Genomic DNA, 57,671 nt, shown 5'->3' on the forward strand with positions numbered 1-57,671 from the left:
CCCTGCAGGAGCGCGAAGCCGCGCTCAGGACCGAGTCCGAGACCGGCAAGACCGAGATCGACAGGCTCAAGGGCGAAACCGCCCGCCTGAACGACGCCGTCCGGCAGGCCCGCGGCAAGGCCGACACGCTCGACAAGACCGTCGCCGAGCTGAACGCCACGCTGGACGAGAAGAACGCAAAGATCAACGATCTGCAGACCCAGGAAAGCGAACTGCGCGCCCGCCTGGCGCAGAACGAAACGGCGCTGATCCGCCACAATCAGAGTGCCGAAGAAGCCCGCCACCAGATGAGCCGGCTGCGCGACGATCTGTCGGAAAAGACATCCCTGCTGGCCGACCTCGAAACCCGCCACGCCAGGGAAGCCGCGCGCGCCAGCGAACTGGACGCACAGGTGCGCGCGCTGCACGACAGCAAGCAGGCGATGAGCCTGCAGCACACCGAGGAGATGCGCCTCAAGACTGCAGAGCTGACCGCAGCGCAGGAGGACCTGCGCACGACCGAGGCACGTCTGAAAGGCGAGCTGGCGCAACAGGTGGATCGGCTGCGCGATCTGGAAAACGCGCTGAGCCAGACCCAGAGTGCCCTGGCGCAGCGCAGTCACGAAGCCGACGAAATGCGCCACAAGAGCGCCGAGTCCGAACGCCTGCTGGAGGAAAAGACCGCCGAGCTGGAGACGTTGCGCACGACCCTGCAGGACACCGAAGAGCGCCTGTGCGGTGAGCTCAAGACGCTGCGAAGACAGACGGAGGACCACGAGGCGCTCATGTCCGCCAAGCTGCAGCGCAAGAGCGAACAGGTCAGCTCCCTCGAAGAGAACCTGAAGGCGAGATGCCGTGAACTGGCCGATATGACACGTATCCTGGCCACGAAGGAAACCGCGCTAGAGACCGAGCGCAGCACGTCGGAAGAGGCGTTGAACCGCGAACGCAAAACGCGAGAAGCAGCGGAATCCAAGTTGAACCAGTTGGAAAAGCTGCACATCGAAGACCGCACGCGCAACGCGCAACTGATTTCGGAACGAGATCAGAAAATCGCCGATCTGGACAAGTACCTGCGCACGAACACCCGGGAAATTGCCGACGTGACACGTCTGCTGTCCGACAGCGAACATGCGCTCAAGGTGGAGCGCGCCCGCCTTGAAGAGATGCGCCTGTCGGCCGAACGCGCGGAATACGCCATTCTGGAGCTGCAAAGCAGTTCTTCCTGGAGGCTGACGGCGCCATTCCGGGCGATTTCAAAACGGCTGCGCCGCAAGAGCTGAGGCGCGCAGGCTCAAAGCAGGCTTTTCAGGTAGCGCCCGTAATCGTTCTTCTTGAACATCGCCGCGCGTTTCTCCAGTGCGGCGCGGTCGATCCAGCCCTGGTCGTAGCCGATTTCCTCGAGGCAGCCGGTCTGCTGGCCCTGGCGTTTTTCCAGGGTGCGCACGAAGTTGCCCGCATCGAGAAGCGACCCGTGCGTGCCCGTATCCAGCCAGGCATAACCGCGCCCCATGCGTTTCACGTCCAGAAGCCCCTCGTGCAGGTACATTTCCAGCAGCGTGGTGATCTCGAGCTCGCCGCGCGCCGAAGGCTGCACCTCTTTGGCGCGGGCCGGGGCGGTGCCGTCGAGGAAGTAGAGCCCGGTGACAGCGTAGTTCGACGGCGGCACCTCTGGTTTCTCGATGATCGCCGTGGCGCGGCCCTGATCGTCGAAATCGACCACGCCGTAGCGTTCGGGATCGGCGACGCGATAGCCGAAGACGGTGCCGCCCTCGGGTTTGGCATCGGCGTCGGCCAGCTGTTCGGGCAGGCCGTGGCCGTAGAAGATGTTGTCGCCCAGCACCAGCGCCGAGGGCGCGCCGGCCAGGAACCCCTCGGCCAGCAGGTAGGCCTGCGCCAGCCCGTCGGGGCTGGGCTGCACGATGTAGGTGAGCGTGAGCCCCCACTGGCTGCCGTCGCCCAGGGTGCGGCGAAACTGGTCCTGGTCCTGCGGCGTGGTGATCACCGCGATCTCGCGGATGCCCGCCAGCATCAGCACCGACAGCGGGTAGTAGATCATCGGCTTGTCGTAGATCGGCAGGAGCTGTTTCGACACACCCATGGTGATCGGATAGAGCCGGGTGCCCGACCCGCCCGCAAGAATGATGCCTTTGCGTTTGTTCACTTGGAAGCTCCGATATCTGCAAGAATGTCCTTGAGGCCCGCGCGCCAGTCGGGGCGCGCGATGCCGAAGGTGGCTGTCAGCGCGCCGTTGTCGAGCCGCGAATTGAGCGGTCGTTTGGCCGGGGTGGGAAAGTCGGTGGTGGGGATGTCCGCAACCTCCGGCGACAGCCCGGCCTGGGCAAAGATCTCGCGGGCGAAATCGGCCCAGCTCACGTCCGGCCCGCCCGAGAAGTGATAGGTGCCCGATTTGCCCGGATCCGCGATCAGCTGCCCGGCGATCTCCAGGCAGGCCTGCGCGATGTCGGCGGCCGGCGTCGGCCCGCCCACCTGGTCGGCGACGATGGTCAGCCGGTCGCGCTCTGCCCCCAGCCGCAGCATGGTCTTGACGAAATTCGCGCCATGCGCCGAGACCACCCAGGAGGTGCGCAGAATCGCGTGGGGCCCGCCGGCCGCGCGCACGCCCTCTTCGCCCGCGAGCTTGGTGCGGCCATAGGCGTTTTGCGGGGCAACAGGGTCTGTTTCGACCCAAGGGTCCGTGCCGCTGCCCGCGAAGACGTAATCGGTCGAGATATGCACCAGCGGGATGCCGCGTGCCGCGCAGGCCTGCGCCATGGCCGCCGGCGCGTCCCCGTTGACGGCCGAAGCCTCGGTCTCGTGCTCCTCGGCGCGGTCGACGGCGGTCCAGGCGGCGGCGTTGATCACCGCGCGGGGGTCATGCGTCTCGATCGCGGCGGCACAGGCCGCGGGATCCGTCAGGTCGGCGGCGTCGCGGCCCAGGCAGGTCACCGCCTGCGACTGCCGTGCCAGTTCCGTGGCCACCTGGCCGGTTCGGCCGAAGACGAGAATGTTCATGGTGCTCGCGGTCCTTCTGTCCTGTACCGTGCGGCCTGCGCCTATGCGGTCACACCCAGCCGTTCGCCGACACCCTTGCGGGTCTGCAGTGCCCGCCACCAGTCTTCGTTGTCGAGATACCACTGCACGGTGCGGCGCAACCCCTCCTCGACCGTGACCGAGGGCCGCCAGCCCAGTTCGGCGCGGATGCGGCCGGGGTCGATGGCATAGCGGGCGTCGTGGCCGGGGCGGTCGGTGACATAGGTGATCTGCTCGGCATAGGGGTGGTTCGAGGGCCGCAGCTCGTCGAGGATGCCGCAGAGCGTCGTCACCAGCTCGAGGTTGCTGCGCTCGTTCTCGCCGCCGATGTTGTAGGACCGTCCCAGCTCGCCCTTCTGCACCACCAGCAGCAGCGCCTCGGCGTGATCCTCGACATAGAGCCAGTCGCGTACATTGGACCCGTCGCCGTAGATCGGCAGGTCCTTGCCGGCCAGCGCGTTGAGGATGATCACCGGGATCAGCTTTTCGGGGAAATGATAGGGGCCGTAGTTGTTGGAGCAGTTGGTCAGCACCACCGGCAGGCCGTAGGTCTCGTGCCAGGCGCGCACGAGATGGTCGGAGGAGGCTTTCGAGGCGGAATAGGGACTGCGCGGATCGTAGGGCGTGTCCTCGGTGAACTTGACCGACGGGTCGGACGGCAGCGAGCCGAAGACCTCGTCGGTGGAGATGTGGTGAAAGCGGAACGCCTCCGGCCTGCCCTGCCCCACCCAGTAGGCGCGCGCGGCCTCGAGCATGTTGTAGGTGCCGGTGATGTTGGTCTCGATGAAATCGCCGGGCCCGTCGATCGACCGGTCGACGTGGGATTCCGCGGCCAGGTGCATCACCGCATCGGGCGTGTGTTCCGCGAACGCCCGGTCCAGCGCCGCGCGGTCGCGGATGTCGGCCTGCACGAAGGCATAGTTCGGACTGTCCGCCACGCGCGCCACGTTGTCGAGGCAGGCCGCGTAGGTCAGCGCATCGAGGTTGACGACGCTGTGGCCGTCGGCGATGGCGCGGCGCACGACCGCCGATCCGATGAAACCGGCCCCGCCGGTGACAAGCAGTTTCATGGCTCAGCCCTCGTAGACGAATGGAGATTGAAAATCGGCCAGCGCCGGGGCGGCGGCATCCTTGTCCGACAGCAGCGGATCGCCCTCGAGGCCCCAGTCGATACCGCAGCTGTCCCAGCGCACCGCGCCGTCGCATTCGGGCGCGTAGTAATCGGTGCACTTGTAGAGGATCTCGGTATCGGGCGCGCGGGTGACGAAGCCGTGCAGGAACCCGGCGGGGACCAGCAACTGCTTGCCGTTCTCGAAGCTCAGCTCGCACCCCGTCCAGTGCCCGTAGGTCGGCGAGCCGCGGCGGATGTCGACGGCCACGTCGAAGAGCGCGCCCTTGCCGCAGCGCACCAGCTTGTCCTGGGCATGGGGCGGCGACTGGAAGTGCAGACCGCGGATCGTGCCGACCCTGGCCGACAGCGAATGGTTGTCCTGAACGAAATCGTAATCGAGCCCCGCCTCCTGCATCCGCTGCCGGTTCCAGCTTTCGCTGAAGAACCCGCGCGCGTCGCCGAAGCGGCGGGGCGTCAGGATCAGAACCTCTGGAATGGCGGTCTTTTCAATCTCGAGCATCAAGGGCGGTCCCAGGGAAATCTGTCGATGAGCCTCCCTTACACGGGATGCTGCCCAAGCGAAAGCACCCAGACGCAACAGCGGCCCCTTGCGCGCCCCGGCCTGTGCGTACGCTGGATTAAGCGGCTGTTGACCCCGCGCACGCAGGGTATCCGGCAGCCACCGACGGAGGTTTCATGGCCGACAATTCCCCCCGCCTCGACCTGCCCTATCTGGCGCCCGCGCAGGCGCAGAAGCACGTCACCCACAACGCGGCGCTGACCCGGCTCGATATCCTGGTGCAGCTCACCGTCACCGCCTTTGCCGCCACCCAGCCGCCCGGCGTGCCCGAAGAGGGCGCGGTCTATGCCCTGGGGGCGGGGGCGCAGGATGCCTGGGCCGGTCAGGACGCGGCGACGCTGGCGGCCTTCCAGGACGGCGCCTGGATCTTCGTGACCCCGCAGGACGGCTGGGTGGCCGCCGAGGCCGCCACCGGCGCGCTGCGGGTCCTGGCGGACGGCGACTGGCGGGCGCTGCCGCTCGAGAATCTCGACGGGCTGGGGGTGAATGCCGCCTTCGATGCCACCAACCGGCTGGCGGTGGCCGCGGCGGCCACGCTGCTGACCCACGACGGCGGCGGGCATCGGCTCAAGATCAACAAGGCCACGGCAGCCGACACCGCGTCGCTGCTCTTCCAGTCGGGCTATTCCGGCCGGGCCGAGATCGGGCTGGCGGGCTCGGACGCGCTGTCGTTCAAGGTGTCGGACGACGGCAGCACCTGGACCGGGGCGCTGCATCTGCGTGGCGACAACGGCCATATCGGGATGGGCACGGCCGATCCGAAATACCCGCTGCACATCCATCGCCCCGGCACGCTTGGCGCCTCGATCCTGCTCAGCAACGGCATCTCCGGCAGCGGCCCCACCGACGGCTTCTGGTTCGGCTATTCCAACGCCGCCTATTTCTGGAACTACGAGGCGACGGCGACGCAGTTCGCCACCGCCAACACCGCGCGGATGACGATCACCGCCGCGGGGCGGGTCGGGATCGGCACCACAACCCCGTCCTGCGCGCTTCAGGTGTCCGGGCCGGTGCGGCCCGGCACCTATGCCAGCGCCAGCCGTCCCGATGCCGCGGCACAGGGCGCGGGCGCGATGATCTACGACACGGGGCTGACGCAGCCGCTCTGGAGCGACGGCAGTGTCTGGCGCGACGCCACGGGCACGGCGGTCTGAAGCGCCGGGCCGGGCGTGGCGGTCTGACTTAGGGTGCCGCGCGGCGCCTACCCCCGCCGCGTCTTCACCCAGCCCAGGAAGGCCGCGTCGGCATTGCCCAGGCGCTTGCGGCCGCTTTCGGCCCACCAGCCGCGCCAGTCCGCCTCGAGCGCATAGACATCCGCGCCGGGGATCAGACGGCGCGCCTCGTCCAGCGCCTCCGGGCTCAGCACCGGCGCGCCCACCGGGTCCACCACCGCGGCACGGCGGGTAAAGCGCATGAGGTCACCCTCGGCCTCGGTCAGATCGTATTCGGGCAGGTTGGCGTCCCGGGCCATCCGCCGCAGGGCGGCGCGAAAGACCCGCAGCGGCGCGGTCGACCCGGCCTTCTTGTGCAGCACCGCGACGCTCACCGTCCAGCCGGGCTGGCGCCCGCAATGCTTGCGGGCCAGCTCGTAGATGCGCCGCTCCAGCGGCTTGCGCAGGCGGAAATACTCCCGGCTCAGCGTCAGCACCGATTTCGCCAGCACCGCGCGAAAGATCCAGTCCGACAGCGTCACCGTCACGCTGATCATCCGCCCGCCGCGGCTGCGGCGGACGATCTCCCAGCTTTCGATCAGGCCGAAGCCGCGCGTGGTCTCGACCCCGCCGGTGGCGAGGTTGGTGGTGATCCGCGTACCGGCCAGCCGCTCGAAGGCTTCCTTGAGCCGCGTATAGGCGTCCCCGGAGGTGTCGCGGTTGGTGGCCACCAAGAGGTCATGCGCGGTCAGCTGCAGCGTCCGGCTGATCGCGCGGCCGGCGTTCATCGCCGCCATCAGCTGGCTCACGCAGTAGATCAGCACGTCCTTGTCGTGGATCGTCGCCCGGCCCTTGACCGAGGGCGTGACCTCCACCTGCGTGCCGTTGTGGTCATAGCGCAGCACCCGCCGGTCGGGCCGGGTGGAGAGCGAAAAGATCGGATGCTCCATCGACCCCAGATCGTCCTTGGGGGAGGCGCCGAAGATATCGCAGACGAAAAAATCCGCCGTCGGATGCCGGTCGGGTAATCGTCCGCCGCCACCCGCAGTGCCTGCTGGGGTCATGCCTTTTGCCTCATCTGTCCCGCGGCCTGCTCTGCCGCCCTGCCCCCGGTTTTTATGCGAATCCGCTTTCGGGGTTTCAGTGACGCCTACGGTAAAGTTATCCACAGCCTGCGTCCAGCATCGCCTGCCCCGCCATCGGCGGATCGGAGTCGCGGCAGCGGGGGATCGGAGTCGCCCGATCGGGGGTTCAGAGTCGCATGAACGGTCCCGGCTGCGATTTGGCCCATGAAAAACAGGGCTTTGCAGAGACCGCCGCTTGCCCGTAACGTATCAACTAACAGAAAATAACAGGGACCAAAGGGCCAGCGCCCAGGGGCCGGACCTGCCAAATCCCTGAAACCTCCCGCAATTTGCTGAGAAACCACTCCCATGTGTGGGTTTTGCTTTCATGTGTGCGGTTTTCTGATACTCTGGCCAAAAGGGCGCACATAGAGGCGCTGGGGGCCTCCCCTCATAACGAACACCCCTCTGGCACGGGACGAGCAGCAGATGAAATCCGATCCCCGGGGCCCCCTGCCCCCCTATTTCAACATCGACCCCGATGCGGCCCTTGCCGCGCTCGGGTCCCCGACCGCCACCGCCGGTTTCGGCCAGATCGCCCGGGCCTGCAGTGCGGGGCGCGAAGACCTGGCCTCCCGCGGGCTCGAGGAGAACGGCGCGCGCAGCCTGCGGTTCTTCTCGACCTGGGAGATCACCCGCTACCTCATTCCAGTAGCCGTGGGCCATTTCCGCCGGGTGCTGAAGCAGAACCCCGACCTGCCGCAGGGCCGGTCCGAGACCGACGGCGGCGCCAAGTGGTTCACCCTCGACGAGGTGCTGCGCCTGCGCGCGCATTTCGGCACCGAGGGATCGAAGGCCAAGGAATACCTGCCCTACCGTCCCAAGGGTCAGCCCGCCAAGATGGTCGCGGTGGCCAACTTCAAGGGCGGCGTCGGCAAGACCTCGACGGCGGCGCACCTGGCGATGTCCGCCGCGCTCGACGGCTACCGGGTGCTGGTGATCGACCTCGACAGCCAGGGCTCCATGACCTCGATCTTCGGCGGCCGGGTGGCCGACGAATGGCAGACGGTGTTCCCGCTTCTGGCGCGCCACTACGCCCGCCACCTGCGCCTGGAGAACCAGCGCCGGATGGACCGGGGGGATGCGCCGCAGCCGCTTGATGATACGCTCTCCGAGGCGCTGGAGGCGCGCGCCCAGACCCTCGTGCAGAAGACCCACTGGCCCAACATCGACCTCATCGGCGCGCAGCTGAACCTCTACTGGGCGGAATTCCAGATCCCAGTCTGGCGGATGCAGGGCCGCGGCTGGAAGCTCTGGGATGCGCTGACCGACAGCCTGGCCGAGGACGGGGTGCTCGACGCCTACGACATCGTCTTCATCGACACGCCGCCGGCGCTTGGCTACCTCACCATCAACGGCCTTGCGGCGGCCGATATCCTGCTGGTGCCTTTGGGGGCGTCGTTCCTGGAATTCGACAGCACGGGCCGGTTCTTCGACATGCTGCATTCCACCTTCGGGTCCATCGAGGAGGCCGAGAACATGGCCGCCCGCGCCCTGGGCCGCGAGGGGCTGGCCTTCCAGTGGGACGCGGTGCGCGCCGTGGTCACCCGCTACGACGGCAGCCAGCAGGCGGAACTTGCCGCCCTCATGCAGGCCTACCTGGGCCAGACGCTGTCGCCGCACCGGCAGGATTTCACCGCGCTCATCGGCCAGGCCGGCGAACAGGTGCAGGGCATCTACGAAGCCGATTACCGCGATTTCAACCGCGAAACCTATGCCCGCGGGCGCGAGACCTTCGATGCCACCTATGCCGCCTTCAAGCAGCTCCTGATCGGGTCCTGGCGGCGCGACGAACTGGGCGCGCAGGAGGCGGCGGAATGAGCGGCTCATATTTGACCGGATGGTCAAAAGTTTCGCGCGCGAAACGCCACCGCCCGCCGCATTCAGACTCTGTTGAGGGCAAATGCGCTCTCTTTCCGGGCAAAAGGAGCCTTTGACATGGCCAAGCGCAAACGCCTGACCCCGCCCAATCCCGGTTACCTCGACGCGACCCCGGCGCCCGAAGCCAAGAGCATGTTCGCCGCCGCCCCGATCGCCGACGTGGCGCGCGCAGCGGCCTCGAGCGCCGCACTCGACGAGATGGCCGAGACCCTGAGCCGCGCCCGGACAGAGGGCCGCATGGTGCTGAGCCTGCCGCTGGGGGATATCCAGCTCGACTACCTCGTGCGCGACCGTACGCTGGTCGACGATGCCGAGATGACCGCGCTGATGGAGTCCCTGCGCGCCCGCGGCCAGCAGACGCCGGTCGAAGTGGCGGATCTGGGAGGCGGACGGTATGGCCTGATCTCCGGCTGGCGGCGCTGCCAGGCGCTGGCGCGGCTGGCGCAAGAGACCGGAGAGGACCGGTTCGGCACCGTGCTGGCGCTGCTGCGCCGGCCCGAGGACGCTTCGGACGCCTATCTCGCCATGGTCGAGGAAAACGAGATCCGGGTGGGTCTGAGCTATTTCGAGCGTGCCCGCATCGTCGCCAAGGCCGCCGATAACGGTGTCTATGCCAGCGAAAAGGCGGCGCTTGCGGCGCTCTTCGCCTCGGCCTCGCGGCCGAAACGGTCGAAGATCGGCAGCTTTCTCACCCTCGTGGCGCAGCTCGACGGCGTGCTGCGTTTCCCCGAGGCGATCGGCGAACGCAGCGGCCTGGCCCTGGCCCGCGCGCTGGAGGACGATCCCGGCCTTGCCGCGCGGTTGCGCAGCGCGCTCGAGTCCAGCCCGCCTGCCGATGCCGCAGCGGAACAGGCCCTGATCGACGCCGCTTTGAAAGTCCCTGCAGAGCCGGACAAAAAGACCCTGATCCGCCCCAGGACGCCCGCAGACGCAGCACCGGTGTCCAACATCTTCGCCGAGCCGCAGTCCGGCGAGCGGCTCACCGAGGCGCAGGTGCGCCGCGCGCGCGCGGGCGGCAGCGAGGTGGCGCCCGGTGTCTGGATGCGGGTGTTCCACAACGGCGACATCGCCATCAGCGGCGACAACCTGCCGCCCGACCTGCATGCCGATCTGCGCGCCTGGCTGGCGGCGCGGCTCTGACGCGGTCCCGGCTTTCTCCGTCCGGCGGGATTTGCTAGACCGGCGCCACGCAACCCCGAGGATGCCATGCCCGATACCGCCGCCCCTGCCCCCACCGCCGCCCAGGCCGCCCGCGAGGTGCTGGCGCTGGAGGCGCGCGCGCTCGATGCGCTGGCCGCCGATCTGCCCGCCGATTTCGCAGCGACGGTCGATCTGGTCCTGAACACCGCCGGCCGTGTCATCGTGTCGGGCGTGGGCAAGTCGGGGCATGTGGGGCGCAAGATCTCGGCCACCCTGGCCAGCACCGGCACGCCCAGCTATTTCGTCCACGCGGGCGAGGCGAGCCATGGCGACCTTGGCATGATCAGCGGCGGCGATGTCTGCCTGATGATGTCCAATTCCGGCGAGACGCCGGAACTGGCCGACGAGATCGCCTATTGCACCCGCTTCGGCATTCCGATCATCGGCATGTCCAGCAACCCCGACAGCACCCTGATGCGCGCCGCCACCCTGCGGCTGACCCTGCCCAAAATGCCCGAAGCCTGCCCGATGGGCATGGCGCCCACCACCTCGACCACCATGATGCTGGCGCTTGGCGATGCACTGGCGGTGGCGCTGATGAAGGCGCGCGGCTTCGAGATCGCCCATTACCGCGACTTCCACCCCGGCGGAAAGCTGGGCGCGCAGATGTCCCGGGTCGCGGACCTCATGCACGGGCGCGACGCCCTGCCCCTCGTAGAGCCTGATATGCCGATGCCCGAGACGCTGCTGGTGATGTCGGCCAAGGGCTTTGGCATCGCCGCGGTGGTGGCCGAGGACGGCGCGCTCATGGGCATCGTCACCGACGGCGACCTGCGCCGCAACATGGATGCGCTGATGCAGCGCAGCGCCGGGCAGATCGCCACGAAACACCCCGTCACGGTGACGCCGGACGTGCTGGCGGCGCGGGCGCTGGCGATGATGAACGAACGCAAGATCTCGGTGCTGCTGGTGGTGGACGACGCGGGCCATCCCGAAGGCGTGCTGCACATCCACGACCTGCTGCGGGCGGGCGTGGCATGAAGACGACGCTGATCATCCCCGCGCGCTATGCCTCGACCCGCTATCCCGGCAAGCCGCTGGCCGAACTGACCCTGCCCTCGGGCAGGAAAAAGAGCCTGATCCGCCTGAGCTGGGAGGCCGCGGTGTCGGTGCGCGGCGTCGATGCCGTCTATGTGGCGACCGACGACGACCGGATCGCGGACCATGCCCGCGGCTTCGGCGCCGAGGTCATCATGACCTCGGACACCTGCCGCAACGGCACCGAACGCTGCGCCGACGCGCTGGATCGCGCCGGGATAGAGACGGATCTGGTGGTCAACCTGCAGGGCGACGCGCCGCTGACCCCGCCCTGGTTCGTCGAGGACCTGATCGCCGCCATGGGAGCCGATGCCGCCGCGCAGGTCGCCACCCCGGTGCTGCGCTGCGACGCGCTGACCTACGGCCACTTCGTCGAGGACCGCAAGGCGGGGCGCGTCGGCGGCACCACGGCGGTGTTCGGCGCGAACGGCCATGCGCTCTATTTCTCGAAAGAGGTCATTCCCTACATCGACCCCGGCAAGCTGCCCGACCCGATTCCGGTGTTTCACCACGTCGGTGTCTATGCCTACCGCCCGGCGGCCCTGCGCGCCTACATGGGCTGGCCCACGGGCAGGCTCGAGGCGCTGGAGGGGCTCGAACAGCTGCGCTTCGTCGAGAATGGCACGCCCGTCGCCTGCACCGAAGTCGACGGCCGCGGCCGGGTGTTCTGGGAGCTCAACAACCCCGCCGACATCCCCCGCATCGAAGCCGCATTGAAGGAGCTTTGAATGGACATCCGCGACACCCGCACCGTCACCGTGGGAGACATACGGATCGGCGGGGCCAATCCCTTTGCGCTGATCACCGGCCCTTGCCAGCTGGAGAGCCTGGACCACGCCCGGATGATGGCCGAGCGCATCGCCGAGGCCTGCGCCGCGACAGGCACGCGCTTCATCTTCAAAGCCAGTTACGACAAGGCGAACCGGTCCTCGCTGGGCTCCGAACGCGGACTGGGGATGGAGACGGGTCTGGAGATCCTTGGGCGTATCAGGGACGAATTCGGCTGTCCTGTGCTGACGGATGTGCACCTGCCTGACCATTGCGCGCCCGCGGCCCGGGTCTGCGACGTGCTGCAGATTCCCGCCTTCCTGTCGCGCCAGACCGACCTGCTTCTGGCCGCCGGAGAGACCGGGCGCGCGATCAACATCAAGAAGGGGCAGTTCCTGGCCCCCTGGGACATGGCCAATGTCGCCTCCAAGGTCGCCAGCACCGGCAACGAGGCGATCCTGCTCTGCGACCGCGGTACCAGCTTCGGCTACAACACGCTTGTGTCGGACTTTCGGGGGCTGCCGACCATGGCCGCCACGGGCTACCCGGTGGTCTTCGACGCCACCCATTCGGTGCAGCAGCCGGGCGGGCAGGGCGCGACCTCGGGCGGACAGCGGGAATTCGCGCCGGTGCTGGCGCGGGCGGCCTGCGCGGTGGGGGTGTCGGCGCTGTTCATCGAGACGCACCAGGACCCGGACAATGCCCCCAGCGATGGGCCCAACATGATCCCGGTGGACCGCATGGGCGCGCTGATCGGGCGTTTGCGGGCCTTCGACGACCTGCGCAAGCAGGGCGGAGATATTTGACCGGATGGTCAAAAGTTTCGCGCGCGAAACGTACGGGAGCACGGAGACTGCCGACGCCCCAAGGTGGGACAGTCTGTGAAATCAGGCTCTCACCCGCCTGAATTAACCTGCCGGTAAGTCTGGTTCCAAAACCCCTTACGTGGAAGCGCCCGGCTTTGTCCGCCGGATCAAGGGTTTGCGCATGGCCCGGAAAAATTGACACGACTTGTGCCAAAGCGCCGTTTTTGCGCCACGGTCCTGTAAACCTCCCGACAGCAAAGGTTGCGACTTCCTGAAGCGTTCACAGCGCGAAGGACCGCTTCAGATGCCGACCGGAATCCGCCACATCGGGACCACCACTGCCGCCGGGTTCGACCTGCCGATCGCCGCCATCTCGATGACGCGGGTCATGCAGGAGACGGCGACGCGCATTGCGATGGCCGATTACGCCTATGGCGCCACGCTCGAGACCGATCTCGGCCCCGGCGGGCTGCCGCCGATGCTGGCCACCGACTGGCACAGCCCCGGCACGCGCCTGGCCCTGGCGGTGTCGGGTCACAGCGGCGCCAGCCTGCCGCGCGCGGTGATCGACACCGCCCGTGCCGCGCGCGACGCCGGCGAGGGGGGCGGGCAGCGCGCCTACCTGGGGCCGGGCGCGCATCAGGACGAGGCCGCTACCGTCCTGGCCACCCGGGTGGGCGGCCAGGAGCAGCTGTTCGTCGCGGCGATGGACGGGGCGGGGCTCACCGGCTTTGCCATCGGCGCCGGCGGCGTGCCCGGCGGTCCCCGCGCGCGGGTGGATACGGCGCGGCACTACCTGGATGCGGTGACGGATCTGGCCGCCGTGGAGACGCCCGGCGGCACCTATCTTTACGCGGCCTCTGCCCGCGAACACGGGATCAGCGGTTTCCGCGTCGGGGCCGATGCCCGGCTCGATCCGGTCGAGGACCTCGGCCGCGCCGAAAGCCTGCCGGTGCAGACCGTGATGGCGCTGGAGACGGCGCAGCTGGCGGGGCGCAGTTTCGTCATTGCCGCCGCCGCGGGATCGGACAGCCTGACCGTGCTGCGGGTGGCCGATGACGGCAGGCTGAGCGTCGCCGATCATCTGCTCGACGACCGCCACACCCGCTTTGCCGGGGCGGCAGAGCTCGAGGTGGTGACGGTCGGGGATCAGGTCTTTGTGCTGGCCGCAGGACGGGACGACGGCATCAGCCTCTTTGCCCTGACGCCGCTGGGGCGGCTGGTGCATCTGGACACCCTGCCCGACAGCCTGGCGGCGGCGCTCGACGGCGTGTCGGGGATCGCCGCGCAACCCGTGACCGGCGGGTTCGAGTTCGTCACCACCGCGGCCGGAGAGGCGGGGTTGAGCCTCTTCAGGGTCGATTTTGACGCGCCGGGCACGGTGTCGATGCGCAATTCCGGCGCGGTCAACGGCACCGGAGATGACGACATGCTGGCGCTTGGCGGCGTCGCCGGGACGATTGTCGCGGGCGGCGGGGACGACATCCTGTCGGATGGCGCCGGGGCCGACCGGCTGACCGGCGGGGCGGGCGCGGATATCTTCGTCCTGCAGGCCGATGGCGCGCGCGACGTGATCACCGACATCCGGCCCGGGCAGGACCGGCTGGACCTGTCGCAATGGGCGTTTCTTTACGACTTGGGTCAGATCGACCTGGCCAGCGCCAGCTGGGGGGCGGTGCTGCGCTACGGCGACGAAGAGCTGGAACTGCGCAGCTTTGACGGCGCGCGCCTCGATGCGGCGGATCTGGCGGCGCTGGTGCCGGAACTGCCGGGCCGGTTTGCGGTCGAGATCGCGCCGCTGCGCGAAGCGGACGCCCCGGCCGATCCCGACCCCTTTCCCGATACGGTGCCGGGGCCGGATCCGCTCGCCCCTCCGGCCCCTGAGCCGGCGCCGCGACCCGCGCCTGCCCCGATCCCCGCGCCGACGCCGGCGCCCGCGCCGGTCGCGGGCCAGACCCTGCTTGGCGGGGCAGGGGCCGACAGCCTGAGCGGCGGCGACGGGGACGACAAGATCGACGGTGCGGGCGGCAACGATACGCTGCGCGGCGGGGCGGGGGACGACGGTATCAAGGGCCGCGCCGGACATGACCTGATCTACGGCGGCGCCGGCGACGACCGGCTGCCGGGCGAGGCCGGCAACGACCGGATCTTCGGCGGCGACGGCAACGACCGGCTGGGCGGCGGCCTGGGCCACGATCTGATGGTGGGCGGGGAAGGCAACGACCGCGGCGGCGGCGGCGAGGGCAACGACACCCTGCGCGGCGAGGCGGGCAATGACGTCTTTTCCGGCGGCGCCGGCACCGACGCGCTCGAGGGCGGCGATGGCGACGACCGGCTGGCGGGCAGCTGGGGACACGACACGGTCAGCGGCGATGCGGGCAACGACACGATGGGCGGCGGCGCGGGCAATGATTTCATGCGCGGCGGCGATGGCGACGACGTCATCGGAGCGGGGGACATGAACGACACGGTGCGCGGCGGCAGGGGCGACGATTTCCTCGGCGGCGGCGAAGGCGACGATTATCTGCGCGGCAACGAGGACAACGACACGCTCAACGGCGGGTACGGAAACGACACGCTTTCGGGCGGAACAGGCTCTGATGTCTTCGTTTTCAACGCGCTGTCGGGGGGCGGCCGCGGCCTGGTCACCGATTTCGAGGACGGCACCGACCTGCTGCGGCTGGTGGGCCGCCGTCTGCCCGGCAACGATCCCCTGAGCAAGCTTGGAATCGCCGATGTGCGCCTCGGCGGTGAGGACGCGGCGCAGATCGTCTACGGCGATCACACGATCCTGTTGCCCGGCGTCTCTGCGGCGGATCTGAGCACGGACGACTTTCTGTTCCTGTGACGCCGGCCGCCGCGGGCGGGCCGGTACCCCGGTCCGGCCCGGACAAGAGCGAGAGCGGGGCTTGTGCCCGCAGGGCAGGGTTTCTAAAACGAACCCTGTCCGGCGACGCCGGGTCCCGGACCGTTCACCCCCAGCCCCGGCAAAGGCGCAGCATGGCCAAGACCCTCTATCTGCATGTCGGCATGCCCAAATGCGCCTCGACCTCGATTCAGGGGGTGCTGCGGACCCATGCGGATCTGTTCGCCGAACACGGCAAGTTCTACGACATCCCGCCGCGCGACCGCACCGAAGGGCAGGGCAACGTCACCGGGCTGCTGGCCGATATCCGCAACCGCCGCACCTCCAAGGTGCGCGAGGCGCTGAGCTTCTTCCTGGATCGCGACAGCGATGTCATCCTGAGCAGCGAGATGTTCATCGGGCTGGCGCGCAACAGCCTCGCGGACGACCTGATCGCCCGCGCCCGCGAGGACGGGTTCACGCCGAAACTGATCTGCTACGTCCGCCGTCAGGACCACTGGATCGAATCCGACTACAAGCAGCATATCAAGGGCGGGTCGGACTGGGACGACGCTATCGGGGCATTGGTGAAGACTCGCATCAAGAACAAGGTTCTGGATTATCACTGGCTGCTGAAGAACTGGGAGCGCAGTGTCGGGCGGGACAACATGACCGTTGTGCCGCTGCAGAGCGGGCAGGACGACCTGTATCCGCTGCAGCGGTTCCTGGAATTCCTGGACATGGACCCGGCCCTGGCCGGCGATCTCGCGATTGCGCGCCAGAATGTCAGCCCTCCGGTGGGGCTGATCGAGCCGATGCGCTATCTCAAGCGGGCGCTGCGCCTGAAGGGGATGAAATCGACGCAGATCCCCAAGCCGCTGCACGTTTTCCTCAACGAAGCGCCCGGCCGCATCGAGGTGCCGCAGCGGCGCTACCTTCTCAGCCACAAGCGCCGCGTGTCCCTGCTGGAGCGTTACGAGAAAAGCAATGCCGCACTGAGCCGGGACTATCTGGGCGGGCAGCCGGCCTTCGACACCGACGTGCAGGACGACGGGGTGGGATCCAACACGCTGGCGACGGAGGCCGCCTCCGTGCTGGCGGCCTGGATCGTCTCCAACCCGGAACAGCTGGAGCGATCCGGCACCGACGCGGCGGCTCAGGCCGATCCGTCGGGTGAACGGCGGCGGCGTCTGCGTCAGGTCTGGCGTTATTTCGTGAGCAAGTCGCGGTAGTAGCGCCGCAACAGCAGCAGACCGGTGGTCACCAGGGTGCCCGAGATCATACACACATAGATCACCGACACGTATTGCGCGTCATAGGTGGCATAGATCCCGGAGCGCCCCTGGCCAACGATATGCACGAGGGGGTTGTACCACAGGTAATCCTGCAGAGGCTGCGGCACGGACTCGAAGGTGTAGATCACGCAGGACACGAAAAACAGGGGTCGTGTCACGATCGACCAGGCCTGATTCCAGACCGGGAAGGCGGCGGACAGGAAACAGTTCATCACCCCGACTCCCAGGGCAAAGAAAATGGCCAGGAACAGGCTCAGCGCGATGGCGGCGGGATCGAGGATGACCTGCAGCCGGAAGAGGATGATTATCGAACTCATCACGAGGAAATAGATCATCACGTTGGTCATGGCGTTCAGGATCAGCCGTGCCAGCAGCGCATCCATGAAGGTGACCGCCGGGTAGGCCAGCAGCTGGCGCGAGAAGCGCAGCGACCCGGCGATCTTGGTGCTGATCGTTGAGTACATCATGAACGGCAGCAGACCGGAGGCGAGGAACAGCGGGTAGCTGGTGCCGATGGAGGGCGAGCGGAAGGCGAAGGTGAACAGGATGGACAGAAGGATCAGCCCGCACACAGGCTCCAGGATCGCCCAGAGATAGCCAAGGGTGGACCGACCGTAGGTGGTGGACATTTCCCGCATGATCAGGGCGACGATTGTGCGCAGCGTGTTGGTCTTGCGGGGTGTCTGTGCCGACCCGACCGGTTCAGCAATTTGTGTCATAGAAGCCTCTAGCATTGAAACCCTGCGTTTGGTAGGGACGTGGAAAGCTAGGGTACGCCCGCATCATAGGCGAAGAGTTTCGATTTGGAAGAGGCAGCGAGACCCAAACCAGAGGCGCAGGACAATGCGCCCAAGAAACCCCGCAAGCCGCCAAAACCCGCTGTTTCCCGTCCCGCAGGGTCAGCCAGGAATCAAGATGCGCCGCCCCCCCGCCCCGCGATCGGCGCGGCGCAGCCCAAGAAGCGCCACTACATCCTGCTGCTGTCCTTCCTGCTTTGGGTCATGATGCCGCTGGGCGTATCGGGCTGGTACCTTTACGTCGTGGCGGATGAACAATACGCCAGCCACATCGGCTTTTCGGTCCGCAAGGAAGAGGTCGGATCGGCGGTGGAACTGCTGGGCGGCATCACCGAACTGTCGGGGTCCAGCTCGTCCGACACCGACATCCTGTACGAGTTCATCCAGTCGCAGCAGATGGTGCGTGCGGTCGATGCGCAGCTGGACCTGCGCGCGATCTACACCAATCCCGAGGATCCGGTTTTCGGCCTGGGCGAAGATGCCCGTATCGAGGCGCTGTCGCGCTACTGGGGCCGCATGGTCAAGGTGTTCTACGACAGCGCCTCGGGCCTGATCGAGATCCGCGTGCTGGCCTTCGAGCCGCAGGCGGCGCAGGACATCGCCCGCGCGGTGTTCGACGAAAGCAGCGACATGATCAACGAGCTGTCGGCGATCGCCCGTGCCGACGCGACCCGCTACGCCAAGGAAGAGCTGGAGCGCGAACAGGCCCGGCTGCGGAGCGCGCGCCAGGCGCTGACGACGTTCCGCTCGCGCACCCGGATCGTCGACCCGACCGCCGACATCCAGGGCCAGATGGGTCTGCTCAATTCCCTGCAGGCCAAGCTGGCCGATGCCATCATCGAACGCGAGCTGCTGCTGGAATCCTCGTCGCCCAACGATCCCCGGGTGACACAGGCGCAGAAGAAGATCGAGGTGATCGAGAGCCAGATCAACGAGGAGCGCGGCCAGTTCGGCAACGAGGGAGATGCCGATTTCTCAAGAATCCTGGCGGAATACGAAGCCTTGCAGGTGGATCGCGAATTTGCCGAGAAAAGCTATCTTGCCGCCCAGGCCACCTATGAAACGGCGCTGGCCGAGGCGCAGCGCAAGTCGCGCTATCTGGCCATGCATATCGAGCCTACCCTGGCCGAAACCGCGGAATATCCGCAGCGGCTGATCCTGATGGCGCTGATCGCGGCCTTTCTGTTCATCAGCTGGGCGATCATGGCGATGGTCTACTACTCCCTGCGGGACCGGCGCTGAGGGCCGGCCGGGGCCTGCATGTCCGCCTGCCGCGATGGCAGGCCAAATCGCCATGGAGGCGCGCGTGATCGAGCTGCGCAATCTCAGGAAGACCTTTCATCTGAACGGCTCTCATACGGTGGTGGCCGACAACATCAACGCGGTCTTTCCCGACCGCACCTGCGTTGCCGTGCTGGGGCGCAACGGTGCCGGGAAATCGAGCCTGTTGCAGATGCTGGCGGGCACGCTGGATTACGACAGCGGCGAGATCGTCTCCACCGGCAGCATCTCCTGGCCGGTGGGCTTTGCCGGATCGTGCCATCCGGAACTGACCGGTGTCCAGAACGTGCGGTTCGTGGCGCGGGTCTACGGTGTGGAAACCGACGATCTGGTGGAGTTCGTGCGCGACTTCGCCGAGTTGGGAGAGCATTTCAACCTGCCGGTGCGCAGCTATTCTTCGGGGATGAAATCCCGATTGGCGTTCGGCATGTCCATGGGGATCAAGTTCGACACCTACCTGGTGGACGAGGTGACCGCGGTGGGCGATGCGTCCTTCAAGGCCAAGGGGGAGCGCCTGTTCACCGACCGGCTGCGCAACAGCAGCGCGATCATGGTGACGCACGGGCTGGGCCAGGTGAAGCGCCTGTGCCAGCATGCGGCCGTGCTGGAAGACGGGCATCTGTATTATTATACCGACCCCCAGGAGGCGATCCGCCATCACCAGGAACTGATGAAAAGCCCGCCGCCAGACAAGAACAGGGCGCGTTAGGGTCTGTTTTTGGAGGAGGTCCGCGCGGCACCGGAGGCGCGCCGCCGGTGCGCGGGCGATCATGATCGTCCCTTCGGTTCGTCTGCACAAACCGCCTGTTCGAACCTGCAAACGCTTCCCGGAGCATTTGCGGGCGGGCTTCACCCCTTCGCGCCCTGACCCCTGGAATAGACATCCTCGTAGCGCACGATGTCGTCCTCGCCCAGATAGCTGCCCGTCTGCACCTCGATCAGCACCATCGGCAGTTTGCCCGGGTTCTCCATCCGGTGCACCTCGCCCAGGGGGACGTAGACAGACTGGTTCTCGCTCACCAGCTTCACCGTCTCGCCGATGGTCACCTGCGCGGTGCCTTCGACCACGATCCAGTGTTCGGCGCGGTGGTGATGGCTTTGCAGGCTCAGCACGCCGCCGGGTTTGACCACGATGCGCTTGACCTGGAACCGCGGTCCCAGCGCCAGCGTCTCGAACCGGCCCCAGGGGCGGTGCTCCCAGGGAAACTCCTCGGCCTGGGGGGCCTGTTTGGCGCGCAGGGCGGTGACCGCCTGCTTGACGTCCTGCGCGCGGGCGCGGTCGGCGACCAGCACCGCGTCGCGGGTGGCGACCACCAGCATGTTGCTCAGCCCCAGGCCCACCACTTCGAGTGCGGGGTCGTCCGAGCGCAGCAGGCTGTGCGTGCAATCGAGCGCCGTCGCGGCCCCGGTCAGGGCGTTTCCGGCCGTATCAGAGCCTGTTTCCCGCCCCACGGCATCCCAGTCGCCCAGGTCCGACCAGCCGGCGGCGAACGGCACGCAGACGATGTTGTCGGCCCGTTCCATGATGGCGTGGTCGATCGAGATGTCGGCGACCTTGTCCCAGGCATCGGGTGCCAGGCGGAAGAAGTTGAGATCCGCCGCGGCATCGCGCACCGCCGCCTCGACCGGGGCCAGCAGATCGGGGGCGTGGGTGCGGAAGGCCTCGACGATGGTGCGCGGCGAAAACAGGAAGATGCCGGCGTTCCACAGATATCCCGTGGCCGCGAGCATCCGGGCCGCGCGCGCGGCATCGGGCTTTTCGACGAAGCGCGCGACGGGGCGGGCGGGGGCGCCGGTATCCGGGCCCAGTTCGATATAGCCATAGCCGGTTTCGGGCCGGGCCGGGGTGATGCCGAAGGTGACAAGCTGCCCGGCCAGCGCCGCGTCGACACCGCCCTGCACCGTGCGCACAAAGGCGTCGGCATCCGGAATGGCGTGATCGGACGGCGCGACCAGCATCAGCGCCTCGGGATCGCGCGCCAGCAGCCAGAGCGCGGCGGCCAGCACGGCGGGGGCGGTGTTGCGCCCGGCGGGTTCGATCAGCACATCGCCGGACGGCAGGCCGGCCTGGGCCAGCTGATCGGTGACGATGAACCGGAAATCGGCCCCCGTGATCACCAGCGGCGGCGCGAAACCCGGTCCGGACAGGCGCCGGGCCGAGGCCTGGAACAGGCTCTCCGGCGCGGTCAGGGCCGAAAACTGTTTGGGATAGCTCTTGCGCGACAGCGGCCACAGGCGGGTGCCCGACCCGCCGGCCAGAAGCACGGGAACGATTTTCATGTCAGGCCCTTTTCCGCGGTTTCTCTGTGGCGACGATAGGCAGGCGGCGCCGTCAGCGCATCCGCTTTATGCGCCCGGCAGTGCGAATCCGGACAGAGTGTTGTCATAACCGAACGCCTCGAACAGCGCGTGGTTCTGCGGCGCAAAGGCCGTCTCGATCAGGGCGATGCGCGCCTCCGTGCGGCCCGGGTCTTCGGTGTCGGTCGTGTGGTAGGCCGCGTGGAACAGGTCGCGGATTTCCGCGTCCGGGCGGGAGGGGTCGCGCATCGCGGCGGCCAGGCGGTCGCAATCCACCATGCGCAGCGACGGATTCGTCATGTAGCGCGGCACATCCCAGTCCAGCGGCAGATCCGGACCCACAAGGCGCGACAGCACCGGGCGGATCGCGCGATGACTGTCCACGGTGACCCGGGCGGCGCCAAAGCACTGCTGCCAGTTGGTCAGGAAGGTCGCAGGCTTGAGGTTGTGGACCCGGCGCAGGGCGAATTCGTCGAAACTCTGGCCGTTGTAGGGTCTGCGTTTGGCCAGGAACTCCTCGAAGAACTGCTTCATGAACTGCGAATAGTCCCCGAAGATGAATTCGGAAAACGGGCGCAGAAACGCCAGTATATGCACCTCGGTGCCGGTTGCGCGCGCCAGGCCGGCCAGGGGCGCGCCGCGCCGGGCCATGGAGTAGAGGTCCTCGTGGCTGAGGATGACCGTGTCCACGCCATCGGCAAAGAACGCCTCGTACCCGGCGCGGTCGAGCTTGTCGATCTCTGCGGCATTGCCGGGATGGCCGCCGCCGTCATGCGGATAGCGGATGCCCTGCGCCAGCAGCTGCGCCTGGTTGCGCAGCAGCACCTGTTGCAGGAAGGTCGAGCCGCATTTGGGCGAGCCGACATGCAGGATCAGCCGCCGGGTCATGCGGCGCGCCCGGCGGTGAGGGGGGCCAGCCGCCGCGACAGCCGGTCGATCGTGGCCTCGAGCGTCGGACCCAGCGGTGCGAGGTCGATTTTCCGGTCGGCCTCGTCGACGGCGGGCAGGTGCCAGGCGCGGGACAGCGCCTGCGCCAGCGCCGGCGCCGTGGCCGGCGCCGACAGGATCGCCGGGCTGAGCCGTCCCAGGTCCTTGGGGCCGAAGCTGTTGGTGACCACCCGGACCCCGGCGGCGGCCATCTCCAGCGGCGGATGGCTGGGATGCGGCGAATACATCAGCGACAGGCCCAAGTCGGTGCCCAGCAGATAGGCGGGGTACTTTTCCCACGGCAGTTTGCCGAGGCTGCGCAGCTCCAGCCCGCGCGGCAGGGTCACCGGCGGGTGGGACATGCCCAGGGACACCAGGTCGATATCGCCGGGGGCCAGCTTTTCGGTCTCGATGAAGCGGGCCAGCGCCTCGATCGCGGTGGCATACATGTTGCGCGCGACCTCGGGGCGACCGTAGACCGCCAGCCGACGCGGGCCCGGGCCGCGCCCGGTCCGGGGCCGCGCGGCATAGCGGGCGATGTCGATGGCGGGGCGGAAGGTCAGCGCGTCGGGCCCGGCGAATCCGAAGCCCTGCTGCTGGAAATGATCGCGCAGGAGCGTGGTGTTGAAGATCGGCACGAAGTCGAGATCATAGCTGGCCAGGGCGTCGGCATATTCCGGACCCCAGGCGTAGAAATTCGGCTCGAAATCCTGGATCAGGTAGAAAAAGCGGCTCTGTTCCAGCCTGAAACGGCGAATGAGCCTGTCGGCCACATGCGCGCTCCACCACGCGGTCGCGAGGAAGACATCGCCCTTGTGGGCCGGGATGGTGCCGCTCTTGACGCCGCAGGCCAGGCTGATGCGCGCGGCGGTGCCCGCCGGCGCGTCGCCGGGCAGCCGGTTCAGCAGGAAGGCGCGCGAGGCGGGCTGCGACGACACCGGCAGGTCGGTGGCGACAAAGCGCACCGTGTGGCCGCGCGCCGCCAGACCCAGCCCGATATCGAGCGCGGTGACGATCCCGGCAAAGACCTCGGTGGGATTCAACGTCGGCACCAGCACGGTCAGGGCGGGCGTGTCGGCGGTGAAGTCGGGGTCCCAGCGCGGTTCCTTGCGGATGTCGGTATGGGTGGCATACGGCACCGGGCGGGTGGCGACCTCTGCGGCGTTCCGCGGCCGGGCCGGGGGCACGCCGGGGCTGAGCGAATAGAGCCGGGTGTCGAAGCTTTCGATGGCGGCGCTGAGCCCCGGCCCCAGCGCCTCGCGCAGGGCCCAGGACACCCGGCCGACGCTGACCACGGCAAAGCCGGCGGCGATGCGCGCCAGGCCCAGATGCCCGGTCAGTCCCAGCCGGAGGGCATCCCAGAGATGGCTGCCGGTGCCGCGCAGCCGCTTGAGATAGGGCCGGAGCGGCGTGAGCGTGGTGCGCCCGGGTGTCAGCTGCCCGTCGGCCAGGGCATCGCTGATCCGGGCATGGGCGGATTGCGCCAGGTAGCGGGCCAGCGCGTAGGAGGCCGCCTCGCGCCGCAGCCACATGGCATCGGGCCGCCGCCGCCGCCCGGCGCGCAGCCAGCCCTTCTGCCGGTCCACCGCGCCGATGGCATTGGTGCCGTGCTGGCGGTAGTCCACCAGGGGCGCGTCGATCCGCGCCACGCCGCCGGTGGCGGCGGCGATCAGGCCGAGCCAGAGATCGTGGTAGAAATGCACCCCCGACTGCTGCGGAAAGGGCAGGGCGAGGCGCATGACCTCGGCGCGCATCAGCAGGGTCATGCCGGTGATGGTGTTGCGGTACAGCAGGCCGCGCAGGCCGGGGTGGCGGTGGCGGCGTTCGAAGCGGAACATCGAGGGCTGCAGCACGCTGGTGCCGTCCGGCCCCACCAGCCGCGCGTCGGAATGCACCAGCTGTGCGCCGCTGCGGTCCAGCTCGGCGATGCCGCGGGCCAGCCGGTCGGGGTGCCAGATGTCATCCTGGTCGCAGAGCGCGATCAGCGGATCGCCGCCGTCCATCGCCCCGGCCAGGGCCTGTGCCTCCCAGAGTCCCGCCTCGAAGGCGCAGACGGCGTCCATCTCGCTGTCGCAGGGCACCGTGACCGTATCCCGCAGCCCGGCCTCTGCGGCGGTGCGCGTCACCAGATCCTCCGACACCCCGTCGGCGATCACCGCGATCAGGCGCAGCTTGCCGTGGCTTTGCCCGGCGAGCGAGGCCATCTGCGCGGCCAGGTACGCCGGGTCGGGCCGGAACACCGCCATCACGATCAGCACGGTCGGTACGGGGGCAGGTGGGGAACTGGAGGACATGATGTTCCGGAACATGACGATACGCGCCGTCCCTAGCGGTCCGGCTGGGGCGGCGCAACCATGCCCGGGTCCCGGTTCACGCAGAGATGTCCGTGCCGTGCCCCTGGCGCCCGATGCTGTCATAGGCGTCAAAGCCCGCCTCGGCGGCATCTTCGGCGCTGTAGATGTTGCGCAGGTCGGCCATGCGCCGGGTGCTCATGCCGTTCGCGATGCGCGCGAGGTCGAGCGCGCGGAATTCGTTCCATTCGGTGAGGATCACCAGCAGATCCGCATGGGCGGTGGCGGCATAGGGATCGGGCTCCCAGGTGACGCCGGGCAGCAGCGCCTCGCCCTCGTGGCGGCCCTGCGGATCGGTCACGCGCACCCGCGCGCCGCCGCCCACCAGCGCCGGCACGATGGTCAGCGACGGCGCGTCGCGCATGTCGTCGGTATTGGGCTTGAAGGTCACCCCCAGCACCGCCACGGTCTTGCCGTTGAACGACCCGCCGCAGAGGTCGCGCAGCTTGTCGATCATCCGGCGCTTGACCTCTTCGTTGACCTTGATGACGGCCTCGGTGATCTGCATCGGCTGGCCATGTTCCTGGCCGATCCGGGCCAGCGCCTTGGTGTCCTTGGGAAAGCACGACCCGCCATAGCCCGGGCCCGCGTGCAGGAACTTGTTGCCGATGCGGCCGTCCATGCCCATGCCCTTGGAGACCATCTTGACGTCCGCGCCGACCTTTTCGCAGAGCGCGGCGATCTCGTTGATGAAGGTGATCTTGGTCGCGAGAAAGGCGTTGGCGGCGTATTTGATCATCTCGGCCGATTCCAGGTCGGTGGTGACGATCGGGAAATCGCGCAGGTAGAGCGGGCGGTAGATCTCTTCCATCACCTTGGCGGCGCGGTCGGTCTGCACGCCCACCACCACCCGGTCGGGCTTCATGAAATCGTCGATGGCCGCCCCTTCGCGCAGGAATTCGGGGTTGGAGGCGACGTCGAAGTCGAGATCGGGATTGGCGGCGCGCACGACCTCGGCGACCTTGCGGTTGGTGCCCACGGGCACGGTCGATTTGGTGACGATGACCATGTAGTGATCGGCGGCCTTGGCGATCTCTTCGGCGGCGGCCATCACATAGGTCAGGTCCGCATGGCCGTCGCCGCGGCGGGTGGGGGTGCCCACGGCGATGAACACCGCATCGGCGCCGGCGATGGCGGCCTTGAGGTCGCGGGTGAAGGTCAGGCGCCCGGCCTCGACGTTCTTGGCCATGAGCCGGTCGAGCCCTGGCTCGAAGATCGGCACCTCGCCGCGTTCCAGCATCTCGATCTTGCGGGGGTCCTTGTCGACGCAGACGATATCGTGCCCGAAATCGGAAAAGCACACGCCCGAGACAAGGCCCACGTAGCCGGTGCCGATCATTGCGATTTTCATGGAATATGTCCTTTGCCGGTGCTGAATATGCGGCGGTTAAAGCCCTGCGCGGCTTCGGTGTCAACGCGCCGAACGGGATCGTCGGCGGTCTGTGGCCCGCGCTGGTCGGCAGGGCACGGCCCCGAGGCGGCCCGCAGCCGTCGCAGAGACGGGCGTGGCCCGGAATGCTCGAGAATTCCGAGCCGGGTTCCTCGCGGAAAACGCGCCCGCCTCAGAAGGTCTGATCGTAGTCTCCGACGCCTGGCTCCTGGCGGATCACCGCGTCGAGCTCGGCAAAGATCGCGCGCAGTTCCTGCTCGCTTTGCGCACTTTCGCAGACCACCACAAGGTTGGGGGTGTTGGAGGAGGCGCGGACAAGGCCCCAGGAGCCGTTTTCGAGGATCAGCCGCGCGCCGTTGACGGTCACCACCTGGCTGATCTTCTGTCCCGCAAGCGTGTCGAGCTTTTCGAGGCGGGCGACGGTGCGGGCCAGGATATCGTATTTCTCGGTATCCGCGGCATAAGGCGACAGCGTCGGCATCGACCAGGTGCGGGGCAGGGCGCGGCGCAGGCCCGACATCGACTGGCCGGGGTTGCGGTCCATGAGCTTGCACAGTTCCACCGCGACCCGCATGCCGCAGTCGTAGCCGCGCCCGATGTCGCCCGACAGGAAATAATGCCCGGATTTCTCGAACCCGGCGAGCGCGCCCAGGTCGCGCACCCGGCGCTTCATGTGGCTGTGCCCGGTCTTCCAGTAATCGGCGGTGATGCCATTGGCGCGCAGCACCGGATCGGAGGCGAACAGCCCGGTGGATTTCACATCCGCCACGAAGGTTGCACCGGGATAGAGACTGGAAAGGTCGCGCGCCAGGATCACGCCGACCTTGTCGGCAAAGATCTCCTCGCCCTCGTCGTCGACCACGCCGCAGCGGTCGCCGTCGCCGTCGAATCCCAGCGCCAGGTCCGCGCCGCTGTCGCGCACAGAGGCCGCCATGTCGTGCAGCATCTCCATCGCTTCGGGGTTGGGGTTGTAGTGGGGGAAGGTGTAATCGGGGGTGCAGTGGCTTTCCACCACCTCGACCCCGATGCGGCGCAGAAGCTCGGGCGCGAAGGCCCCGGCGGTGCCGTTGCCGCAGGCGCAGACCACCTTGAGCGGACGGGTCATCCTGAAATCGCCTGCGAGGTCATCGAGGTAGGCCTCGCGCACGCCGTCGACGAATTCATAAGCCCCGCCCGGGCGCCGCTGGCCGCGGCCCCCCAGCACGATGTCCCTGAGTTCCGCCATCTCGTCGGGGCCGTGGGTCAGGGGGCGGTCGAACCCCATCTTGACCCCGGTCCAGCCGTTGGGGTTGTGCGACGCGGTGACCATGGCGACGGCGGGCACATCGAGGTGGAACTGCGCGAAATAGGCCATGGGCGACAGGCACGGGCCGATGTCGCGCACGGAGATGCCCGCCTGCATGAGCCCCAGGATCAGCGCATTCTTGATCGACAGCGAATAGTCGCGGTAATCGTTTCCGACGGCGATCACAGGCTCTATGCCACGCAAATGCATCTGCGTGCCGAGGCCCAGACCCAGCGCCGTGACGCCGGGCAGGTTGATGCCTTCGGGGTATGTCCAGCGCGCGTCGTATTCGCGAAAGCCGGTGGGGGCGATCATCGCGTCGCGCAGAAAGGCCCAGGTGTTGGGGGTGACGGTGGACAGCGGGGGGGTCATGGAAGGCCTTTCCGGGGGCTGCTCTTTTTCGAAAAACGCTAGAGGGTTTGCGCAATCGGTTCAACGGCGGTGCGCGGGCTTTTCATTGCCGCGTGCTGGGATAGGGTGCGGGCAGCCCTGACCGGAGCCTGCCGATGACCGACGATCCCGCCTCTCTCGATCCCGACGACTGGGATGCGTTCCGCGCCGCGGCGCACGACCTGCTCGACAGCTGCATCGACCGGCTGGCCGCGGCGGGGGATCATCCCTGGCAGCCGGTGCCCGACAGGGTGCGCGCGGGCTATGCGGTGGGGCCGGTGGCCGCGGATGCGGCGGCGCTCGCGGACAGGCTGCGCGACGAGGTGCTGCCCTATGGCACCGGCAACACCCATCCGCAGTTCTTTGGATGGGTGCATGGCACGGGGCTGGCTTCGGGGCTCCTGTCCGAGATGGTGGCCGCGACGATGAATGCCAATTGCGGCGGGCGCGATCACGGCGCGGTCTACATGGAGCGCGCGGTGGTGGACTGGGCGCGCGGCGTCTTCGGGATGCCCGCGGGCGCGAGCGGGCTGCTGGTGGCGGGCACGAGCCAGGCGACGGTGATCGCCCTGGCCGCCGCCCGCGCCCGGGCGCTTGGCCCGGAGGTGGTGGCGCGCGGGATGCAGGGCGCGCCGCTTGTCGCCTATGCCGGGGCCGGGGTGCACAATGCCGCGCAAAAGGCGCTGGCGCTTCTGGGCATCGGCGCCGGGGCCCTGCGCAGGATCCCCGACGGTTCGGCCGGAATAGACACGGATGTGCTGCGCGCGGCCATCGCCCGGGACCGCGCCGCCGGCCTGCATCCCTTTGCCGTGATCGGCACCGCCGGTTCGGTGGACCTGGGCCGGTTCGACGATCTGGAGGCGCTGGCGGATCTGGCTCGCGATGAAGACCTGTGGTTGCATGTGGACGGGGCCTTCGGCGCCTGGCTCGCGATCGCGGGAGAGCCCTGGGCGGGACGGGTGCGCGGCATCGGACGCGCCGACAGCCTGGCCTGCGATTTCCACAAGTGGATGTACGTGCCCTACGATTGCGGGCTGGTGCTGATCGCCGACGAGACCTGGCACCGGGCGGCCTTTGCGGCGCGGCCGTCCTACCTCGAAGGGCAGGCGCGGGGGCTGGCGGGGGGCGACCCGTGGTATTGCGACTACGGCGTGGACCTGTCGCGCGGCAATCGCGCGCTCAAGGTCTGGACCGCGCTCACCGCCTATGGCCAGGACCGCCTTGGCGCGGCCATCGCGGGCAATTGCGCGCGGGCGGCGGACATGGCGGCGGCGGTCGAGGCCGCGCCGCATATGGCGCTTTTGGCCGCAGTAGAGACGAATCTCTGCGTTTTCACCGCCGATTCCCGGTTGCCGGCGGAGGATCAGTCGGCGCTCAACCGGCGGATCGCGCAGGACCTGCAACTTTCCGGCGAAGCGGTGTTTTCCACCGTGGAGATCGGCGGTGTCACCGGCCTGCGCGCGGCGATCACCAACCATCGCACGCGGCCGCAGCACATCCGCGATGCGGTGGCGGCGGTGCTGCGGGCACGGGGGGACTAGAATCGCCCCGGGGGGGCGATACGAGAGACGCCGTCCGATGCGCTTGGGCATCGGCGCAGCAGGATCGCCCTTCGGGCGATACGAGAGACGCTGTCTCTCGTGCTCTCTGGAGGTTTATCGGCAAGATGAAGCAGGGGCTGGGTGGTCACGGTCTGCGCCGGAGGCGGTCCGGTGGTTCGGCGTGTCAGCCGTCGCGGCGCAGGGTGTAGAGCGCGCCCGCCTCGAGCGGGCCGGTGACCGTGGTTTCGCTGCCGTCGGCCCAGCGGATGTGCAGCGACGCGGCGGCGGTGGCGCTGCCCAGGCCGAAATGCACCCGGGGGGCATCGAAGGACATGAAGCCGCCGCCGATCTGAACCTCGCGGCTGAGGCGCCGGCCGTCCTCGGTGGTCAGGGTCAGCACCGCGCCGATACCGTCGCGGTTGCCGGCGCGGTCGTCGAGCGCGATGGCAAGCGCGTTGCCGTCCTGCGCATTGTTGCGGAAGACCTGCAGGGGGCCGTTGACCGGGTGGGTCACCATGTCGAGATCGCCGTCGCCATCCATGTCGAAGGCGGTGGCGGCGGCGGTCATCAGGTAGTCTTCGAGCCCGAAGGGGCCGGAGGCTTCGGTGAAGGTGCCCTCGCCGGTGTTGTGGAAGAAGAGGTTCGAGGGCGAGACCTCGTTCGGCACCCAGGTGCCGTTGACGATATAGACATCCTGCCAGCCGTCATTGTCGAAATCCGCCACCTTGGTGTCCCAGGACCAGCCGCCGACCTCGAGCCCGCGGGCGGTGGCGGTGTCGCTGTAGGCGCCGCCCCGGCCCTCGAGTTCGAGCAGGACGTTGGAGCGCAGGATCTGCTGCACGCCGGCCTCGGCCTCGTCGGCGGTGACGGCGCGGACGGGCAGGAAATGCAGGTCGCAGAAGCTGCGCGGGCGCGGCTGGCTGTCGGGGATGAGGGCGCAGATCTTGGGATCGTTGCGCTGGATGGCGAGGTCCTTGACCAGCATCGCCTTGCATTCGGCCTGCAGCGCGCCGCTGAGTTCGGTGCATTTGCTGGCATAGGTCGGGTCGAAATTGTTGCCCGAGCGGTACCAGGTCTTGATCTCCATGTTGCGCGCGCAGGTGGCCCTGGCCTCCGGGTTCCGGATGCTGTCGCAATAGAGGGCGAGGTCCTGCATCTTGAGCTTTTTCGACACGCCCGAGGACCGGCCCGCGATCTGCGCGAAGTAAAGCTCGGGCAGGCCGTCGTTCATGAGATCCGCCACCTTGATCGCCATGGTGGTGGTGGTGGTATGGGGCAGCCTGGCATCGGCATGGGTGATCTGGCGCAACCCGCCCGCGCCGTCGCCCATGTAGAGGTAATCGGGGATTTCGAAATCGTTGCCCACCAACAGGTCGGCGGCGCCGTCGCGGTCCACGTCCGAGAACAGGATCGACAGGGTTTCGCCGGGGATGCCGGGCAGGTCGGTGTAGTCGGAGCCGTCCAGCGTGCCGCCGGTGTCGTGGCCGTTCCAGACGATGCGGTTGCGGCTTTCCTCCCCCGGCACGCGGCGGTACCAGCCCGAGGTCCAGTTGCCCAGGGCGAGGTCGAGGTCGCCGTCGCGGTCGGGATCGCCGAGGCTCAGCGCCAGGCTCAGCACCGCGGCGTCGCGGTTGGCGATCGGGGTGGGGGCGCCGGGGAAGCTGCCCTGCACGTTGCGCCAGAGGTAATTGCCTTCGCGGTAGCTGGCGAGGATCAGGTCGCGCCAGCCGTCGTTGTCCACATCCGCCAGCACCGCGTTGAAGATCGCCATGTCGGCGAGCGGGCCCAGATCGACACTGATCCGGGCGAATTGCCCGGTGCCGTCGTTGGCATAAAGGTAAAGCCCGGCCTCGGTCGAAGCGACGACAAGGTCGAGATCGCCGTCGTTGTCGATGTCGCCCGACGCCAGGCTGCGGCCTTCCCAGAAGGGCGGCCACATGTCGGTCATGGAAAACTCCAGCGGCTTGTCGATGCCGATCTGCGCCGCTTCCATCCGGGTGAACCCGGTGTCGGCGGCCGGGGACTTGGCGGCAAAGGGCGTCGCGGTCAGGCGGACGCGGTCGGCATCGGCGCTGGTCACGCTCCAGGGGTCGGCGGTCGCGGCCTCGGCCGCCCACAGCAGCCGCGGCGCGCCGGTCTGCGCCTCGCCGGTCAGCATCTCGAGCGCCCGGTCGGTCTGGCGTTCGTGCCAGGCCTGCGCGCCCCAGCCCGCGACCATGCCGAAGATCATCACCGTCGCGGCCAGCATCCAGGCGGCGCGGCGGCCCACAGACTGCGCCACGATGAACCAGGAATAGACACTGAAACTGCCCAGGGTGAACAGGAGCGCCATGACGTAGCCCTGGCTCATGCCCGAGGACAGCAGCACGCCCGCCATCACCACGTCGAAGCCGATGGGCACCGGCAGGAACACCCCGACGGCGGCCACGGCGATGAGGACCAGCAGCGAAAAGCCCGCGCCCATCACCGCCTCGGTCGGCAGGAAGATCGCCACCACCGTGCCCAGGAACCCGGCGAGGATCATCAGCGGCACGGTCATCTTGATGATGTACCACAGGTTTTTCACATAGGCCCTGGCCACTTCCCAGACCGCGACGTGCAGGCCTTCGCTCCCCAGGCTGCCCGCCGCCAGCTCCGCCGCCGTCCAGGGCGTGTCGATGCGGTGTTCCGGCGCGATCTCGACCCGCGGCAGGAGCCGCGCCATCAGCGGCACCACCGCGAGGATGATCACCAGGCTCAGCGCGATCTTGGTCAGCGCCATGTAGAGCGGCAGCAGCGAAAAGAGCATCGTCAGCACCACCACGTTGAGCGTCGGCGAGGCGATCATCGCCGACAGCGTCGTTTCGGCCCGCAGCCCGCTGGTGTACATGCTCCGCGCGATCGGGGCGGCGCAGTTGACGCAGACCCCCAGCGGCGTGCCGATGACGAGCCCGAGAACCGAGTTCGAGAACCGGCCCTTGAAGCTCTTGGTGCGCAGGTAACTGGCGGCGGTGAGGAAGGCGGCGGCGAAGAGCACGCCGAAGGTCATGCCCTTCTTGTTGGTGTTGATCCAGTTGAGCGTCGACCAGAAGATCCGCTCGTAGATCGTCATGTCGCCGGTGATCGGGAATTTCGCCTCGAAGCTCAGCGCGTCCTCGAGCTGGATCGCGCCCGACATCATCGCCTTTTCGTTGAGCGCGGGATAGCGCGAGCCGGTCCAGAACAGGTAGGCGAGGACCGCGACGATCAGGACGGCGAGCAGGAAGCGTTTTTCGTAGGGTTTTGCAATGAGGCTGGACATGGCGGGTGTGTCACCTGGGACTGTGGAATTGGGTTGAGCAATGGCAATGGACGACGGGAAAACCAATGGCGCAGAGGGTAAAGGCTTTCTTCGTTTCGCGCCAGTCCCAAGAGCAGGATCCGACAGCCGGATGCGGGCATGAGACGGGGCATCGACGGGCCGCGATGCGGCGATCCGGGCCTTTGCGCGGCGCGGTTCATGCCTGCCACATCCGGACTCCGGTCCCGCGGTGCGCGAGGCTGTGCCACATCGCCGTGCCGGGGGCGGCCCGGCGCTGGCACGGCGGCCTTCGGCCTTGTTCCGCGCCGGGCGCGCCGCGGCTAGCCCGCTTTGCCGGCGTTGTGGATCGCCGCTGCCGACCCGGCGACGAAGCGGATCATCCGGCAGATCTCGGCCACCTCCGCCAGGTCCGCGGCCCCGCCGCCCGGCAGCAGCATGACCCGGTCGCAGAGCGCCTCGGTGCGCGGCAGCGAGAGGCCGGGGTTCGCGGCGGCGTGCGGCGGGCTGCGGTGGCCGCCGGGAAAGAAATAGCGCCGCGCCCAGATGCCTTCGGCGGTCAGCAGTTCGACCAGCCGGTCGCGGGTCAGGCCAAAGGCCCGGGCATCGACCTCGGCCACCACGTAATGGTGGTTGTTGTCCTCTGCCGCGGGCGGGCATTTGAGCCGCAGCCCCGTCAGCCCCGCCAGCCCGTCGCGATAGGCGGCATGCACCGCGCGCGCCGCCGCGCGGGTGGCGGGAAAGGCGTCGAGATTGGCCAGCCCCATCGCCGCATGCAGTTCCGACATCTTGGCGTTGACGCCCGTGCAATCGACCCTGTCACTGCCCGAAAAGCCGAAATTCCGCGCCAGCCGCAGCTGGTCGGCCAGGGCCGCGTCGCAGGTTGTGATCAGCCCGCCTTCGCAGGTGTGAAAGGCCTTGGTGGCGTGCAGGGAAAACACCTCGGCCCGGCCGAACCGGCCCAGCGGATGGCCCTGGTGGCGCGCGCCGAAGGCATGGGCGGCATCGAAGAGCAGCGGAATGCCCGCCGCGTCGCAGAGCGCGCCAAGTCCGTCGATGTCGCAGGGGCTGCCCCAGACATGGGTGGCCACGACCGCATCGGTGCGCTCGGTCAGCCGCGCGGCCGCATCCGCCGGGTCCAGCGCCATGTCGGTGCCGACCTCGCAGAAGACCGGGGTGAGGCCGCGCAGCGCCAGCAGGTGCGCGGTCGAGATGAAGGTGTAGGAGGGCAGCAGCACCTCGCCCCGGATGCCCAGGCACTGCATCACCAGGTCGAGTCCGGCGGTGGCATTGCTGGTCAGCACGCAGTGCGGCACGTCGAGGAAGGCCGACAGGCGGCGTTCAAGCTCCTGCACCAGCGGGCCGTCGTTGGTGAACCAGCGCCGCTCCCAGACCGCGTCCATCATCGCGTCGAAGGCGGCGCGGTCGGGCGCCGCCGGGCGGTTGACGTGGCGCGGCGTGTCGAACACCGGCGGCGCGCCGAACAGCGCCAGATCCTCCGGCCCCGTCAGGGGCTTGTGGTGAAACGAGGGGGCAGGGCTGTCGGGCATTCGAGCGCTCGCGTGAAGATGCGGATATCCCTGACACGTTTCCGGGGGGCGCTCAATCCGGGACGGGATCGCCGCCGTCGGCAAAAGCCGCGCCGGGCGCGCGGTAGGCGGGAAAGAAGCCGCCCGGCCCGGCATCGCCCGCCAGAGTGTCGTAGCGCGCCGCATCCAGCACCTTGCCGCAGATCAGCGCGCTGCGGGTCTGGGTGGTCCAGCCCGCCTTGAATCGCGCCAGCCCGTCGCGCGCGGCGTCGTCATGGCCCGCCGCACCGCCCAGGTTGGCATGGGTCAGGCCGCGCGCCTCGAGCGCCTCGAGCGTGGCGTGGATCAGCGCGTAGCTGGTGTTCTGCCGGTGCGCCCGGGGATCGAGGAACATCAGGTGCAGGTTGGCGGTGGCGCCGTGGCAGAAGCTCAGCATCGCCCCGGCGAGGCCCGCGCCGTCGCGTGCCGTCATCAGCAGCCCGCCGGGTACCGCCAGCTGCTTCGCCACGGTGGCGGGCGACAGCGCCTGAAGCCCGCGCACGCGGTGGCGGGCGACCGTGGTCTGGTAGAGGTCCCAGAGCGTGCCGGCCAGGGCGGCGGGATCGGCGACGATCTCCATCTCGTGCGTTTCCAGGGCGCGGCGGGCGATGCGGCGCATCTCCTTGGGGCGGCTGCGGCGCCAGTCGGCGGTCAGATCGGCAACGTAATGGGTCTTGAACGGGCGGCAGAGATCCCAGCCGCGGGTGGCCTTCTGCACCGTCCCGGTGGCGAAGGGATCGGCGACGAAGGTCAGCGAGACCGCCCCGGGGATCGCCAGGGTTGACAGGTCCTGGTCCAGCGCGCTCCAGTCGGTGCACATGGCATAGGGGTAGGGGCCGATATAGTCCCAGCTGTCCGGCCCCAGGGGCCGGCGCAGCAGCTGCAGGCCGCTGGCGGGCAGCCGGACCGGCGTGCCGAAGTCGCCGTAGCTTTGTCCGAAGGCCGGGGACAGGTAGCCGGGCTCTGCGCCGGTCATCTCTCGATCAGGATGTCGTGCCGGTACCAGGCCCCGGCGATCGCCGGATCGGCGTCGGTGAACCGCGCGGACAGACCCAGATCGGCGCAGATCGCGCGCACCTCGTCGGCCCCGTACCAATGGGTGACGAGGTCGCGGCCCAGAAGCCGGCGCAGCCGCAGCCGCAGCCCGGGATTGAGCCGACGGTCGAACGCGTCCCGCCGCGCCGCATCGGGCACGAAGGCGAACAGCAGCCGTGCGCCGGGCGCGGTCATCGTCTTCAGACGCACCAGCAGGTCGCGGAACTCGGCCTTGGAAAAGTGCTGCAGGGCGGCGTTCATCAGCACCCGGTCGAACCCGCCGCCCAGGTCGTCGGGCAGGCGTTTGGCATCCGCCACCCGGTAGTCGAGGTTGGGGGCGGCGCATTCGGCCTTTGCGACGCGGATCATCTCGGCAGAGAAATCCATCGCCACGGTATGGGCGAAATGCCCCGCCAGCGCCCGGGTGACGACGCCGTTGCCGCAGCACAGCTCCAGCAGCGTGGACCGCGGCGCGGGATCGAGCTGGGCCAGGAGTGCCGCCAGCATCGCCTCGAACTGTGCCGGACCGATGGGTTGGCCCTGATGGGTATGGCCGACCTGCCAGAACAGGCCCTTCCCGGCTCCGGCGGCGACGCGGCGGTCGTAATATCTGGAGACCCAATTCATCTGACGGCTTTCCGGCTGCGGTGGTCCCGCAGATACCGTGCGGGGTTTCGCCTTGTCCAGCGTCTCTTGGCCCCGGCGCCGGCAAAGGTGGTGCGGGTGCGGGCGATTTGTTAAGGCAGGGACGACAGATGGCGCAACGGCTGGCGGGACGAGATGAAACTGGAATTTCTGCTGTGCGGCAGCCCCACCGACGGGTTCTTTTCCCAGATGGCGTTCTTCCGGCTCTGCCTCGACGCGCTTGGCGGCGACGAGGCGCGCGCCCGGCTGGTCTGCACCTTCGGCGATCACACGGTCGAAGAGATACCCGCCCGATGGCAGCCGTATTTCGAGCGGATCGAGGTGCACTGGGCGCATGCCCCGGGGGCTCCGAACCCCGCCCATATGCACCAGCACGAGATGCGGTTCGATCTGCTGGACCCCACCGCCGATCTGTCGGTGCTTTGCGATGCCGACGTGGCGGTGCTGGCGCCGGTCGGGCCGATGGCGCGCGAGTTGCTGGCCGAGCAGGCCCTGGGCGGGGTGATCGCGCATTACCATTTCCCCTGGGAGGGGCGTGACCGGAACCCCGGGCGCGACTGGCCCGAGATCGCCCGGGCGGTGCTGGGCCGCGATATCGCCACGCCATACCGCTATACGCTGGTACCGCAGGAGGACCCGCCCGAGGCGCCGTTCTACATCAACTACGGCATGTTTGCCGGACCGCCGGCGCAATTGGCCGCCTTCCACGCCCATGACCTGCAACTGCGCCCCAGGGTGGCGGCGCAGCTTGGCGACTGGTGGGCGCCGCAGGTGTCGCTGGCGCTGACCTGCATCGACCTGGGCCTGCCGGTGCGTGCCCTGCCGATGCGCTGGAACTTTCCCAACGATCCCATCGCCGACCGGATGTACCCGCAGGAACTGGAGCATGTCGTGTTCCTGCACTACCTGCGCGGCCAGGCGTTCCGCCGGGATCGGGTGTTTGCCGATGCGCAGGCCTTTGCGCGATTTCTGGACCGCCCCGTGGAGGGGTCGAACGCGGTGTTCCAGCGCGCTGTCGCCCGGATCACCGGCGGGCGCTATCCGTTTCCCGGATAAGCCCTGCCTCGCCCAGCCCCAGCGCCCGCACCGCGGCGAAAAGCCGGTCGCGGGTGGCGTCGTCATGGCGCCGTCCGCCAAGATCGCCGGTCCGGCAGGCAGGATGCGCAGGGTCCAGATAGGCGCGGGCAAAGCGCGCATTGCTCTCGGCGTAGCGGTCGCGGAGGGCGCGGGCCTGCGCTGCGCTCAGCAGCACCGCGGGCAGATCGCCCGCCGCGGCGAACCCGGCAAAGAGCTTGCGGTAAAGCGGTTGGCGGGCCTCGATCTCGATCCCGTTGAGCAGCCGTGCGGCCAGCAGCGCCCGCGCGCCGATGGACCGGTTGGCATAGCCTGCATCCTGTGCCGTATCTTCGGGGGCGGGCAGATCGCGGGCGGGCAGGCAGTCGAGGAACCGCGCCACCGCATCGCCCGCCGCCCCGTCATAGACCCGGGCCTGGATGTTTTCGGCCCCGAACCGTGCCGCCCAGGCCGCGCATTCGGCGGCATAGTCGGCCCCTTCCAGAGCGTCGGCATAGGCGGCGGGGCTGCGCGTCTCGCGCATGAGCTTGACCATCTGGTTGTATTCGGATTCCGCCAGCTCGTCCTGCGACCGGACCAGAAAGATCACCCTGACCTGCAACTCGACCCCCAGTGCCGCGATCCAGTCGGCCAGCGCATCGAGATCGGCGAGCGGGAAATTCTCGGAACTCAGCAGCAGCGCGGGCGCGGTGCTGGCGCGGATCTCTGCCGCCGTTTCGGCGCGGATGCCTGCGGGGTCCCTGGCGGGGATCATGGTGCCGGGCGGGTCGGTGATGAAGCTCTTGGCGAATTCCTGGTGGCCGACGCCGCGCCCGCGGTCGCCCGCCAGCAGATAGTCGATTCCGGCGGCCAGCAGCGCGTCGCGGTTGCGCCCCAGATAGGCCTGTTGCGCGGTGGTGCCGGTCTTGCCGCGGCCGATATGCAGATAGAGGGTCTTCAAGGGGCCCGGTCCGTTGCGAACATCGGCGCCATAGGCCCCCTGGACGTCTCTGCTGTCAACCCCGGAGGGTCAGTCGCGCCGGGCCAGGTGCGCCTCGACCGCGGCCAGCCGCTCCTCGAGCTCCGCGATGTAGAGATGCGCCTTCTCCAGCTCGTTGAGCATGCCGCCGGTCATGGCGGTGATGTTGAACGGGCCGTCCTCGGGCGTCGGGCCGACATTGGGCAGGTGCTTGTTGGCCTTCATCAGTGCCGCCTGTTCGGCAATCGTGGGCAGCGGATAATCCGCGTCGAACACGCGGTCGCAGCCCGCCGAACAGGAGCCCGCGGTGAAAAGCCGGCCCTGGATCGTCAGATCGCCCGCGGCGTTGACCGTCATCTCGGGTCCGTCGGCCACCCCGTCGGCGATGAGGAACCGGTTGGGGGCGGCCTGTTCGTGGGTGAAATACCAGATCGTGCCGGCCTGCTGGTTGTCGAACGTGATGTAGGATCCGCCGGTATTGGTCAGCTTGACCATTTCGCGCGTGCCGCCCGGGCTGCCCGCGACGTTCTCCACCAGAAGCGCGGCCGTGCCGTCGCCCCGGCTGATATGCAGCGCGGCATCGGGGGTGGCGTCGCCAAGCCCCACATTGCCGGAGGCCCCGACGAACAGGCTGTCGCCGGGGGCGGAGGTGCTGACCTGCAGCGGAACCGCCCCGGAGGCCGTCACGTTCTGCAGCGCGAAGGACTGTTCCGAACCGGTGATCTGCCAGATCTGGTTGCCCAGCGTGGCGTTGAACTGCTCCATCCGGATACCCGGACCGGAGTCGCCGACGATGTGCAGACGCTCCTGCGGGATTGCGGTGCCAAGTCCGATCTGGCCCAGGTCGTCGACGTAAAGCGCATTGGCCGGCGCGCCGCCCTCGAGGCGGAAGATCTGACGGTTGCTGTCGACATTGCGTATGGCGAAATAGTCGAAACCGCCGGACCCGCTGTCATTGGCCGTCAGCTCCCAGTCGGTGGTGGCGAAGCCCGCGGTGGTGGAACTGTCGGCAAACCGCAGGCGGGTGTTCTCGTCCTTGAGCTTGACGGTCTGGCCGGTGAGATCCTCGAGCAGGCCGCAGTCATCCCCGGCGCACAGATCGCCCGAGATGCTGTAGGGTCCGAGGAGCAGGGTCTGGGCCGGTGCGGCAGAGGCGGCCAGCAGGCCGGCGACGACGAGACCGGGACGGAAAAAGCGGTGATGTTGTGACATGATACTATTCCCTTGAACAAGCAACGATGTGATCCGCGTGAGACGCGGATACCCCGAGCATGCCATGGCACCGCCGTTATTCTCCTTATAGGTGTGCTAGCTATCCATAAATACAACTTGAGCGTGCTATTTTCGCAACACGGCTGACAGCCGTCCGATCAGTCCGCGAAGCGCGCTTCGAGCTTTTCGAGCCGCAGGGTCAGATCGTTTTGGACCGCTTTCAACGCGGCGTTTTCGCTGCGCTGCGTCGCCAGGTCCGCGTGCAGTTCGGCGATGTAGAGATGCGCCTTCTCCAGCTCGTTGAGCATGCCGCCGGTCATGGCGGTGATGTTGAAGGGGCCATCCTCGGGCGTCGGGCCGACGTTCGGCAGGTGTTTCTTGGCGCGCATCATCGCGGCCTGTTCGGGGATGCTGGGCAGTGGGTAATCCGCATCGAAGACCCGGTCGCAGCCCGCGGCACAGGAGCCTGCGGTGAAAAGCTGGCCGGGAATGGTCAGGTCGCCCTCCGCGGTCAAGCTCATCTCCGGCCCGTCCGCCACCGCATCGGCGATGATGAAGCGGTTGGGGGCGCTGTTTTCGTGCGTGAAGAACCAGGTGGTGTTGGCGGCGGTGTTCTCGAAGGTGAAGTAGGACCCGCCGTTGTTCGACAGTTTGAACATCTCCTGCGCGCCGGACGCGCCGGTGTCCTCGATCAGCAGGCCCGCGGTGTTGTTGCTGCGCGTCACGTGCAGCGGGGCCGCGGGTGTCCCGGTGCCGATGCCGACACGGGCCGTGCCCGCATCGGCATAGATCAGCGGGGCGAGGCTTTGGCTTCGAACCTCGAAATCGTAGTCGTGCCGCCCGGTGTTGAACGAGGTGACGGAGGTTCCGATAACCTGCGTCAGGTCCGGCGCACCGGCACTCAGAGAGAATATCCCCTCTTCGCTGGTCGGGCGTTTGATGGCGAAATTCCCGAAATCCTCGATGCCGATCTCATAGCTCGGCCCCCCACCCGCACCGATGTCCGTCCGGTCGATCCGGATCGCGGAGCTGGTGGCGGTCACCATATTCAGCCGCGCCTGCGGGAGCGACGTGCCCAGCCCGATATCGCCATCGGGGGCCACGAAAAACGCGTTGGTGGGGGCCGCGGCGCTGACGGTCAGCGGGGTGGTGCCGTTGGTCAGATCCTGCAGCATGAACTGATCGCGCTGACCGCTGAGGATCTCGTTGGCCTGCAGCGCCCAGTCGGCGGTGGGAAAGCCGGTGGTTGTCGAAATGTCTTCGAATTCGATCCGGTTCACGGCGCTCTTCAGCTTGATCTGGTTGAAATCGCTGCTGAAGCTTTCGTCGGCCGCACAGGCATTGCCCACACACAGATTGTTGCGGATGGTGGGGTTCGTGTCGGACAGGACCTCGGCGCCGGCCAGGCCGGGTAGCAGGCAGAGCGTGGTGGCGAAAAGATGTCTGAAGGTCATTTCACGTTCTCCGGCACCGGGCTTAGCGGGTGGTCTGCAAGAGGGTTTCAATCTGGGCGAGGCGGGCCTCGATCCCGCGCAGGCGAGTCAGTTCGGCCTCCTGCTCCAGCGTATAGAGCGTGAGCTCCTCGACCTTTTTCAGCAGCGCCATCTGCATCGCGGTCATGTCGAGGCCGGTGTCGGCGATCTGCGCGGCCGACGGCACATCCGGAAGGTGGCGGTTGTCGGCGATGAAGGTTTCGATCTCGGACAAGGGCCGCAGCGCGTAATCGGGGCCAAAGACGTAATCCGGCACGTTGAGCGTGGTGGCGCCGGAGATGAAATTGCCCGGGATGGTCAGGTCGCCATCCGCGGTCAGGCTCATCTCTGGCCCGTCGGCCACCGCATCGGCGATGATGAAGCGGTTGGGGGCGCTGTTTTCATGGGTGAAGAACCAGGTCGTGCCGGCGGCGGTGTTGTCGAGCGTGAAGTACGACCCGCCGTTGTTGCGCATCGCGAACATCTCGCGCACCGCCGGGGGCGAGCTGATCAGGTTCTCGACCAGCAGGCCGGCGCTGCCGTCGTTCTTTTGCACATGCAGGGCCGCGGCGGGGTTGTCGGTGCCAAAGCCGATGGCGCTGTTGTCATCGATATAGAGGCTGCCGTTTTCGGCCCCGGCGCGCACCACGACGGGGATTTCATTGTCGTCGACATTCTTGAGAAACCAGTTGAGGCTGTTGCTGAGGATGTCCCAGTTGCCTGCCAGGCTGCCGGTCGACTGCATCCGGAAGCTGGCGGTCGATCCGCCGACCAGGTGCAGCTGGGCCAGCGGCATGGCGGTGCCCAGGCCCAGCCGTCCGGAGCCGTTGAGCCAGAAGCTGTTGTCGGGCGCGCCGGGCAGGATGGTGAAGGGGGTTCTGTCGGCGTCGAAATCATGCACCGAAAAGCGGTCGATACCGCCGCCCGAATAGGAGTCCGCGTCGTTGACCAGCAACCCCCAGTGGCGGCTGGGATGTGTAGAAACGGATTGATCGTCGAATTCGATGGCGACGCGGCTATAGGACAACTTGAGCGGATAGTTGATGTCGAAGCTCTGCGCGGCGGCGGTGTTGGCGCAGTCGTCGCCGAGGCAGAGATAGCCCTGGATCACGCTGTTGTCTTGGGTATGCAGGCTGCCGTTGAGATCGAGATCGCCGTTGATGATCTGGTCCTGCGCCATGGCGGGGGCCGCGGAGAGCAGCAGCGCCAGGGCAGGGCCGGCGGGGCGGAAAAGCGGGAAAACGGGCACGGCAGTATCTCCTTGCTGGAAACGGACGCCTCGGCGGCGGTGTGAAAAATCCTTGGTCAAAGGCCCGCCCCCGGGGGGCGGACGGCGCCAGTCTAGGGGCGTTTGACGCCTCTGTCACATCGGGATGCCCGTCAGGGACGCGCCAACAGCGCGCCGATCTGCGCCTCGAGCCGGGCGATCCGCGCGTCCTGGGCGGCCAGCTGCGCCTCGAGCGCGGTCTTGTCTCCGGCCTGGGCGGTCACCACCCGATGCAGCTCGGCGATGTAGAGATGCGCCTTTTCCAGCTCGTTGAGCATGCCGCCGGTCATGGCGGTGATGTTGAACGGGCCGTTCTCGGGCGTCGGGCCGATGGCAGGCAGGTGTTTCTTGGCGCGCATCATCGCCGCCTGTTCGGCGATCGTCGGCAAAGGATAACCCGCGTCGAAGACCCGGTCGCAGCCCGCGGCACAGGAACCCGCGGTGAAAAGCTGGCCGGGGATGGTCAGGTCGCCCTCTGCCGTGAGGGTGAACTCCGGCCCGTCGGTCACCGCATCGGCGATGATGAAGCGGTTGGGGGCGCTGTTCTCGTGGGTGAAGAACCAGGTGGTGCCGGCATTGGTGTTCTCGAAGGTAAAGTACGACCCGCCGTTGTTCGAGAGCTTGAACAGCTCCTGCGCGCCCGAGGACCCGGTATCCTCGACCAGCACCTGTGCGGTGTTGTCGGTGCGCTGCACATGCAGGGCGGCGGCAGGGTTGGGCGTGCCCATGCCAATGGCCCCGTTCGTTTCGATGCGGAGCGCGAAGCTGGGCGCTGCGCCCTCGATTCCGAAAGGCGCGGTGCCGGCGGTGACATCGCTGATGCCGAAATTGTTGTTGGCCAGGATGTCCCACGACCTTGGCTCGCCCAAAACGTCGATACCGGTCTGTTCCAGCCGGATGGCGGGCGAGGCATTGGCAAGGATATGCAGATCCTGTTGCGGGATCGAGGTGCCCAGGCCGATATCGCCACTGGCGGCCATCCAGAACGCGTTGGCTGGCGCGCCGCCCACGATGGTGAAGGGAATGGTGCCTTGGGTGTCGTCGCGTACGGCGAACATTTCCGTCGCGGTGTCGTTGTCGTTGAACATCAACGTCCAGTCGCGGTCGGGGTTGCTGGAGCTGGAGGTGTCGATGACCTCGATGGCGTTCTCGGTATAGCGGAACCGCAGCGTCACCTCGTTGGCAAAGCTTTCCGACGTCGAGCAGGAATTGCCCAGACACAGGCTGGCGTCGATGGTGCTGTCGTCCTCGACATATAGACTGCCTTCAATGGGATTGCCGGCGCCTGTTGAAGGCACCTGGACGGTCAGGTCGCCTTGGATGACGGTGTCGTCGGGATGGATGGTGACCTGCGCCAGGGCGGGCGAGGCGCAGGTTGCGGCGATAAGCAGGGCTGCGGCTCGTGCGGGAAAGGACAGTATCATGACTATGCTCCTTGGCGTCCGTGGGACAGGGGTCCGACATCGGCAAATTGGGTCTTGAAATGACGGCCCGCCGCAGGGACGGGCCGCCGGACAAGATTAACGGCACAAAAGGCTGCCCTGTCAAAGCTTTGTGGCCCCGGTCCGTCGCCCGCACCGCACCGGTCTACTCGGCCAGCCGCTGCTCCAGCAGTGCCAGCCGCGCGGCCTGATCCGTGATGACCGCCTGCTGTTCCAGCGTATAAAGCGTCAGCTCCTCGACCTTTTTCAGCAAGGCCATCTGCATCTGTGTCACATCGAGCCCCTCGCGGGCCACATCCGCCGCCGAAGGCACATCCGGCAGGTGTCTGTTCGCGGCGACAAAGCTGGCGACCTCCGAGAGGGGGCGCAAATCGTACCTCTCCTCGAACACATAGTCCGGCACGTTGAGCGTCGTGGATCCGGAGATGAAGTTGCCCGGGATCGTGATATCGCCCTCTGCCGTCAGCGTGAACTCCGGCCCGTCGGTCACCGCGTCGGCGATGATGAAGCGGTTGGGGGCGCTGTTCTCGTGGGTGAAGAACCAGGTCGTCCCGGCATCTGTGTTGTCGAGGGTGAAGAACGACCCGCCGTTGTTGCGCATGGTGAACATGCCGCGCGCGGCGGCGGGAGGGCTGGCGGCGGTGTTTTCCACCAGCACCTCGGCGCTGCCGTCGGTGCGTTGCAGGTGCAGCGGCGCGGCGGGCGTGTCGGTGCCGAACCCCACCCCCTGCGCCGTCATCACCAGCTGGTCGTCGCCGATATTGGGCTGGATGCGCAGGGGCGCGGTCAGCCAGCCCCGGTCGAAGACCTGGAACTCGCCGTCGGCGCGGACCGCCAGGTGATAGATCACGTTGCCCGCCAGCGCGGTGTTCTGCATCTCGATCACGGTGCCGGTGCCCACGTTCGACACAATGTCGAGCGATTGATCGGGAAAGGTTGTGCCGATGCCCACGAAATGGCTGCCGCCCAGCCAGAGGGTGTTTTCAAGCGCGCCGCCCTGCACGGTAAAAGGCACCCGGCCCGACTCCGCGTCCTGGATCGAAAACCGCGAAAATCCACCGGGGATGGTGTCGTTGAGCGCCAGCCGCCAATCGCGCCCGTTGCCCACCGGGTTGGTGTCGGTATCCTCGAACAGGATGCCGGGCCGGCGTGCGCGCAGCTTCAGCGCGGCGTTTGCCGGCTGACCGACAGAGGCGTCGTTACACTCTGATCCGATACAGACCTGCCCGTCGAAAAGCGACAGCCCGGCGTTGAAATCGTTGGTGCCGATCTGCGCGCCCTGGCTGATGGGCAGGCGCACCGACAGGCTGTCCAGCGTGGCCAGCCCGTCCACCTCGAGCGTGTCGGTCCGGGTATCGCCTTTGACCACCAGGTCTTGATCGACCGTAAAGCTGCCGTCTACGGAAGAGCCGTCTTGCAGCACGTCCTGGGCCGTGGCGGGCAATGCCGGCAGGAACACACCCAGCACGAGGGCAAAAAGCGGTTGCGAGGCGAAAAAGGTTCGGGAGGTGGAAGCCATTTGAAAATCCAATTCTGTACTGGTCCAGTCACGCAAGGCGCGAAGCGTTTTTGATCAAAGGTGGATCAGCTGCGGCGGGCGCGTCAAGACAGGTGCGGGCCTTCGCGCGCCGTGTGGCGCGTCGAGGTGGATCGGTCCGGCGCGCGTTCGCCTTTGACGGGTTTATCGCCCGATCGCGAGCGCTGCCTCGATCTGTTTCAGCCGTGCGGAGAGAGCGGCGTTTTCCATCTCGAGCGTATCCATGCGGGCCAGCCGGGCCTCCTGCTCCAGCGTGTAAAGCGTCAGCTCCTCGACCTTTTTCAGCAGCGCCATCTGCATTGCCGTCATGTCCAGCCCGGTGTCGGCGATCTGCGCCGCCGAGGGGACATCCGGCAGGTGGGAATGCGCGTCGATGAAGCTGGCCACCTCCGACAGCGGCCGCAGGGCATAGCCGTCGTCAAAGACGTAATCCGGCACGTTGAGCGTGGTCGCCCCGGAAATGAAACTGCCCGGGATCGTGATATCGCCGCCTGCGGTCAGGCTGAACTCCGGCCCGTCGGTGACGCCGTCGGCGATGATGAAGCGGTTGGGGGCGGCCTGTTCATGGGTGAAGAACCAGGTGGTGCCGGCGGCGGTGTTGTCCATCGTGAAGAACGACCCGCCGTTGTTGCGCATGGTGAACAGGCCGCGCGGGGCGCTTGGGCTGAGGGGGGTGTTTTCCACCAGCACCTCGGCACTGCCGTCGTCGCGGGTCACATGCAGCGGCGCGGCGGGGGTGTCGGTGCCCATGCCCACACGCTCGGTGCCCGCATCGGCAAAGATCAGCGATCCGCTGCCCTGCGCGCGGACATCGAAATTGTAATCCTGAAAGGTGCCGTTGAAGATGGCAGTGGTGGCCGCAAGGAACAGCGAATTGCTCGGTGTCCCGGACCGGACGGCGATAGGGGCCGTGCCGTTTGTGGCATCGAAGAGGCCCCATACCCCGTTCGGGTCGATGAAGCTGTCCCAGGCCTGCGGCCCGACGCTGGTGTTGGACCGGTTAAGCCGGATGCCCGTGCCCGAGGTCGTCTCGACATGCAACCGTCCCGCCGGGATCGACGTGCCAATCCCCACATCGCCATTGGCGGCCACATAAAGGCTGTTGTTTGGCGCGGTACCAAGCACCTTGAACGGCACGGTGCCGCCGGTCAGATCCTCGATGAAGAACGAATCCTCGGACGGGGCGTTGGCCTTGAGCGCCCAGTCGTTCACCGAGGTGCCGGCGGTATCCTCGAACACGATGCCGATGCCCGAGCCCTTGACCTTGAGCTGCGCGTTCAGATCGCTGTCAAAGACCTCGGATCCGGTGCAAGAGCCGCCGACGCACAGATCGCCATCGACGCTGTGATCGCCCGGCAGCACGGTCTGGGCGGGGACGGCGGTGGCCATGAGCAAAAGCGCGGCGGCGGCGGGGAAAAGGGATCTTGGCATCAAAGGCTCCGGCAGAGGGCGCCTTGCCCCGGCGCGATCCGCTGACCCCTGCCGGACCGCGGCGCGATCAAAATGACCCTCTGGATAGCACGATGTGCCTGATGTCAGAAGGCTTTTGCAGGATTGCACGCTATGGCTGAACCGTGCCCGGCGCACCCGCGTCGTGGCTGCGGGGGGCCGTCGGCGGCGATGCGGGCGTCAGGCGCCTCCCGGCCCATGGCCTGCCGGACGTATGTCTGGGCCCGGGGCCACACCCACCGCGCGGCGGTGTGGCCCCGGGGCGGGATCAGTCGGCGCTCTGCGCCTCGAGCGCCTCAAGCCGCGCCGACAGCGTGTCGATGTCGCCGTGCAGTTCGGCGATGTAGATATGCGCCTTCTCCAGCTCGTTCAGCATTCCGGCCACCTTCTGCGTGACGTTGAACGGCCCGTCCTCGTCGGTGGGGCCGACATTGGGCAGGTGGCGGTTGCTGTACATCATCGCCGCCTGTTCGGAGATGCTGGGCAGCGGATAGTCGGCATCGAAGACCCGGTCGCAGCCGGCGCCGCAGACAGCGCCCGTGGTGGTCAGATCGCCCGACAGCACGACATTGCCGTCGCGGTCCATCGCGAATTGCAGACCGCCGTCGGAATGGCTGATCAGGAACCGGTTGGGCGCATTGTTCTCATGGGTGAAGAACCACGTCCCGGCGCCTGCATCGGTGTTCTCCATCGAGATGAACGACCCGCCGTTGTTGACGATCTTGACGGCATCGAGCGCTGCGTTGGTGCTGCGGGCGATATGCACCGCGGCGGTGGCGTTGAGGATGCCGATGCCGATGTTGTCGTCCTCGTCGACCACCAGCGCATTGCTGGACGCGCCCGGGCGCACCCGGAACGGCAGGGTCGAGCCGTTGGAGGCGTCGCGGAGGAAGAAGCTGGTTTCGTTGCCGGCCAGGTCCCAGGTCTGCGCGGCAAAGCCCGAAGAGGTGTTCTGTTCCAGCCGCAGGGTGGGCGTGTCGCCGTTGCTGGTGTGCAGTTCCGTCACCGGATTGGCGGTGCCGAACCCGGCGCGGCCGCCGCTGTCGATCACCAGCGCGTTGTTGGGGGCGTTGGCCTCGAAGGTGGCGACGCTGCGGTTGGCGGTGGCGTCGACGATGCGGAAATACTCGCCCCCGCCGTTGACGTTGGAATTGGCCTCGAGCCGCCAGTCCTGGTTGGGAAAGCTGCCCGCGCTCGACGTGTCGTCGAAATGGACCCGCAGGTTGTTTTCCTTCAGGCGGATCGTGTCGGCGCCGTAGCTTTCGCTGTTGGCGCAGTCGAAGCCGACGCAGAGGCTGTTGTAGATCGTGGTGTTCGAGTTGATCACGTTCTGTGCGCCGGCTGTCGTTGCCAGCAGGCACAGGGCCGCCGCCACGGCGGCGGGACTCCGGGAAAGTCGCGGGGAAAATCGTGTCATCTGTAATGCTCCTGTCGAAAAACGGACTCTTTGAAAGGGCAGGATCTCCTGCAATGGAGAAATCATCGGTGCCGTGCGGCGACGGGTCAAGGTGTCAATTCTGTCCGGGTGGTCCCGGCCAGGCCCGTCCGCCGCCGCAAGACCGGGTCAGCGCCCGGCCAGCGCCGCCTCGAGCCGGGCGATCCGGTCCTCCTGCTCCAGCGTGTAGAGCGTCAGTTCCTCGACCTTTTTCAGAAGCGCCATCTGCATGTCGGTCATGTCGAGGCCCTGCGCCGCGATCTCGGCCGCCGAGGGCACCTCGGGCAGGTGGCGGTTGGTGCCGATGAACGCCGCAACCTCGGCAAGCGGCCGCAGCGCGTAGTCGGGGCCAAAGACGTAATCGGGCACATTGAGCGTCGTGGCACCCGAGATGAAGTTGCCCTGCACCGTGAGGTCCCCGCCCGCGGACAGTTCCAGTTCCGGGCCGTCGTTCACACCGTCGGCGATGATGAAGCGGTGCGGATCGGCGTTTTCATGTACGATGAACCAGCTCTTGCCGGCCTCCTGGTTGTCGAGCGTCATGTAGGAGCCGCCATTGTTTTCCAGGCGCAAAAGTTCGCGCGCCGCCGGGGCCGCGGCGCTGTTGCGCACCACCATCGTGGCATCGTCGCCGCGAAAGAGCCCGTCGCCCGCCACTTCGAGTTTGGCCGCCACGGCGGTGCCGTTGAACGTGTCGAGCCCGACGCCGACGCGGCCGTCCTGTCCCAGAAGCAGGGTCGAGGATTCCGCCCCTTCCAGGACGCGCAGCGGAAGAGAGGGGGTTTCGAAATCAAACAGCGTGAATTCCGTGTCGCTGCCCTGCATAACCCAGTTGGCCGTGCCGCCGCCGCCGACCTCTTGCAGGCGGATCTGGGGCTTGGAGGCTCTCACGATGTGCAGCGAGCTTTGCGGCAGCATCGTGCCAAAGCCGATATTGCCGCCGCCGCTGACATAGAACGTGTTGTCCGGAGCGAACGACGCGATGGTGAAGGGCGTTGTGCCGTTGGTGGCATCCCTGATCGTGAACTTGTTCAGCCCGCCGCTGGCCGTGGCCAGGTTCTCGTTGATCCGAATGCGCCAGTCGCCATTCGGGAACCCGGTCGGCGACGTGTCTTCGAGAAGGATGCCGGGCTCGATATCCTTGATCGCGAGCCGGGTAGTTGACTCGAAGGTTTCGGCGATATCGCAGTCCCTGCCCATGCAGGTCGAGGCATTCAGCACCGTGTTGTCTTCGACGAAAAGGTCGGCAAGATTAGAATTCGGCGCGTCGCCGTCGGAAATCGTCACACCGCTGGTGAAGTTATCCTGGGCCAGAGCGGCCCCGGCGGGCAGCAGGCACAGAAGCGATGTGCAAAGCAGACGGTTGAAAGGCATGCGTGATCTCCAGTTATGACGAGGCCCCCGGATCATACGCATCCTCAATCCGGTTTCAAAAACAACGGGCGGCAGACCGGGGGGCAGGGCCGCATGTCACAATCCTAGGGACATTTTCCGGATCGGACAAACCTTTCGCGCCGGGCGGGTCACCGCTTTGGCGCGCCCGCCCCGATCAGCGCCTCAAGCCGTGCGACACGCGCCGCAAGCGCGGCGTTCCGGGCGCGCTCGGTCTCGACGGTGTCGTGCAGCCGGGCGATATACAAATGCGCCTTCTCCAGCTCGTTGAGCATGCCGCCGGTCATCGCGGTGATGTTGAAGGGGCCGTCCTCGGGCGTCGGGCCGACGGCTGGAAGGTGCTTTTTGGCGCGCATCATCGCGGCCTGTTCGGGGATGCTGGGCAGTGGGTAATCCGCATCGAAGACCCGGTCGCAGCCCGCGGCACAGGAGCCTGCGGTGAAAAGCTGGCCGGGAATGGTCAGGTCGCCCTCCGCGGTCAGGCTCATCTCCGGCCCGTCCGCCACCGCGTCGGCGATGATGAAGCGGTTGGGGGCGCTGTTCTCATGGGTGAAGAACCAGGTGGTGCCGGCATCCGTGTTCTCGAAGGTAAAATACGACCCGCCGTTGTTCGAGAGCTTGAAGAGTTCCTGCGCTCCGCTCGCGCCCGTATCCTCGACCAGCACTCGCGCGCTGTTGTCGGTGCGCAGGATGTGCAGGGGGGCCGCGGCAGGGCCGCCGACGCCGACGCCCGTGCCCAGCCCCAGATCGCCGTTCGATTCCATCACGAAGGATCCCGGCGGCACGTTCTGCTGAAGCCTGAACACGGCAAACTGGTCCTGGGCGATGGCCAGGCCGTTGTGGCTGCCCGAAATGCGCCAGTCCGCCGCCGGCAACCCGCCCGACGTGTCCTGTTCCAGCGTGACGGCGGGAAACGTCGCGCTGGTGATATGCAGCTCGTCACGGGGAAACATCGTGCCCAGCCCCACGTTGCCGAACTCGGTGATCCAGAGCGCATTGTCGGGCGCGCCCGCCTCGATCGTGAAGGGCACTGTGCCGTCGTTGAGATCGGCGATGGAAAACCGGTCGAGCCCGCCCGACACGATGTCATTGATCAGCAAGGCCCAGTCGTTGCCGGGAAAGGGGCTGGCACCGGGGGTGGTGTCGATGAATTCGACCCGGATGTCGTCGTCGGTGATCCGCAGGAGGGTTTCTTCGGGAAAGCTCTCGGTCTCGACGCAGGCGTTGCCGATGCAGACGCTGTCGTCGAGCACGGTGTCGCCGGTGACGAAGAGATCGGCCTGGGTGGTGTCCAGATCGGAGATGTCGACGCCTTCGCCGAACACCGCCTCCTGCGCCGGGGCGGCGGCGGCCAGGCTCAGCAGCAGGGCGGCCAGAGCGGCGGTGGGGGGGAAGCTGCGGGATGCTGTGCACGGGGTCGGCTGGGTCATGACGGTCCTTTCCGGCTATGTTTGTCTCTGCTCCCCGGTCAGGGGGCGACCAGCGTTTCGACCAGCGCCTCGAGCCGGGCGATACGGTCGTGCTGGGCGGCGTTTTCCGCGTGCAGCGCGGCGATGTAGAGATGCGCCTTTTCCAGCTCGTTGAGCATGCCGCCGGTCATGGCGGTGATGTTGAAGGGGCCGTCCTCGGGGGTGGGGCCGACGGCGGGAAGGTGTTTCTTGGCGCGCATCATCGCGGCCTGTTCGGGGATGCTGGGCAGTGGGTAATCCGCATCGAAGACCCGGTCGCAGCCCGCGGCACAGGAACCCGCGGTGAAAAGCTGGCCGGGGATGGTCAGGTCGCCCTCCGCGGTCAGGCTCATCTCCGGCCCGTCGGCCACCGCGTCGGTGATGATGAAGCGGTTGGGGGCGGCGTCTTCGTGCACGAAGAACCAGCTGGTTTCGGCGCGGGTGTTCTCCAGCGTGAAATAGGAGCCCGCGTTGTTGACCATCGCGAACATCTCGCGCGGGGCCGGGGGGCTGGACCTGGCATTTTCCACCCGCAGCGCGGCGGTGCCGTCATTGCGCGAGATGTGCAGCGATGCGTCGGGGGTGGCGGTGCCCATGCCCACATCGCCCGCGCCGGTCAGAACCCAGGCATCGTCGGGCGCGCCTTCGAGGATGGCGAAGGGAAAGGTGCCGCCGCCGGTGCTGTCGCGGTCGAACCAGCCCATGCCGTTCGTCGCCACGATCAGCGACCAGTCCGCGCCGGACCCCGCCTCTTGCAGGCGCAGCTTTTCGGTCAGGCCCGAGACCACGTGCAGATCGGCCTGCGGGATCGAGGTGCCGAACCCCACGCCGTTCGTGCCGATCCACAGCGCGTTGGTCGGCGCGTCGCCCTCGATGCTGAAAGGCGTGGTCAGGGCGTCGCGGTCCATGATGCGGAAGACACCGCGCGGCGCCGCCGTGTCGTTCGCCCGGAATTGCCAGGCGCGGTTCGGCTCGGTCACGGACGTGTCCTCGAAGATAAGCCGCGGCTCGGCGCCGCGTATCTGCAGCGATGTCGTCGTGGACACGGCCAGGGCGGCCTCGTCGCAACCGAACCCGATGCAGGCGGAGCCTTCGAAGAAGTTTCGGTTGCCGCGGAAGTGGTTGACCAGCGGACCCGGCGCGGGCTGGACGATGCTGCCGCCGACGGTGAGCCGGTCGCCCACGTCCAGATCGTCGGTTACGGTCAGGTCGCTGAATTCTCCGACGGGTTGTGCAGCTGCCGGGGCGGCGAGCATGAGAAGAAGAGCAGGCAGATACGCGATACGATGCATGGTCTAATATTTCCTTGGCAGATCAGGTGTGCAATGCGCCTATTCTAGCAGGGTTTCGACCAGCCTGCGCAAATCCGCAATCTCGCGCGCCTGTGCCTCGAGCCGCGCCTCCTGTTCGAGCGTATAGAGCGTGAGCTCCTCGATCTTCTTGAGCTGCGACAGCTGCATCTGCGTCAGATCAAGCCCGTCGCGCGCCACATCGGCGGCGGATGGCACATCCGGCAGGTGCCTGTTGGCGTCGATAAAGGCCGCGACCTCCGACAGGGAAGGCAGGGCGTAATCCGCCTCGAACACATAATCCGGCACATTCAGCGTGGTGGCGCCCACCACAAACCCGCCGGGCACGGTCAGCACGCCATCGGCGGTCAGGCTCAGTTCCGGCCCGTCGGCCACCGCGTCGGCGATGATGAAGCGATTGGGCGCGGCGTCTTCGTGGACGAAGAACCAGCTCGTCTCGGCGCGGGTGTTCTCGAGCGTGAAATACGATCCGCCATTGTTGCGCATGGCGAACATCTCGCGTGACGCCGGGGGACTTCTGTCGCTGTTTTCCACCAGTACCGAGGCGGTGCCGTCGTTGCGCAGGACATGCAGCGGCGCGGTGGGCGTGTCGGTGCCCATGCCCAGGTCTCCGGCGGCAGTATCGACAAACAGCGCCGCCTCGCCCGCATCGTTCCGCACCCTGAAATCGTAGCCGGAATTGCCCTGGTTCACAGCAAGTTCGCCGTCGCGCAGAACGACCCCATCATCGTCGGCACCGGTGTCGATGGCAAAGGGGGTGGCGACGGTGTCGGTCAGCAGAAAGCCCCCGCTGTCAACGCCCATCTGGTACGAGGTATCGCCCCCTGCGCCGGTTGCGGTCAGGCGCATGATGACATTGCCGCCGGTTCCGACAAGATGCAGCCGGTCCTGCGGAATGCTGGTGCCCAGCCCCAGCCATCCAAAGCTGCTGAGATAGATCGCATTTTCCGGCGCGCCCGCCTCAAGCCGCAGCAGATCGCGCCCGGTCTCGACATCCTCGATGGCGAAATACTCGCCGACGGAGATGTTGGTCTCTATTGCGAAATCGTTGGTGGGCGCGGGGGCATTGCTGCTGTCCTCGAAAATGAGGCGGGGAAAGCTGCTTTTGATCTTCAGACTGCCACTGAAGCTTTCCGAGCCGGTGCAGTCGATGCCCGCACACAGACGGCCGTCCACGCTGTGATCGCCCGACAGCACGGTCTGGGCGAGGGCGGGCAGGGGCAGGGCGAGGGCAAGGCAGAGGGGCAGGAGGCAAAGCTTGTCGGTCATCGGAAATCCTCGGGTCGGCTGGAATACCCGATCAAGCATAGCCGAGACCGCTCATGCGGCAAAGCAAACCGCGGCTGGCCGCGATCACTCCGCCGCCGCGGCCTCGAGCCGTGCGAGCCGTGCGTCGAGCCCGCGCAGGGCCGCGAGTTCCGCCCGCAGATCGGCGGTTTCGGCCTCCTGCGCCTGCAACCGGCGCTTTTGCGTGTCGATGATTTCCTGCTGCTCCAGCGTGTAGAGCGTCAGTTCCTCGACCTTCTTCAAGAGCCGCATCTGCATGTCGGTCATGTCGAGGCCCTGCGCCGCGATCTCGGCCGCCGAAGGCACCTCGGGCAGGTGGCGGTTGGTGCCGATGAACGCCGCAACCTCGGACAGCGGCCGCAGCGCGTAGCCGTCCTCGAACACGTAATCCGGCACATTCAGCGTGGTATTGCCCGAGATGAAGTTGCCCGGAATGGTCACGTCGCCGCCCGCGGTCAGGGTGAACTCCGGCCCGTCGGCTACCGCGTCGGCGATGATGAAGCGGTTGGGGGATGCGTTTTCATGGGTGAAGAACCAGGTCGTGCCCGCATCGGTGTTGTCGAGCGTGAAGAACGACCCGCCGTTGTTGCGCATGGTGAAAAGGCCGCGCGCACCCGCGGGGCTGGCGGTGGTGTTTTCCACCAGCACCTCTGCCGTGCCGTTGGTGCGCTGCAGGTGCAGCGGCGCGGTGGGGGTCAAGGTGCCCATGCCGATATCCCCGGTTCCGCCGTCCGCCCAGAATGATGTGCCATTATCCCAGCGCACCTCGAAATTGTAATCCCGTCGCCCGGTGTTGATTTGCGCAGTGTCGAATTCGAGGAAGATCGCGTTGTTCGGGGTGCCGGGCCGCATCGCGAAGGGGGTCGTTGTGTTGGTGATGTCCGACAGTCCGAAATCGCCGTTGCTGAAGATGACCGTCTCCCAGGCCTGGCCCAAGCCAAAGTCCGCGTTGGAGCGGTTGAGGCGAATGCCCGAGAGGGTGGTCGTTTCGACATGCAACTCGGCCTGCGGGATCAAGGTGCCCATCCCGATCTTGCCATCCGGGGCCACATAAAGGCTGTTGTCCGGCGCACCACCCCGCACCGAAACCGGCGTCGTGCCCGCCGTCAGGTCGCGGATCATGAAACGGTCGTCCGGCCCGGTGTCGTCGTTGGCCTTGAGCTGCCAATCGGTGTCCGGGAAGGCATTGTCGGTGTCGATGAAGTCGATCCGGTTGGCGAAACTGCGCAGCCGCAGGGTGGCCGAGACCGCGTCGTAGGTTTCGGTATCCAGACAGGCCGGGCCGACACACAGCTGGTCGCGGATCGTGGTGTTCGAGGTGATGACGTTCTGGGCAAGGGCCTGCAGGGGCAACAGGCTGGCAAGGGCAATGGCGGGCAAAAGACGGGGCATGTGGCAAGTCCTATTGAGATAAAACGCGTGTCGAATTCCCAAAAGGTTAACACCCGCCCCGCCTATTACTATGACTATTTGGTGCCCTGGGCCTCCAATGCGGTCATCCGTGCGCTCAGGGTGGCAATCGTCTGGCGCTCTGCCTCCAACTGCGCCACGCGATCTTCAAGCTCGGCGATATAGAGATGCGCCTTTTCCAGCTCGTTGAGCATCCCGCCGGTCATCGCGGTGATGTTGAAGGGGCCGTCCTCGGGGGTGGGGCCGACGGCGGGAAGGTGCTTGAGGGATTTCATCATCGCGGCCTGTTCGGCAATCGTGGGCAGCGGGTAATCTTGGTCGAACACCCGGTCGCAGCCCGCCGCGCAGCTGCCTGCAGTGAAAAGCTGGCCCTGGATCGTGAGGTCCCCATCCGCGGTCAGGCTCATCTCGGCGCCGTCCGTCACCGCGTCGGCGATGATGAAGCGGTTGGGGGCGCTGTTCTCGTGGGTGAAGAACCAGGCGGTCCCCGAATTGGTGTTGTCGAGCGTGAAATACGAGCCGCCGTTGTTCTCCATCCGGAACAGCTCGCGCGCCGCGGCCACGTTGCTGGTGTTGCGGACCTCGACCATGGCCTCCGTGCCGCGAAACAGCCCGTCGCCCCGGACGTCGAGAATGGCCTGCACATCGACATTGCCGATCGAGTCGTCGGTGTTGATGCCCACCCGCCCGCCGGTTTCGATCACCAGCGTGCCGTCCTCTGCCCCGTCCAGCAGCCGGAAAGGGAGGATGTCGCCGGCGCTGACGTCGCGGATGAAGAAGCCAAACTCATTGCTGCCGATATCGAAGGTCTGGTCGCCAAAGCTGCCGCCGATTTGTTCAAACCGGATCGTCGGGGTGTCGGAATTGACCACATGGATATCCTCGACGGGCAGTCCGGTGCCCAGGCCGATCCGCCCGGTTTCATCGACGACCAGCGCATCGGTGCGCGCCCCGGCATCGACGCGGAAGGGCTGGGTGTTGCCGTCGACATCCTGGATGCTGAAATAATCGTCACCGCCGTTGACCGTGTCGTTGATGATGATCCGCCAGTCGCCCGTGGGCCGACCGGCCGTGGTGGAATCGTCCTCGAAATGCAGCCGGACGCTGTTGCCCTTGAGGCGCAGTTCGTCCCCGAGCGGGTTTTCGGGGTCGATGCAGCCGGGCCCGACGCAGAGAAAGCTGCGGATCGTCGGGTTGGTGGTCGATAGCACCTCGGCCCCGGCGGGGGCGGCAAGGGCCAGAAGGCTTGGCAGGATCAGGGTCGCTTTGCGCAGTGTCATCGGGTCTCTCAGTTCTTCATGGTCTCAGTTTCGGGTGGGGCGGGGGCTGTCAGCGGCGTTCCAGCGCCGACAGCCGCGCTTCGAGCGCGGCGATCTGTGCTGCGCGCATCCGGTCGCGGTCTTCGAGCTGCGCAATGTAAAGATGCGCCTTCTCCAGCTCGTTGAGCATGCCGCCGGTCATGGCGGTGATGTTGAACGGGCCGTCCTCGGGGGTGGGGCCGACGGCGGGCAGGTGCTTTTTCTCGCGCATCAGTGCCGCCTGTTCGGCGATCGTGGGCAGCGGGTAGTCCGCATCGAACACCCGGTCGCAGCCCGCGGCACAGCTGCCCGCGGTGAAGAGCTGCCCCGGAATGGTCAGGTCGCCATCCGCCGTCAGCGTCAGTTCCGGCCCGTCGGTCACCGCATCGGCGATGATGAAGCGGTTGGGCGATGCGTTCTCGTGCGTGAAGAACCAGGTCGTGCCGGCGGCGGTGTTGTCCATCGTGAAATACGACCCGCCGTTGTTGCGCATCGCGAACATCTCTTGCGCGCCCGCGCCGCCGGTGTCCTCGACCAGCACCGAGGCGCTGCCATCGGCGCGCGTCACGTGCAGCGGTGCAGCGGGGGCGTTGGTGCCCAGGCCGACATCGCCAATGGAGCCGATATAGAGGCTGTTTTCCGGCGCGGCGCCGAGAATGCGCAGCGGACGGCGCCCGCCGAGGTCTTCCCGTCTCACGTTGAATTCGAAAGACGAGGCCTCGATATTCCACTGGCTTGGGGTGAACCCGCCCGAGCCGTCGCGTTCGAGCCGGATGATGGGGAGCACCGATGACACCACATGCAGGTTGGTTTGCGGCAGGCGGGTGCCGATGCCGATCCCGGTGTCGACGATATCGTCGTTGCGCGGGATACTGTCGATCGCCAGCGCGTTGTTGGGCGCATCGCCCCAGATCCGGAACGGTGCCGTATTGGCATCGAGATTGCGGATCACGAAGAACTCCGCGCCGTTGCTGCCGATGTCGTTGGCCTTGATCTCCCAGTCGGTGGTCGGAAGGCCGGCCGCGGTCGAGGTATCCTCGAGCACGATGCTGATGGCGGCCTGCTTGAGCCTGAGGTCGGTTTCGCCAAAGGTCTCGCCGCTGGCACAGCCTGCGCCGATGCAGGCGGAGCCGTCCACCACAAGGTCGTCGGCCAGGAATTGTTCGGCCTGGGCCGGGGGGGCAAGGTTCAGAGTGGCCCAGAGGGCGAGCGGCAGGATGCCTGGATTGCGGAACATGGTGACTCCTCCGACTGGATATGAACGCGGAGCCCGTGCTTCCAAAACCTGGCCGAACGCGGCACCCGGCCGGGAAAATTGTGCGAAACTCGGGGCGTATGCACCGTCACTCGGCAGCCAGCGCCGCCTCGATCCGGGTCAGGCGGGTCTCCAGCGTGCCGAGCCGCGCCAGTTCTCTTGCCTGCGCCCGGTTGGTCGCTTCCAGCTCCAGCGTATAGAGCGTGAGCTCCTCGATCTTCTTCAGCATCGTCATCTGCATCGCCGTCATGTCGAGGCCGTCTTCCGCGATCTGCGCCGCCGAGGGCACGTCGGGCAGGTGGCTATGCGCGTCGATGAAGGCCTGCACCTCGCTGAGCGGACGCAGGGCATAATCATCGGCGAACACGTAATCCGGCACGTTGAGCGTGGTGGAGCCCGAGATGAAATTGCCCGGGATGGTCACGTCGCCATCCGCGTTCAGGCTGAACTCCGGCCCGTCGGCCACCGCGTCGGCAATGATGAAGCGGTTGGGGGCGCTGTTCTCGTGGGTGAAGAACCAGGTGGTGCCGGCGCTCGTGTTCTCGAAGGTGAAGTAGGACCCGCCGTTGTTGCTGAGCTTGAACAGCTCCTGCGCGCCCGAGGATCCCGTATCCTCGACCAGCAGCCGCGCGGTGTTGTTGTTGCGGCGGATGTGCATCGGTGCCGTGGGGTTGCCGGTGCCGATCCCGATCTCGCCGGTGTCCTCGACCACCAGCGCATCGTCCGGGGCCTGGTCGTCGATGACGAAAGGCAGGGTGTTGCTGTCGCTGTCGCGGATGACGAAGCTGGTTTCGTTGCCGATCATCTCCCAGCGCTGGTTGCCGAAGCC

General features: G+C 67.3%; 44 protein-coding genes (1 of these 44 running past the window's edge). 13 read left to right on the forward strand and 31 right to left on the reverse strand.

What is annotated here, in order from left to right; translation table 11 throughout:
• Positions 1 to 1,262, forward strand: a 1,262-nt coding sequence (locus DU478_RS22995; RefSeq protein ID WP_158545820.1) for a coiled-coil domain-containing protein, incomplete at its 5' end; no start/stop codon positions are given.
• Between the two features lie 11 nt (positions 1,263 to 1,273).
• On the opposite strand, the gene rfbA is transcribed toward DU478_RS22995, so the two are convergent.
• Genes rfbA through rfbC form a run of 4 tightly spaced genes read right to left on the reverse strand, consistent with a single transcriptional unit; the run spans position 1,274 to position 4,643 of the window.
• Complete coding sequence (gene rfbA / locus DU478_RS20380) at positions 1,274 to 2,143, reverse strand: glucose-1-phosphate thymidylyltransferase RfbA (RefSeq protein ID WP_114512711.1); 870 nt, start codon at positions 2,141 to 2,143, stop codon at positions 1,274 to 1,276.
• Positions 2,140 to 2,994, reverse strand: coding sequence for a dTDP-4-dehydrorhamnose reductase (gene rfbD, locus DU478_RS20385; RefSeq protein WP_114512712.1), 855 nt, complete (start codon positions 2,992 to 2,994; stop codon positions 2,140 to 2,142). The genes rfbA and rfbD overlap by 4 nt, the downstream gene beginning before the upstream one ends.
• A 41-nt stretch (positions 2,995 to 3,035) precedes the next feature.
• Positions 3,036 to 4,082, reverse strand: coding sequence for a dTDP-glucose 4,6-dehydratase (rfbB, locus tag DU478_RS20390; protein ID WP_114512713.1), 1,047 nt, complete (start codon positions 4,080 to 4,082; stop codon positions 3,036 to 3,038).
• Positions 4,083 to 4,085: 3 nt separating this feature from the next.
• Positions 4,086 to 4,643: a dTDP-4-dehydrorhamnose 3,5-epimerase gene (gene rfbC / locus DU478_RS20395; protein ID WP_114512714.1), complete on the reverse strand. Its 558-nt coding sequence runs from the start codon at positions 4,641 to 4,643 to the stop codon at positions 4,086 to 4,088.
• A 176-nt stretch (positions 4,644 to 4,819) separates the two neighbouring features.
• On the opposite strand from rfbC, the gene DU478_RS20400 reads away from it, so the two are divergent.
• Positions 4,820 to 5,857 (forward strand): DUF2793 domain-containing protein, encoded by a 1,038-nt coding sequence (locus tag DU478_RS20400; protein ID WP_114512715.1) that lies wholly within the window; start codon positions 4,820 to 4,822, stop codon positions 5,855 to 5,857.
• A gap of 47 nt (positions 5,858 to 5,904) precedes the next feature.
• On the opposite strand, the gene DU478_RS20405 is transcribed toward DU478_RS20400, so the two are convergent.
• On the reverse strand, positions 5,905 to 6,918 hold the full coding sequence (locus DU478_RS20405) for a replication initiator protein A (RefSeq protein WP_114512716.1): 1,014 nt from the start codon (positions 6,916 to 6,918) through the stop codon (positions 5,905 to 5,907).
• A gap of 489 nt (positions 6,919 to 7,407) precedes the next feature.
• Between DU478_RS20405 and DU478_RS20410 the strand changes: the two genes are divergently transcribed.
• From DU478_RS20410 to DU478_RS20440, 7 genes are all read left to right on the forward strand, one after another.
• Positions 7,408 to 8,799, forward strand: a complete 1,392-nt coding sequence (locus DU478_RS20410; RefSeq protein WP_114512717.1) for an AAA family ATPase — start codon at positions 7,408 to 7,410, stop codon at positions 8,797 to 8,799.
• A gap of 117 nt (positions 8,800 to 8,916) precedes the next feature.
• The gene (locus DU478_RS20415) at positions 8,917 to 9,999 is read left to right on the forward strand and encodes a ParB/RepB/Spo0J family partition protein (protein ID WP_114512718.1); all 1,083 of its coding nucleotides are present in this window, start codon (positions 8,917 to 8,919) and stop codon (positions 9,997 to 9,999) included.
• Between the two features lie 66 nt (positions 10,000 to 10,065).
• Positions 10,066 to 11,040 (forward strand): KpsF/GutQ family sugar-phosphate isomerase, encoded by a 975-nt coding sequence (locus DU478_RS20420; protein WP_114512719.1) that lies wholly within the window; start codon positions 10,066 to 10,068, stop codon positions 11,038 to 11,040.
• The gene (locus DU478_RS20425; RefSeq protein ID WP_114512720.1) at positions 11,037 to 11,825 is read left to right on the forward strand and encodes a 3-deoxy-manno-octulosonate cytidylyltransferase; all 789 of its coding nucleotides are present in this window, start codon (positions 11,037 to 11,039) and stop codon (positions 11,823 to 11,825) included. Before DU478_RS20420 ends, DU478_RS20425 begins: the two co-directional genes overlap by 4 nt.
• Positions 11,826 to 12,671, forward strand: a complete 846-nt coding sequence (kdsA, locus tag DU478_RS20430; protein WP_199488391.1) for a 3-deoxy-8-phosphooctulonate synthase — start codon at positions 11,826 to 11,828, stop codon at positions 12,669 to 12,671.
• 304 nt (positions 12,672 to 12,975) lie between these two features.
• Positions 12,976 to 15,519, forward strand: a complete 2,544-nt coding sequence (locus DU478_RS23665) for a calcium-binding protein (RefSeq protein ID WP_114512721.1) — start codon at positions 12,976 to 12,978, stop codon at positions 15,517 to 15,519.
• A 152-nt stretch (positions 15,520 to 15,671) separates the two neighbouring features.
• Positions 15,672 to 16,748 (forward strand): hypothetical protein, encoded by a 1,077-nt coding sequence (locus tag DU478_RS20440; RefSeq protein WP_114512722.1) that lies wholly within the window; start codon positions 15,672 to 15,674, stop codon positions 16,746 to 16,748.
• On the opposite strand, the gene DU478_RS20445 is transcribed toward DU478_RS20440, so the two are convergent.
• Positions 16,724 to 17,530, reverse strand: a complete 807-nt coding sequence (locus DU478_RS20445; protein ID WP_114512723.1) for an ABC transporter permease — start codon at positions 17,528 to 17,530, stop codon at positions 16,724 to 16,726. The genes DU478_RS20440 and DU478_RS20445 overlap by 25 nt on opposite strands.
• Before the next feature lie 84 nt (positions 17,531 to 17,614).
• Here DU478_RS20445 and DU478_RS20450 point away from each other — a divergent pair, with 84 nt between their 5' ends.
• Positions 17,615 to 18,850: a sugar transporter gene (locus DU478_RS20450; RefSeq protein WP_233501485.1), complete on the forward strand. Its 1,236-nt coding sequence runs from the start codon at positions 17,615 to 17,617 to the stop codon at positions 18,848 to 18,850.
• A 64-nt stretch (positions 18,851 to 18,914) separates the two neighbouring features.
• Positions 18,915 to 19,598 carry an ABC transporter ATP-binding protein gene (locus tag DU478_RS20455; RefSeq protein WP_114512754.1) on the forward strand — a complete coding sequence of 228 codons (684 nt, stop codon included), beginning with the start codon at positions 18,915 to 18,917 and terminating at the stop codon, positions 19,596 to 19,598.
• 140 nt (positions 19,599 to 19,738) lie between these two features.
• Here the strand turns inward: DU478_RS20455 and DU478_RS20460 are convergent, their stop codons facing one another.
• The 5 genes from DU478_RS20460 to DU478_RS20485 all read right to left on the reverse strand — a co-directional run bounded on the left by DU478_RS20460 (position 19,739) and on the right by DU478_RS20485 (position 27,512).
• Entirely contained in the window at positions 19,739 to 21,169 is a 1,431-nt protein-coding gene (locus DU478_RS20460) for a mannose-1-phosphate guanylyltransferase/mannose-6-phosphate isomerase (RefSeq protein ID WP_114512724.1), read from the reverse strand.
• Positions 21,170 to 21,235: 66 nt separating this feature from the next.
• The gene (locus DU478_RS20465) at positions 21,236 to 22,075 is read right to left on the reverse strand and encodes a hypothetical protein (RefSeq protein ID WP_114512725.1); all 840 of its coding nucleotides are present in this window, start codon (positions 22,073 to 22,075) and stop codon (positions 21,236 to 21,238) included.
• The gene (locus tag DU478_RS23000) at positions 22,072 to 24,423 is read right to left on the reverse strand and encodes a rhamnosyltransferase WsaF family glycosyltransferase (protein WP_233501487.1); all 2,352 of its coding nucleotides are present in this window, start codon (positions 24,421 to 24,423) and stop codon (positions 22,072 to 22,074) included. The genes DU478_RS20465 and DU478_RS23000 overlap by 4 nt, the downstream gene beginning before the upstream one ends.
• Positions 24,424 to 24,484: 61 nt before the next feature.
• Positions 24,485 to 25,816, reverse strand: coding sequence for a UDP-glucose dehydrogenase family protein (locus DU478_RS20480; protein WP_114512728.1), 1,332 nt, complete (start codon positions 25,814 to 25,816; stop codon positions 24,485 to 24,487).
• A gap of 211 nt (positions 25,817 to 26,027) precedes the next feature.
• Entirely contained in the window at positions 26,028 to 27,512 is a 1,485-nt protein-coding gene (locus DU478_RS20485) for a phosphomannomutase/phosphoglucomutase (RefSeq protein WP_114512729.1), read from the reverse strand.
• 134 nt (positions 27,513 to 27,646) lie between these two features.
• Here DU478_RS20485 and DU478_RS20490 point away from each other — a divergent pair, with 134 nt between their 5' ends.
• Positions 27,647 to 29,071, forward strand: coding sequence for a pyridoxal phosphate-dependent decarboxylase family protein (locus tag DU478_RS20490; RefSeq protein WP_114512730.1), 1,425 nt, complete (start codon positions 27,647 to 27,649; stop codon positions 29,069 to 29,071).
• A 184-nt stretch (positions 29,072 to 29,255) separates the two neighbouring features.
• On the opposite strand, the gene DU478_RS20495 is transcribed toward DU478_RS20490, so the two are convergent.
• From DU478_RS20495 to DU478_RS23005, 4 genes are all read right to left on the reverse strand, one after another.
• Positions 29,256 to 32,351, reverse strand: a complete 3,096-nt coding sequence (locus DU478_RS20495; RefSeq protein ID WP_114512731.1) for an FG-GAP-like repeat-containing protein — start codon at positions 32,349 to 32,351, stop codon at positions 29,256 to 29,258.
• Positions 32,352 to 32,671: 320 nt separating this feature from the next.
• Entirely contained in the window at positions 32,672 to 33,898 is a 1,227-nt protein-coding gene (locus tag DU478_RS20500) for a DegT/DnrJ/EryC1/StrS family aminotransferase (RefSeq protein ID WP_158545821.1), read from the reverse strand.
• A 52-nt stretch (positions 33,899 to 33,950) separates the two neighbouring features.
• The gene (locus tag DU478_RS20505; protein WP_114512733.1) at positions 33,951 to 34,892 is read right to left on the reverse strand and encodes a GNAT family N-acetyltransferase; all 942 of its coding nucleotides are present in this window, start codon (positions 34,890 to 34,892) and stop codon (positions 33,951 to 33,953) included.
• Positions 34,889 to 35,578, reverse strand: a complete 690-nt coding sequence (locus DU478_RS23005; RefSeq protein WP_158545822.1) for a class I SAM-dependent methyltransferase — start codon at positions 35,576 to 35,578, stop codon at positions 34,889 to 34,891. Before DU478_RS23005 ends, DU478_RS20505 begins: the two co-directional genes overlap by 4 nt.
• A 153-nt stretch (positions 35,579 to 35,731) precedes the next feature.
• Here DU478_RS23005 and DU478_RS23010 point away from each other — a divergent pair, with 153 nt between their 5' ends.
• Positions 35,732 to 36,652 (forward strand): hypothetical protein, encoded by a 921-nt coding sequence (locus tag DU478_RS23010; protein ID WP_158545823.1) that lies wholly within the window; start codon positions 35,732 to 35,734, stop codon positions 36,650 to 36,652.
• Here the strand turns inward: DU478_RS23010 and DU478_RS23015 are convergent.
• The 16 genes from DU478_RS23015 to DU478_RS20585 form a co-directional block, all read right to left on the reverse strand.
• Positions 36,621 to 37,610, reverse strand: coding sequence for a hypothetical protein (locus DU478_RS23015; RefSeq protein WP_158545824.1), 990 nt, complete (start codon positions 37,608 to 37,610; stop codon positions 36,621 to 36,623). The two genes, DU478_RS23010 and DU478_RS23015, sit on opposite strands and share 32 nt — an antisense overlap.
• A gap of 69 nt (positions 37,611 to 37,679) precedes the next feature.
• Positions 37,680 to 38,840 (reverse strand): hypothetical protein, encoded by a 1,161-nt coding sequence (locus tag DU478_RS20515; RefSeq protein ID WP_114512735.1) that lies wholly within the window; start codon positions 38,838 to 38,840, stop codon positions 37,680 to 37,682.
• 158 nt (positions 38,841 to 38,998) lie between these two features.
• Positions 38,999 to 40,294, reverse strand: a complete 1,296-nt coding sequence (locus DU478_RS20520; protein WP_114512736.1) for a hypothetical protein — start codon at positions 40,292 to 40,294, stop codon at positions 38,999 to 39,001.
• Between the two features lie 22 nt (positions 40,295 to 40,316).
• Positions 40,317 to 41,561, reverse strand: a complete 1,245-nt coding sequence (locus DU478_RS20525; RefSeq protein ID WP_114512737.1) for a hypothetical protein — start codon at positions 41,559 to 41,561, stop codon at positions 40,317 to 40,319.
• A gap of 131 nt (positions 41,562 to 41,692) precedes the next feature.
• Entirely contained in the window at positions 41,693 to 43,003 is a 1,311-nt protein-coding gene (locus DU478_RS20530) for a hypothetical protein (RefSeq protein ID WP_114512738.1), read from the reverse strand.
• Positions 43,004 to 43,166: 163 nt separating this feature from the next.
• Positions 43,167 to 44,540: a hypothetical protein gene (locus DU478_RS20535; RefSeq protein WP_114512739.1), complete on the reverse strand. Its 1,374-nt coding sequence runs from the start codon at positions 44,538 to 44,540 to the stop codon at positions 43,167 to 43,169.
• 162 nt (positions 44,541 to 44,702) lie between these two features.
• Positions 44,703 to 45,989, reverse strand: coding sequence for a hypothetical protein (locus DU478_RS20540; protein WP_114512740.1), 1,287 nt, complete (start codon positions 45,987 to 45,989; stop codon positions 44,703 to 44,705).
• A 286-nt stretch (positions 45,990 to 46,275) separates the two neighbouring features.
• A complete protein-coding gene (locus DU478_RS20545; RefSeq protein WP_147276393.1) occupies positions 46,276 to 47,424 on the reverse strand; it encodes a hypothetical protein in 1,149 nt (382 codons plus the stop codon).
• Between the two features lie 147 nt (positions 47,425 to 47,571).
• Positions 47,572 to 48,816 (reverse strand): hypothetical protein, encoded by a 1,245-nt coding sequence (locus DU478_RS20550; RefSeq protein WP_114512742.1) that lies wholly within the window; start codon positions 48,814 to 48,816, stop codon positions 47,572 to 47,574.
• 149 nt (positions 48,817 to 48,965) lie between these two features.
• A complete protein-coding gene (locus tag DU478_RS20555) occupies positions 48,966 to 50,264 on the reverse strand; it encodes a hypothetical protein (RefSeq protein WP_114512743.1) in 1,299 nt (432 codons plus the stop codon).
• A 38-nt stretch (positions 50,265 to 50,302) separates the two neighbouring features.
• Entirely contained in the window at positions 50,303 to 51,574 is a 1,272-nt protein-coding gene (locus DU478_RS20560) for a hypothetical protein (RefSeq protein WP_114512744.1), read from the reverse strand.
• A gap of 39 nt (positions 51,575 to 51,613) precedes the next feature.
• Positions 51,614 to 52,861 (reverse strand): hypothetical protein, encoded by a 1,248-nt coding sequence (locus DU478_RS20565; RefSeq protein WP_114512745.1) that lies wholly within the window; start codon positions 52,859 to 52,861, stop codon positions 51,614 to 51,616.
• Between the two features lie 84 nt (positions 52,862 to 52,945).
• Positions 52,946 to 54,271, reverse strand: coding sequence for a hypothetical protein (locus tag DU478_RS20570; protein WP_114512746.1), 1,326 nt, complete (start codon positions 54,269 to 54,271; stop codon positions 52,946 to 52,948).
• Between the two features lie 74 nt (positions 54,272 to 54,345).
• Entirely contained in the window at positions 54,346 to 55,569 is a 1,224-nt protein-coding gene (locus tag DU478_RS20575) for a hypothetical protein (RefSeq protein WP_114512747.1), read from the reverse strand.
• Between the two features lie 49 nt (positions 55,570 to 55,618).
• Positions 55,619 to 56,824, reverse strand: a complete 1,206-nt coding sequence (locus DU478_RS20580; RefSeq protein ID WP_114512748.1) for a hypothetical protein — start codon at positions 56,822 to 56,824, stop codon at positions 55,619 to 55,621.
• Positions 56,825 to 56,930: 106 nt separating this feature from the next.
• Positions 56,931 to 57,671, reverse strand: partial view of a hypothetical protein gene (locus tag DU478_RS20585; RefSeq protein WP_114512749.1) — the 3' portion only. The gene runs 513 nt beyond the window's last position; the window shows 741 of its 1,254 coding nt (coding positions 514–1,254); the start codon falls outside the window, past its right edge; the stop codon is at positions 56,931 to 56,933.

Source organism: Thalassococcus profundi, from assembly GCF_003344785.1.
Classification (GTDB): Bacteria; Pseudomonadota; Alphaproteobacteria; order Rhodobacterales; family Rhodobacteraceae; genus Puniceibacterium; species Puniceibacterium profundi.

Coding starts and splice junctions, on each gene's coding strand:
- rfbD (WP_114512712.1), bottom strand. CDS start 2,994: ATGAACATTCTCGTCTTCGGCCGAACCGGCCAGGTGGCCACGGAACTG.
- rfbB (WP_114512713.1), bottom strand. CDS start 4,082: ATGAAACTGCTTGTCACCGGCGGGGCCGGTTTCATCGGATCGGCGGTC.
- rfbC (WP_114512714.1), bottom strand. CDS start 4,643: ATGCTCGAGATTGAAAAGACCGCCATTCCAGAGGTTCTGATCCTGACG.
- DU478_RS20400 (WP_114512715.1), top strand. CDS start 4,820: ATGGCCGACAATTCCCCCCGCCTCGACCTGCCCTATCTGGCGCCCGCG.
- DU478_RS20405 (WP_114512716.1), bottom strand. CDS start 6,918: ATGACCCCAGCAGGCACTGCGGGTGGCGGCGGACGATTACCCGACCGG.
- DU478_RS20410 (WP_114512717.1), top strand. CDS start 7,408: ATGAAATCCGATCCCCGGGGCCCCCTGCCCCCCTATTTCAACATCGAC.
- DU478_RS20415 (WP_114512718.1), top strand. CDS start 8,917: ATGGCCAAGCGCAAACGCCTGACCCCGCCCAATCCCGGTTACCTCGAC.
- DU478_RS20420 (WP_114512719.1), top strand. CDS start 10,066: ATGCCCGATACCGCCGCCCCTGCCCCCACCGCCGCCCAGGCCGCCCGC.
- DU478_RS20425 (WP_114512720.1), top strand. CDS start 11,037: ATGAAGACGACGCTGATCATCCCCGCGCGCTATGCCTCGACCCGCTAT.
- kdsA (WP_199488391.1), top strand. CDS start 11,826: ATGGACATCCGCGACACCCGCACCGTCACCGTGGGAGACATACGGATC.
- DU478_RS23665 (WP_114512721.1), top strand. CDS start 12,976: ATGCCGACCGGAATCCGCCACATCGGGACCACCACTGCCGCCGGGTTC.
- DU478_RS20440 (WP_114512722.1), top strand. CDS start 15,672: ATGGCCAAGACCCTCTATCTGCATGTCGGCATGCCCAAATGCGCCTCG.
- DU478_RS20445 (WP_114512723.1), bottom strand. CDS start 17,530: ATGACACAAATTGCTGAACCGGTCGGGTCGGCACAGACACCCCGCAAG.
- DU478_RS20460 (WP_114512724.1), bottom strand. CDS start 21,169: ATGAAAATCGTTCCCGTGCTTCTGGCCGGCGGGTCGGGCACCCGCCTG.
- DU478_RS20465 (WP_114512725.1), bottom strand. CDS start 22,075: ATGACCCGGCGGCTGATCCTGCATGTCGGCTCGCCCAAATGCGGCTCG.
- DU478_RS23000 (WP_233501487.1), bottom strand. CDS start 24,423: ATGTTCCGGAACATCATGTCCTCCAGTTCCCCACCTGCCCCCGTACCG.
- DU478_RS20480 (WP_114512728.1), bottom strand. CDS start 25,816: ATGAAAATCGCAATGATCGGCACCGGCTACGTGGGCCTTGTCTCGGGC.
- DU478_RS20485 (WP_114512729.1), bottom strand. CDS start 27,512: ATGACCCCCCCGCTGTCCACCGTCACCCCCAACACCTGGGCCTTTCTG.
- DU478_RS20490 (WP_114512730.1), top strand. CDS start 27,647: ATGACCGACGATCCCGCCTCTCTCGATCCCGACGACTGGGATGCGTTC.
- DU478_RS20495 (WP_114512731.1), bottom strand. CDS start 32,351: ATGTCCAGCCTCATTGCAAAACCCTACGAAAAACGCTTCCTGCTCGCC.
- DU478_RS20500 (WP_158545821.1), bottom strand. CDS start 33,898: ATGCCCGACAGCCCTGCCCCCTCGTTTCACCACAAGCCCCTGACGGGG.
- DU478_RS20505 (WP_114512733.1), bottom strand. CDS start 34,892: ATGACCGGCGCAGAGCCCGGCTACCTGTCCCCGGCCTTCGGACAAAGC.
- DU478_RS23005 (WP_158545822.1), bottom strand. CDS start 35,578: ATGAATTGGGTCTCCAGATATTACGACCGCCGCGTCGCCGCCGGAGCC.
- DU478_RS23010 (WP_158545823.1), top strand. CDS start 35,732: ATGAAACTGGAATTTCTGCTGTGCGGCAGCCCCACCGACGGGTTCTTT.
- DU478_RS20515 (WP_114512735.1), bottom strand. CDS start 38,840: ATGTCACAACATCACCGCTTTTTCCGTCCCGGTCTCGTCGTCGCCGGC.
- DU478_RS20520 (WP_114512736.1), bottom strand. CDS start 40,294: ATGACCTTCAGACATCTTTTCGCCACCACGCTCTGCCTGCTACCCGGC.
- DU478_RS20530 (WP_114512738.1), bottom strand. CDS start 43,003: ATGATACTGTCCTTTCCCGCACGAGCCGCAGCCCTGCTTATCGCCGCA.
- DU478_RS20535 (WP_114512739.1), bottom strand. CDS start 44,540: ATGGCTTCCACCTCCCGAACCTTTTTCGCCTCGCAACCGCTTTTTGCC.
- DU478_RS20540 (WP_114512740.1), bottom strand. CDS start 45,989: ATGCCAAGATCCCTTTTCCCCGCCGCCGCCGCGCTTTTGCTCATGGCC.
- DU478_RS20545 (WP_147276393.1), bottom strand. CDS start 47,424: ATGACACGATTTTCCCCGCGACTTTCCCGGAGTCCCGCCGCCGTGGCG.
- DU478_RS20550 (WP_114512742.1), bottom strand. CDS start 48,816: ATGCCTTTCAACCGTCTGCTTTGCACATCGCTTCTGTGCCTGCTGCCC.
- DU478_RS20555 (WP_114512743.1), bottom strand. CDS start 50,264: ATGACCCAGCCGACCCCGTGCACAGCATCCCGCAGCTTCCCCCCCACC.
- DU478_RS20560 (WP_114512744.1), bottom strand. CDS start 51,574: ATGCATCGTATCGCGTATCTGCCTGCTCTTCTTCTCATGCTCGCCGCC.
- DU478_RS20565 (WP_114512745.1), bottom strand. CDS start 52,861: ATGACCGACAAGCTTTGCCTCCTGCCCCTCTGCCTTGCCCTCGCCCTG.
- DU478_RS20570 (WP_114512746.1), bottom strand. CDS start 54,271: ATGCCCCGTCTTTTGCCCGCCATTGCCCTTGCCAGCCTGTTGCCCCTG.
- DU478_RS20575 (WP_114512747.1), bottom strand. CDS start 55,569: ATGACACTGCGCAAAGCGACCCTGATCCTGCCAAGCCTTCTGGCCCTT.
- DU478_RS20580 (WP_114512748.1), bottom strand. CDS start 56,824: ATGTTCCGCAATCCAGGCATCCTGCCGCTCGCCCTCTGGGCCACTCTG.